The 57671-nt window shown below is 38.4% G+C and carries 41 protein-coding genes (2 of these 41 cut by a window edge); 23 read left to right on the top strand and 18 right to left on the bottom strand.

The window, feature by feature from the left end; translation table 11 throughout:
- The 5 genes from aroA to pncB all read left to right on the top strand — a co-directional run.
- Positions 1-132 carry the 3' portion of a 3-phosphoshikimate 1-carboxyvinyltransferase gene (gene aroA, locus ACFILY_RS00380; RefSeq protein WP_273790245.1) on the top strand. 1197 nt of this gene lie to the left of the window's left edge, so the window shows 132 of its 1329 coding nt (coding positions 1198-1329); the start codon falls outside the window, past its left edge; the stop codon is at positions 130-132.
- Positions 129-776: a (d)CMP kinase gene (gene cmk / locus ACFILY_RS00375; protein ID WP_375617510.1), complete on the top strand. Its 648-nt coding sequence runs from the start codon at positions 129-131 to the stop codon at positions 774-776. Before aroA ends, cmk begins: the two co-directional genes overlap by 4 nt.
- 133 nt (positions 777-909) lie before the next feature.
- Positions 910-2610, top strand: coding sequence for a 30S ribosomal protein S1 (rpsA, locus tag ACFILY_RS00370; protein WP_026500132.1), 1701 nt, complete (start codon positions 910-912; stop codon positions 2608-2610).
- Between the two features lie 228 nt (positions 2611-2838).
- Positions 2839-11409, top strand: a complete 8571-nt coding sequence (locus ACFILY_RS00365; protein WP_375630547.1) for a GH36-type glycosyl hydrolase domain-containing protein — start codon at positions 2839-2841, stop codon at positions 11407-11409.
- 133 nt (positions 11410-11542) lie between these two features.
- Entirely contained in the window at positions 11543-12847 is a 1305-nt protein-coding gene (gene pncB, locus ACFILY_RS00360; protein WP_273790248.1) for a nicotinate phosphoribosyltransferase, read from the top strand.
- A 1561-nt stretch (positions 12848-14408) separates the two neighbouring features.
- On the opposite strand, the gene ACFILY_RS00355 is transcribed toward pncB, so the two are convergent.
- From ACFILY_RS00355 to nth, 10 genes are all read right to left on the bottom strand, one after another.
- Complete coding sequence (locus ACFILY_RS00355; protein ID WP_375637216.1) at positions 14409-14795, bottom strand: YbaN family protein; 387 nt, start codon at positions 14793-14795, stop codon at positions 14409-14411.
- Between the two features lie 408 nt (positions 14796-15203).
- Complete coding sequence (locus ACFILY_RS00350) at positions 15204-16109, bottom strand: metal ABC transporter permease (protein WP_273790250.1); 906 nt, start codon at positions 16107-16109, stop codon at positions 15204-15206.
- Positions 16106-16972 carry a metal ABC transporter permease gene (locus tag ACFILY_RS00345; RefSeq protein ID WP_273790251.1) on the bottom strand — a complete coding sequence of 289 codons (867 nt, stop codon included), beginning with the start codon at positions 16970-16972 and terminating at the stop codon, positions 16106-16108. The genes ACFILY_RS00350 and ACFILY_RS00345 overlap by 4 nt, the downstream gene beginning before the upstream one ends.
- Complete coding sequence (locus ACFILY_RS00340; RefSeq protein WP_273790252.1) at positions 16969-17799, bottom strand: manganese/iron ABC transporter ATP-binding protein; 831 nt, start codon at positions 17797-17799, stop codon at positions 16969-16971. Before ACFILY_RS00340 ends, ACFILY_RS00345 begins: the two co-directional genes overlap by 4 nt.
- Positions 17796-18704, bottom strand: a complete 909-nt coding sequence (locus ACFILY_RS00335; RefSeq protein ID WP_375630541.1) for a metal ABC transporter substrate-binding protein — start codon at positions 18702-18704, stop codon at positions 17796-17798. The genes ACFILY_RS00340 and ACFILY_RS00335 overlap by 4 nt, the downstream gene beginning before the upstream one ends.
- Positions 18705-18993: 289 nt before the next feature.
- On the bottom strand, positions 18994-21408 hold the full coding sequence (gene pheT / locus ACFILY_RS00330; RefSeq protein WP_375637214.1) for a phenylalanine--tRNA ligase subunit beta: 2415 nt from the start codon (positions 21406-21408) through the stop codon (positions 18994-18996).
- A gap of 39 nt (positions 21409-21447) precedes the next feature.
- Positions 21448-22524, bottom strand: coding sequence for a phenylalanine--tRNA ligase subunit alpha (gene pheS / locus ACFILY_RS00325; RefSeq protein ID WP_375637212.1), 1077 nt, complete (start codon positions 22522-22524; stop codon positions 21448-21450).
- A gap of 94 nt (positions 22525-22618) precedes the next feature.
- Entirely contained in the window at positions 22619-23020 is a 402-nt protein-coding gene (gene rplT, locus ACFILY_RS00320) for a 50S ribosomal protein L20 (RefSeq protein WP_012754515.1), read from the bottom strand.
- Positions 23021-23053: 33 nt separating this feature from the next.
- Positions 23054-23257: a 50S ribosomal protein L35 gene (gene rpmI / locus ACFILY_RS00315; RefSeq protein ID WP_183193590.1), complete on the bottom strand. Its 204-nt coding sequence runs from the start codon at positions 23255-23257 to the stop codon at positions 23054-23056.
- A 155-nt stretch (positions 23258-23412) separates the two neighbouring features.
- Complete coding sequence (gene nth / locus ACFILY_RS00310; RefSeq protein ID WP_273790256.1) at positions 23413-24153, bottom strand: endonuclease III; 741 nt, start codon at positions 24151-24153, stop codon at positions 23413-23415.
- 120 nt (positions 24154-24273) lie between these two features.
- On the opposite strand from nth, the gene ACFILY_RS00305 reads away from it, so the two are divergent.
- The 3 genes from ACFILY_RS00305 (at position 24274) to ilvD (ending at position 27816) form a co-directional block, all read left to right on the top strand.
- Positions 24274-24705, top strand: a complete 432-nt coding sequence (locus ACFILY_RS00305; RefSeq protein WP_012754518.1) for an Hsp20 family protein — start codon at positions 24274-24276, stop codon at positions 24703-24705.
- Between the two features lie 26 nt (positions 24706-24731).
- On the top strand, positions 24732-24983 hold the full coding sequence (locus ACFILY_RS00300) for a DUF1150 domain-containing protein (protein ID WP_012754519.1): 252 nt from the start codon (positions 24732-24734) through the stop codon (positions 24981-24983).
- Positions 24984-25977: 994 nt separating this feature from the next.
- Positions 25978-27816: a dihydroxy-acid dehydratase gene (gene ilvD / locus ACFILY_RS00295; protein WP_375637209.1), complete on the top strand. Its 1839-nt coding sequence runs from the start codon at positions 25978-25980 to the stop codon at positions 27814-27816.
- Positions 27817-28854: 1038 nt separating this feature from the next.
- On the opposite strand, the gene mutS is transcribed toward ilvD, so the two are convergent.
- The gene (gene mutS / locus ACFILY_RS00290; RefSeq protein WP_375630531.1) at positions 28855-31599 is read right to left on the bottom strand and encodes a DNA mismatch repair protein MutS; all 2745 of its coding nucleotides are present in this window, start codon (positions 31597-31599) and stop codon (positions 28855-28857) included.
- Positions 31600-31794: 195 nt separating this feature from the next.
- On the opposite strand from mutS, the gene ACFILY_RS00285 reads away from it, so the two are divergent.
- Positions 31795-34095: an NADP-dependent malic enzyme gene (locus ACFILY_RS00285; RefSeq protein ID WP_375637207.1), complete on the top strand. Its 2301-nt coding sequence runs from the start codon at positions 31795-31797 to the stop codon at positions 34093-34095.
- Positions 34096-34162: 67 nt separating this feature from the next.
- Here the strand turns inward: ACFILY_RS00285 and secB are convergent, their stop codons facing one another.
- Complete coding sequence (gene secB, locus ACFILY_RS00280; protein WP_375637205.1) at positions 34163-34639, bottom strand: protein-export chaperone SecB; 477 nt, start codon at positions 34637-34639, stop codon at positions 34163-34165.
- A 143-nt stretch (positions 34640-34782) separates the two neighbouring features.
- Positions 34783-35277 carry an FxsA family protein gene (locus tag ACFILY_RS00275; RefSeq protein ID WP_273790261.1) on the bottom strand — a complete coding sequence of 165 codons (495 nt, stop codon included), beginning with the start codon at positions 35275-35277 and terminating at the stop codon, positions 34783-34785.
- A 174-nt stretch (positions 35278-35451) separates the two neighbouring features.
- Between ACFILY_RS00275 and ACFILY_RS00270 the strand changes: the two genes are divergently transcribed.
- Positions 35452-36144, top strand: coding sequence for a Tim44/TimA family putative adaptor protein (locus ACFILY_RS00270; protein ID WP_273790262.1), 693 nt, complete (start codon positions 35452-35454; stop codon positions 36142-36144).
- Between the two features lie 52 nt (positions 36145-36196).
- Entirely contained in the window at positions 36197-36787 is a 591-nt protein-coding gene (locus ACFILY_RS00265; RefSeq protein ID WP_273790263.1) for a Smr/MutS family protein, read from the top strand.
- Between the two features lie 912 nt (positions 36788-37699).
- Here the strand turns inward: ACFILY_RS00265 and ACFILY_RS00260 are convergent.
- The gene (locus tag ACFILY_RS00260) at positions 37700-38236 is read right to left on the bottom strand and encodes a GcrA family cell cycle regulator (RefSeq protein ID WP_273790264.1); all 537 of its coding nucleotides are present in this window, start codon (positions 38234-38236) and stop codon (positions 37700-37702) included.
- Positions 38237-38722: 486 nt separating this feature from the next.
- Between ACFILY_RS00260 and ACFILY_RS00255 the strand changes: the two genes are divergently transcribed.
- From ACFILY_RS00255 to ACFILY_RS00245, 3 genes are read left to right on the top strand one after another with little or no spacing between them, the layout of a single operon-like run.
- On the top strand, positions 38723-39937 hold the full coding sequence (locus tag ACFILY_RS00255) for an aspartate aminotransferase family protein (protein ID WP_375637351.1): 1215 nt from the start codon (positions 38723-38725) through the stop codon (positions 39935-39937).
- Positions 39934-40869, top strand: coding sequence for an ornithine carbamoyltransferase (argF, locus tag ACFILY_RS00250; protein WP_273790266.1), 936 nt, complete (start codon positions 39934-39936; stop codon positions 40867-40869). The genes ACFILY_RS00255 and argF overlap by 4 nt, the downstream gene beginning before the upstream one ends.
- Before the next feature lie 36 nt (positions 40870-40905).
- Entirely contained in the window at positions 40906-41907 is a 1002-nt protein-coding gene (locus ACFILY_RS00245) for an Hsp33 family molecular chaperone (protein ID WP_375637203.1), read from the top strand.
- Positions 41908-42754: 847 nt separating this feature from the next.
- On the opposite strand, the gene ACFILY_RS00240 is transcribed toward ACFILY_RS00245, so the two are convergent.
- From ACFILY_RS00240 to ccmA, 4 genes are all read right to left on the bottom strand, one after another.
- On the bottom strand, positions 42755-43369 hold the full coding sequence (locus ACFILY_RS00240; RefSeq protein WP_375637349.1) for a DsbE family thiol:disulfide interchange protein: 615 nt from the start codon (positions 43367-43369) through the stop codon (positions 42755-42757).
- Positions 43370-43560: 191 nt separating this feature from the next.
- A complete protein-coding gene (locus ACFILY_RS00235) occupies positions 43561-44340 on the bottom strand; it encodes a heme ABC transporter permease (RefSeq protein WP_375637201.1) in 780 nt (259 codons plus the stop codon).
- A 46-nt stretch (positions 44341-44386) separates the two neighbouring features.
- Positions 44387-45052, bottom strand: a complete 666-nt coding sequence (gene ccmB, locus ACFILY_RS00230; RefSeq protein WP_375630511.1) for a heme exporter protein CcmB — start codon at positions 45050-45052, stop codon at positions 44387-44389.
- A gap of 11 nt (positions 45053-45063) precedes the next feature.
- Positions 45064-45675 (bottom strand): heme ABC exporter ATP-binding protein CcmA, encoded by a 612-nt coding sequence (gene ccmA, locus ACFILY_RS00225; RefSeq protein WP_273790270.1) that lies wholly within the window; start codon positions 45673-45675, stop codon positions 45064-45066.
- A gap of 297 nt (positions 45676-45972) precedes the next feature.
- Between ccmA and acnA the strand changes: the two genes are divergently transcribed.
- The 9 genes from acnA to ACFILY_RS00180 all read left to right on the top strand — a co-directional run.
- On the top strand, positions 45973-48666 hold the full coding sequence (gene acnA, locus ACFILY_RS00220; RefSeq protein ID WP_375637199.1) for an aconitate hydratase AcnA: 2694 nt from the start codon (positions 45973-45975) through the stop codon (positions 48664-48666).
- Between the two features lie 238 nt (positions 48667-48904).
- Positions 48905-49171: a 30S ribosomal protein S20 gene (gene rpsT / locus ACFILY_RS00215; protein WP_273790272.1), complete on the top strand. Its 267-nt coding sequence runs from the start codon at positions 48905-48907 to the stop codon at positions 49169-49171.
- Between the two features lie 701 nt (positions 49172-49872).
- Positions 49873-51444: a chromosomal replication initiator protein DnaA gene (gene dnaA, locus ACFILY_RS00210; RefSeq protein ID WP_375637197.1), complete on the top strand. Its 1572-nt coding sequence runs from the start codon at positions 49873-49875 to the stop codon at positions 51442-51444.
- Positions 51445-51630: 186 nt separating this feature from the next.
- Positions 51631-52752 carry a DNA polymerase III subunit beta gene (gene dnaN, locus ACFILY_RS00205; protein WP_273790274.1) on the top strand — a complete coding sequence of 374 codons (1122 nt, stop codon included), beginning with the start codon at positions 51631-51633 and terminating at the stop codon, positions 52750-52752.
- A 20-nt stretch (positions 52753-52772) separates the two neighbouring features.
- Positions 52773-53903: a DNA replication/repair protein RecF gene (recF, locus tag ACFILY_RS00200; protein ID WP_273790275.1), complete on the top strand. Its 1131-nt coding sequence runs from the start codon at positions 52773-52775 to the stop codon at positions 53901-53903.
- Positions 53904-53957: 54 nt separating this feature from the next.
- Complete coding sequence (aroQ, locus tag ACFILY_RS00195; protein WP_273790276.1) at positions 53958-54410, top strand: type II 3-dehydroquinate dehydratase; 453 nt, start codon at positions 53958-53960, stop codon at positions 54408-54410.
- Between the two features lie 130 nt (positions 54411-54540).
- Positions 54541-55512, top strand: a complete 972-nt coding sequence (gene cyoA, locus ACFILY_RS00190) for a ubiquinol oxidase subunit II (RefSeq protein ID WP_273790277.1) — start codon at positions 54541-54543, stop codon at positions 55510-55512.
- 76 nt (positions 55513-55588) lie between these two features.
- Entirely contained in the window at positions 55589-57607 is a 2019-nt protein-coding gene (gene cyoB / locus ACFILY_RS00185; RefSeq protein WP_273790278.1) for a cytochrome o ubiquinol oxidase subunit I, read from the top strand.
- Positions 57604-57671: the start of a cytochrome (ubi)quinol oxidase subunit III gene (locus tag ACFILY_RS00180; RefSeq protein WP_375630500.1), read on the top strand. Its footprint extends 601 nt past the window's final position; only the first 68 of its 669 coding nucleotides appear in the window; it begins with the start codon at positions 57604-57606; the stop codon falls past the right edge of the window. Before cyoB ends, ACFILY_RS00180 begins: the two co-directional genes overlap by 4 nt.

Raw genomic sequence — 57671 nt, 5'->3', positions numbered from 1 at the left:
ATTGCTATGTGTTTTCTCATTTTTGGGCTTGTATCAGAAAAACCTGTTACTATTGATGATAAACGAATGATCGCTACGAGCTTTCCAGAATTTATTCCTTTTATAAAACAACTTGGGGGAAAAATCGCTTGAAGCCTTTTGTTATCGCCATTGATGGACCTGCAGCCTCAGGCAAAGGAACCTTAGCACGCAAAATTGCTGCACATTATCGCCTTCGCCATCTCGATACTGGTCTTACTTATCGTAGTGTTGCTCATACGCTTTTACAACAAAATTTAGCTCTTAATGATGAAAAAAATGCTATTATTTATGCTAAAGAACTTGATTTTAATACCTTAAATCCTTCTCTTCTTTCTTCTCATGAACTTGGTGAAGCGGCTTCAAAAATAGCAATTAATCCTGCTGTACGCAAAATTCTTGTCGAAAAACAACGCAACTTTGCTAAAGTTTTGCCCGGCTGTGTGCTTGATGGGCGTGATATCGGAACTATTGTTTGTCCTGATGCCGATATCAAGTTTTATATTCTAGCCAATGTCCAAACACGCGCCAAACGTCGCTACCAAGAGATTTTAAAAAAAGGTGTTCAAGCAAATTATCATGAAATCCTAGCTCAACTTGAACAGCGCGACAGTCGCGATATAACGCGCAAACAAAGTCCATTAAAACCAGCAAAAAACGCCCACTTGCTTGATACGTCAGAATTGAGTATAGAAGCAACATTTGAAGTTGCATGCAGTTTTATTGATCCAATCATAAAAATGCATATAATTGGATAAATTCGTTAAGGTAACTTCCAGCCTAGCGCTAACTTTTTTTCCTTTATTCAAGGAAAAAGGCTAAGAAGTTGCTTATGTTAACACTAACCCAGCGCTCATACCTTATAATACAAGGTATATATTAGGAGTTCTTATGTCACAATACAATCCCACAACAGCGGATTTTGAAGCCCTTTTAACAGAATCTTTTCAAACTAATGATCTTAATGAAGGATCTGTTGTTAAAGGTCGTGTTATTGCAATCGAAAAAGACATGGCCATTATTGATGCTGGTCTTAAAGTCGAAGGACGTATTCCTCTCAAAGAATTTGGAGCTAAAGCAAAAGATGGTTCTTTGCAAGTTGGCGATGAAGTTGAGGTTTACATTGAACGCATTGAAAATGCGATGGGTGAAGCTGTTTTATCGCGTGAAAAAGCACGGCGCGAAGAAAGTTGGGTCCGTTTGGAGGAAAAATTCAATGCTGGTGCACGCGTTGATGGAGTGATCTTTAGCCAAGTAAAAGGTGGTTTTACAGTCGATCTTGATGGTGCCGTTGCTTTCTTGCCTCGCAGCCAAGTTGATATTCGTCCCATTCGTGATGTTTCACCCCTCATGCATAATTCACAGTCCTTTGAAATTTTGAAGATGGATCGTCGTCGTGGCAATATTGTGGTTTCACGTCGCACTGTCTTAGAAGAAAGTCGCGCTGAGCAACGTTCAGAAATCGTACAAAATCTTGAAGAAAACCAAATCGTTGAAGGTGTGGTGAAAAATATTACAGATTATGGTGCCTTTGTTGATCTTGGTGGGATTGATGGTCTCTTGCACGTTACAGATATGGCATGGCGGCGTGTTAATCACCCATCTGAGGTGCTCACAATTGGCCAAACGATTAAAGTTCAGATTATTCGCATTAATCAAGACACGCACCGTATTTCTCTTGGAATGAAACAGCTTGAAAGTGATCCTTGGGAAAGCATCAGTGTCCGGTATCCGATTGGTAAAAAAATTACGGGTGCTGTTACCAACATTACTGATTACGGTGGTTTTGTTGAAATTGAACCAGGAATCGAAGGGCTGATCCATGTTTCTGAAATGAGCTGGACAAAGAAAAATGTTCATCCTGGAAAAATTCTGTCTACATCACAAGAAGTAGAAGTGGTTGTTCTTGAGATTGATCCTTCTAAACGGCGTATTTCTCTTGGCTTAAAGCAAACATTTGAAAATCCATGGGAAGCTTTTGCCAATAAATTTCCTGTCAATTCGCAAATTGAAGGAGAGGTTAAAAATAAAACAGAATTTGGTCTGTTTATTGGGCTTGAAGGCGATGTTGACGGTATGGTTCATTTGTCTGATCTTGATTGGAACCGTCCTGGTGAACAAGTTATTGATACTTATAATAAAGGCGATATCGTTAAGGCTGTGGTCCTTGATGTTGACATTGAAAAAGAGCGCATTTCTCTTGGAATTAAGCAGCTTTCCAGCGATAAAGTTGGAGAAGCAGCTGCTTCTGGCGAATTGCGAAAAGGTGCTGTTGTAACATGCGAAGTGATTGCTGTTAACGACAATGACATTGGTGTGAAATTGATTGATCACAACCTTGAGACAACCATTCGGCGTGCTGATCTCGCGCGTGATCGTGATGAGCAACGTCCTGAGCGTTTCGCAATTGGGCAAAAGGTTGATGCTCGCATCACAGCATTTGATAAAAAAACACGTAAAATTTCAGTATCGATTAAAGCTTTAGAAATTGCAGAGGAAAAAGAAGCTGTTGCACAATATGGTTCTACAGATTCAGGTGCTTCTCTTGGTGATATTCTTGGTGCAGCTTTGAAAAAACAAGAACAAGATTAATCATCAATCATTAAAGTTAGTGTTATTATTAAGGTCACTCATTTTAGGAGTGACCTTTTTATTTTCTAAAGAAATTGTCTGCTTATTTTTAAATTATTGAAACAAAAATTATAAATGCTTGCAAATAAAAACAAAAAGTTTGTTTTTTGTCTAACAACGGTTCACTATTCAGATAAAATGCTTAAAATTTAAATAAAAAACGATGTAATTGAATAACAATGGGACATTATGACGTGCATAAGACCTTTCATAAAGTGCTTTTTTTCTCAAAAAGAGAAAAAAGACCATTTTATTAATACGGATTTTCCTCTTCGTGCAATTTATAAGGTACAGGAAGATCTTTATAACTTAGGGCATGATATAGCTTCTGGTAAAGAAATTTTACTCCCTGAATATGAAGGAGTAGAAGATTTTCGCAAGAGATTGAATGAAAATGCTAAACTTATTCTTCATGCCTTTCATACCAGTGATTTTGCTGCCCGAAATGATGAAACCATCGCACCTTCTGCTCAATGGCTCATTGATAATCATTACACCATTGATAAAACCATACAAAAGCTACGTCGTAATCTACCCAAGTCCTTCATAAAGCAACTTCCTCTTTCTACACACAAAGCGGGAATACCACGAATTTTTGCTTTAACTTGGCTTTATATTGCGCATACCGATAGCAGCTTTTCACAAGAAACACTCACTGCTATGACCAACGGATTTCAAGAAATTTGTGCGCTCACAATTGGTGAATTGTGGGCTCTTCCTTCAGTTATGCAAATGCTGCTCATTGAAAATGTCCGTCGTCTTTCAGTACGTATCGAAAAAGCGCGACATATGCGCCATCTTGCTAGTCAAGTAGCTGATAAAATTTCTCTTGTAGAAAATAAAACAAATCTACACTCTCTTTTTACGCAGTATAAACCATTTACTGTTGATCCAACTTTTTCAGCACATTTATTCTATCGCCTGCGCAGTGCATCTGTCGATTCAACCGTAGCATTAACTTGGCTTGAAAAGCAATTGAAAAGCCAAGGCAGTAGCTTAGAGATTGCAACAGCTGATGAACATACCCGACAAGCAGCAGATGGTGTGACCATGGGAAATATTATCCGTGCTCTTAAAGCTATAGATGATGTTGATTGGATAGCATGGTTTGAAACAGTGAGTTGTGTCGATTCTATTTTGCGTAAAAATAGTGATTTTTCTGAAATTGATGCTCACTCACGCAATATTTATCGACAAGTCATTGAAAAAATTTCACGCTTTTCGCCTCTTAGTGAGCTGGAAATTGCACATAAAGTTGTAGAAATGGCAAATTCCACTTCTAAAGATATGCCTCATCATTCTTGTGTGGGGTGGTACCTTGTTGATGATGGTCGTGGCATATTTGAAAAGGCTTGTGGATATATTCCGCCCTTTCTCATAAAATGGACACGCGCTTCCTGTTGCTCAAAATTGAGAGTCATCGCCATTCCTGTCTCTTTTCTGACGCTTTCTCTTTTGCTGGTAATTTACGCCCTTTTACAAATATCTGGTATGACACAATGGATGTCTTTTTGCTTTACTGTATTGGCGCTTTTTCCTGCTATTGATGCTTCTTTTGCTTTATTTAACACTGTTGTTTCGTGGTTTGTCCCATCAAAACAACTCATTGGTTATGAATATAAAGAAGGTATTCCAAAACATGCACGGACAATGGTTGTTGTACCTACTTTGATGACATCACGCGCTAATGTTGATGAACAAGTGCGCAATCTTGAAGTGCACTATCTTTCCAATCCTAAAGGTGCCATTCATTTTGCGCTCATTACAGATTGGGTGGATGCTCCATTGAGAGAAACGCAAGATGATCTTGATTTATTGCACTATGCGCAAAAGAGTATTGATAAACTCAATAGTCGTTATCATCGTGATGAACTTCCGCTTTTTTTCCTTTTACATCGCCGACGCCTTTATAATGCAAGCGAAAAATGTTGGATGGGATGGGAACGAAAGCGAGGAAAACTTCATGAACTTAATCGGCTCTTAAGAGGCGATAAAAATACAAGCTTTTATCCTCCCAATCCACATCTTCCTATGGATTGCCGTTTTGTTATGACGCTGGATTGTGATACACGTCTTACTCCAGAGAGCGTCGCGAAACTTGTTGGAAAGCTTAACCATCCACTCAATCATCCCGTTTTTGATCCACAAAGTGGAAAGGTTGTAAAGGGCTATAGCATTTTACAACCACGCATTATTCCTTCTCTTACAACAGGAAAAAAAACATCAATTCTCCAACGGGTTTTTTCTATCAACCGTGGCATTGATCCTTATGTTTTTGCTGTTTCTGATACTTATCAAGATCTTTTAGGAGAAGGCACCTTTATCGGTAAAGGTCTTTATAATATTGATGCATTTGAACAAGCGCTTGATGGCAAAATTAAAGAAAATACTATTCTTAGCCATGATCTCTTAGAGGGAGGTTATGCTCGTACTGCTCTGGTAAGTAGCATAGAAGTCATTGAAGACTATCCAACCGCTTACAATATTGATGTTATGCGTTATCATCGTTGGGTCCGCGGTGATTGGCAGCTTTTGCCTTATCTTTTTTCCCACCGTCAAATAAGTTTCGTGACGCGTTGGAAAATGCAGGATAATTTACGTCGTTCTCTCACTCCACTTATGTGGTTAATCGCAGCATTTGCAGGATGGGCTTTTTTGTCTTTAAAGAGTGCAATCGTCTGGCAAATATTCTTGTTGTTTAGCTCCTTCATTTCACCCATTCTATGTGTATTAAAAACGTTTGTCTCATCTAATATAGATCATTCTTTGCGTGGACATTTTCAATTAATTGGGAACAAAATTGCTCTTACAAGCGCTGATATATTTCTTAAAACGACGTTTCTTGCTCATTCGGCGTATTTTATGACCGATGCGATTATTCGTACACTCTATCGTATGACGATTTCAAAACAGCATCTTCTTGAATGGAAAACTTCTGCCGCAACAAAATCAATGCCCAATAGTTTGCGTTTCTATGTTTTTACAATGGCACCAGCATCGCTTATCGGTGTTCTTACTATAGCGCTCCCTCTTTTTTCTGATAGTTTTGCAAGTTTGGTTGCTTTACCTTTTGGGATAGCATGGTTTTTTTCACCCTTTATTGCTTGGATTGTGAGTCAACCTTCAACCTTTCAAGATAGCCTTTATCTTTCTTCAAAAGATGAAAAAAAACTCCGCTCTATTGCACGGCGGACATGGCTTTATTATGCAACCTTTGTCAACGAACAAAACAACTATTTGCCTCCCGATAATTTTCAAGAAGATCCTGAACCTCTTGTTGCTCAACGTACATCGCCTACGAATATTGGCGTTTATCTCCTTTCTATTATTGCAGCACGTGATTTTGGCTGGATTGGTTTTGAAGAGACCATCACCCGTATTGAATGTACATTACGCTCTCTTACAAAAATGGAAAAGTTCCGTGGTCATCTCTATAATTGGTATGAAACGGATACACTTAGGCCTCTTTTGCCTACTTATGTATCAACCGTTGATTCGGGAAATCTTGCCGGTCATTTGGTAACACTTTCTTCTGCGTTAAGTGAATGGGCTGAAAAACCGCCTCTTTTTTTTCAAAGTGATCGAGAAGGCTTATCGGATGTTCTTGCTATTCTTGAAGAAACTGTCAGAGAAATTCCAGATCATCAACCCAGTTTACGCTCTTTACGCCAAAAAATCGAAGAAAACATCACTCGTTTTCATGATTCTGTCTTCACTTTTATAGAACAAGAAAATACGATCCCTTCTCACGTCATAGATCTTTCACTTGCAGCCCACGATATTGTGCACTTAGTCGGTGAACTTGACCACAAAATTCAAACGATAGAATCTGCTCGTGCGCTTTCTTGGGCTAAATGCCTTATCGACACCTGTAACGCTCATCATAATGATGCGACTGCTCATTGTGATACTGAAAAATTACGTAAAAAACTAAACAGGCTGGCTATAGTGGCACGGCAAATAGCCTTTGATATGAAATTTGACTTTTTAGAACAGCCTAAACGGCATCTCTTATCCATTGGATATCGTGTTCAAGAAAACAAACTCGATGAAAATTGTTATGACCTGCTTGCTTCAGAAGCACGTCTTGCAAGCTTTTTTGCCATCGCAAAAGGAGATATAAAACTTAAACATTGGTTTCGTCTTGGTCGACTTCTCGTACCCATAGGTGGGAAAGGTGCACTCCTATCATGGTCTGGATCAATGTTCGAATATCTTATGCCATCTCTCGTAATGCATGAACCTTTAGGGTCTCTCTTAGATCAAACAAATCGATTGATTATTCGTTGTCAAATACAATATGCCCATAAACGGGAATTGCCATGGGGTATTTCAGAAGCCGCATTTAATGCTCGCGATCATTTAATGAATTACCAATACGCTCATTTTGGTGTTCCAAACCTCGGACTCCAACGTGGTCTTTCACGCAATGCTGTCATTGCTCCCTATGCCAGCCTTCTAGCGGCACAATATGCTCCTGCTTGCGCTGTCGCTAATTTAAAACGACTTCGTGATCTTGGAGCTTTAGGAACATATGGTTATTATGACTCTGTTGATTTTACCCCTTCACGCGTGAAAACAGGGGAAAAATACGCCGTTGTACGCAATTATTATGCGCACCATCATGGCATGTCTATCCTTGCTCTTAACAATGTTATTTTTCAAGGGCGAATGCGTGATCGTTTTCACCGTGATCCCGTTATTGAGGCAACACAATTGCTCTTACAGGAAAGAGCGCCTCATCTCATTCCTATTATTCATACCAAAGCTGTTAATCGTATGCGCAATAAGTCTCAAGCATTTGATGCAGCCCCTTTGCGCATTATTACAAACCCGTTACTCAAACCACGAGCGACTTTACTTTTGTCTAATGGCTTTTATTCTACCATGTTAACAGCGAATGGTTCTGGTTACAGCCGTTGGCACGATTATGCGATTACGCGCTTTATTCCTGATGCAACAGAAGATCAACAAGGTACTTTATTCTTCTTGCGTGACACGCATAGTGGACGGTGGTGGTCTGTTACTGGTGAGCCAACACGTGTTATTGAAGAAGAAGCTGTCAGCATTTTTACAGATGAAAAGGCTGAATATACAAAAATGGTTGATGGTATTAAATCAACACTTGAATGTCTTATTACATCTGAAGGATGTGGCGAAGGGAGACGTATTCAATTGATGAATACGACAAATAAAGACCGATTCATTGAAGTGACTTCTTATGGTGAATTAGCGCTTGCCACGATGGATACAGACCAAGTTCATCCTGTTTTTTCCCGTATGTTTATAGAGACAGAAATTGCTGAAGAAGGTAAAACAATTTTTGCCAAAAGGCGCAAACGCTCGCCTAGTGATCCTGAAGTCTATGTTGCCCATTTTGTTTCTAGTACAACAGATATTCTCCAAGAGACAGAAGCTGAAACAGATCGCTCTCTGTTTATTGGTCGGGGGCGATCCATTCATCGGCCCGCTGCATTTGACCAAAATGCTCGTTTCAGTAACAGTCAAGGTTGTGTTCTTGATCCTGTTATGTCATTGCGATGCCGTATAAAAATTTCAGCCCATGAAAAAGCAGAACTTATTTTTTGGACCTTTGCTGCTCATACAAAAGAAGCGCTAAATAATCATATTAAACATTATCGACAACCTGATATGTTTCAAAAAGAACTTTCAATGGCATGGACGCGCTCACAAGTCGCACTGTATCAGAGCGGAACCCAGCTTAAAGAAGCTATTATCTATCAAAAATATGCAACACCGCTTATCTATCCAGAAAGAACGTGGCGTCTTCCTTCTGAAATATTAGCAAAAACGCTAGGAAAACAGTCTGATCTTTGGCCCATGTCTATCTCAGGAGACAATCCACTCTGTCTTCTTAGATTAAATAACGAGGGAAATATAACCGTACTGCGCGAGCTCCTTAAAGCACACGAATATTGGTGTATGCGCGGACTCATTGTTGATTTGGTCATTCTTAATGAACAAACATTTTCTTATATACAAAGTACACAACGCGCTCTCGAGTGGGTCTGTGAAACTTATTATCACCACACGCAAAAAGCAGATGAACGCCAACATATTTTCATGCTTCGACGCGATCAAATGAGTGAACAGAGTTTTAAAACGCTTCTTGCATCAGCACGCATCGTTCTTGATGCCCAAAATGGCTCTTTATCTGAACAACTTAAACGACTTGATGAGAATGATTTTAATCTCACAATTCATAAAAATTATCAAGAATCTTATGATCAATTAGACTTGCCAAGATATAACGAAGGAAAGCAATTTACAACGCAAACTGAACAAAATCTTTTTTCTTCCATTGGTCTTATTAGCCAACAAAAACCATCCTCTTTTCTCCCAAATGGAGAAGATCTAAGATATTGGAATGGTTACGGTGGTTTTAATCAGCACAATCATTATGTAATACGTCTTCATGGACGTACCACCACACCACATCCGTGGATTAATGTCATTGCTAATCACAGATTTGGTTTTCATGTCTCTGCTGAAGGTGCAATTTTTACTTGGGCTAACAATAGCCGCGATTATCAACTAACTCCTTGGGCGAATGATCCAACGTCTAACCGGCCAGGAGAAGCTCTTTATCTGGTTGATCGCCAGTCTTTAAAACGTTTCTCACCCGTTTCTACTGTTGAATGTGACGAAAATATTGTCTATGAGGCTTGTCATGGGTTTGGATTCTCAACTTTTAAATCAACACATTCAGAAATCGCATTAGAACTGACTCATACACTTGATCCCGAAAAACCTATTCGCTTTTCACGTCTTATCCTTACGAATGAAGGGAAAAAACTACGCAGTTTACGCCTTTATAATTATGTTGAATGGGTTTTGGGAAATGTCCGTACAAAATATGCCCCCTTTATTGTTTCCTCTTATGAGGCCAGATGGGGTGCACATTTTATTCAAAATCCCTATCACATCGAGAAATCTCAACAAGTTACATTTTTATCAGCATCCGAAATGCCAACCAGCACTACAACCAATCGCGCTGAATTTATTGGTGCAACGGGAACCGTAACACGTCCAAATGCGATCCGTAAAGCCGGTGCTCTTTCGAATACCATTGAAGCAGGATGTGATCCTTGTTCAGCATTCGCCTATGATATTGATCTTCAACCAGGGCAAACAAAAGAAATCATCTTCTATCTTGGCAGTACTGAAAATAGGCAAGAAGCTGAAAAATTACTTAATCAAGTACGTGCAAGTGATTTTGAGATTCAGCTCACAAAACAAAAACAGCAATGGAGTGATTTTGTTTCTCCTCTCCAAGTCAAAACACCTGACGCTTCTTTTAATCTTATGGTCAACCATTGGCTTCCTTATCAAATCTACTCATGCCGCATCATGGCACGCGCAGGCTTTTACCAAGCTAGTGGTGCATTTGGTTTTCGTGACCAGTTACAAGATAGCCTGTCTTTGTTATTGCTGGAACCACAATTAGCACGTGAACAATTGTTAAATGCAGCAGCGCACCAATTTCTTGAAGGTGATGTGCAACATTGGTGGTTGCCTGACACAAATGCTGGTGTTCGTACATACATTTCTGATGATATCGTTTGGCTTGCATATGCAACAGCTCTTTATGTCAATACCACTGGCGATAATGCCTTTCTTGATACGCTGATTCCTTTTATTGAAGGTGATGTTCTCAAAAGTGGGCAACAGGATGCTTATTTTCAACCCACCCAATCCTCAAAGGTTGCAACAGTTTATGAACATTGTGCTTTAGCTTTAGACCTTGCCATTAAACGCTGCGGACCACATGGTCTCCCTCTTATTTTAGGTGGGGATTGGAATGATGGCATGAATTTGGTCGGTGTGGAAGGAAAAGGCGAAAGCATTTGGTTAGGATGGTTTCTTGGGCACACATTACAAGCATTTATCTCTTTAGCCAAAAAACGTGGTGACAATAGCCATATGCAAATATGGAGTACGTACCTTGAACATTTAACAAAATCCCTAGAGAAAAATGGTTGGGATGGTGCTTGGTATCGACGTGGTTATTTTGATGATGGAACGCCTCTGGGCTCTAAAGTCAATGATGAATGTCAAATTGATACCATTGCTCAATCTTGGGCTGTCATTTCTCAAATGGCATCGCTTGAACGCCAAAAACAAGCAATGACATCAATGCTGGAACATCTCTATGATAAAAAAGGTGGACTCATTCGCCTTTTTTGGCCGCCTTTTGATAAAAGTACGCTCGAGCCTGGTTACATAAAAGGTTATCCTCCAGGAATTCGAGAAAATGGTGGTCAATACACGCATGGTGCCATTTGGAGTATTTTTGCGTTGGCTGAAATGGAACAAAACGATAAAGCTTATGCTTTATTTTCTATGATAAACCCAATTACCCACGGACAAGATCCTGAAATTTATCGTGTTGAACCTTATGTGATGGCCGCAGATATTTATGCTGTTGAACCACGATGTGGTCAAGGCGGTTGGACTTGGTATACAGGTTCAGCCGGTTGGTTTTATCGCGCCGCAACACAAGCTATTCTTGGAATACAGCGTCAGGGAGACCTCTTGTTTTTGCAGCCACATTTACCCTCTATTTGGCCAAAATATGAAGCAACAATGAAGTTTTATGATGCCGTTTATAGCATTAAAGTAAAATGGGGACCTAAAAATATGCTCTATGTTAATAGCAAAGAATATACCGAATTTCATACAGGGATAAAGTTACAAAAAACAGGTCAGCATGAAATTATACGTATTGTCAAATATTAAAGATGAAAGATGAAAAAAGAGAGCAGACTTTTTTATTCTTGCCCAAAACTGTAGAGTTGTTATATTGCACCGCCTATATTAGCCGTGTTGGTGCATAATATTTTAGATTTTATGAAACTGAAAGAAAAAGGTTATGAATCATCCGGATATTGCTAGACGTGTTTACAATCATACTTGGAAACTTGATCCCATTATTCGTTCACTTCTCGATACGGATTTTTATAAGCTTCTTATGGTGCAGATGATTTGGGGGTTATATCCTAATGTTGATGTTACTTTTTCCCTCATAAATCGCTCTAAAACAATACGTCTTGCCGATGATATTGATGAGAGTGAATTACGTGCTCAACTTGATCATGCTCTTAGTTTGCACTTTACAAAAAAAGAAATGATTTGGCTTGCTGGTAATACATTTTATGGACGCAAACAAATTTTTGAACCGGATTTTCTTCAGTGGCTTGAGAATTTTCAACTCCCAGAATATGAACTAACCCGTAAAGATGGCCAGTATATTCTTCATTTTTATGGTTCGTGGGCTCATAGCTCTATGTGGGAAATTCCAGCCCTTGCTATTATAAGTGAATTACGTTCACGTGCTGCTCTCAAAAAACTAGATCGTTTTGCTCTTGATGTACTTTATGCGCGTGCTAAAGCAAAAATGTGGAGTAAAGTTGAACGTCTCAAAAAATTGCCTGATATTAAAATATCTGACTTTGGGACAAGGCGCCGCCATTCTTTTTTATGGCAGCGCTGGTGTGTGGAAGCATTAAAAGAAGGGATTGGTAATTCTTTTACTGGAACTTCTAATGTTCTTCTTGCCATGGATACGGATTTAGAAGCTCTTGGAACCAATGCACACGAATTGCCCATGGTTATTGCGGCTCTCAGCAATAACGATGATGAATTACGCAGAGCTCCGTATCAAGTCTTGCAAGATTGGAACCGTTATTATGGTGGAAATCTTCTCATTGTTTTACCTGATACCTTTGGTACAGAAGCATTTTTACGCAATGCACCAGATTGGGTAGCTGATTGGACGGGTTTCAGACCCGATAGTGCGCCCCCTATTGAAGGTGGCGAACGTATTATTCAATGGTGGAAAGAAAAAGGAAAAGATCCATGCAAAAAACTTCTAATTTTTTCTGATGCTCTTGATGTCAATACAATTGAAAAAACCTATCATCATTTCCATGGTAAAGTGCGCATGAGTTTTGGGTGGGGCACGGATCTTACCAATGACTTTACAGGCTGTGCACCTCAGGAAATCGAAACTCTTGATGCTCTTTCCCTTGTTTGTAAGGTGACCTATGCCAATGGTCGACCAGCCGTGAAACTTTCAGATAATCCTGAAAAAACGATCGGTGATTCAAAAGAAGTACAACGTTATATCAATTTTTTTGGTAATACAAAGCGAATTGCTAGACCTATAAAGACGTAGTTTTCGGCTCTTTAAACAAGTATATTGCCTCAACATATTGTTTATAAGATTGATTTTTGTTCTGCCCTAAGGATGAGGATTCTTAACCTTTGCTGGTCTGAAATAGTTCGGCTGTTTTTTGAGCAGATTCTACTTAGTCTATCAACGCATACGCTTCACTTACATAAGGCGCGATAGATAAGACTTAAAAATATTCACTACGCATTAAAAAAATACTTAACGCGCTAGGGAAGTTTAGCCAAGGAGGCTTCCTTATATCATTTGTCATAAATAACAGTGTTATACAGCATAACAAGATACTATCATTTTGCATGTTGAATGAGCGTGCGCGAGTATCATAAGTTTTTCTCATTTCAATCCTGTTAAATCAAGCACACTAATCCCCTTGCATATATGAAGGTTTTCAAGTTTTAAGAGTTATTGTTGTAGTTTGACAGTAGGTTTTATACTAAGTGGAAAGAGGCGGGATTAAGTAGGAATACGTGGTAATTTGTTGTTTTATGTACAATTTTTACCATTAAATGCGCGTTTTATCAAAATAGATTTTGACACCTAAAATTACAAAAATTACCGAAAATCAGAAAAAAGTGCGTTTCCATAGTAAAAATGAGAAAAGGCTTTCAAAACCCTTTGAGAACACCTTTAAAACTCTTTGAAAAAAATAAATTGGTACAAAATCTAGTGTCAAAATATACAAAACCAGATGACAAGCTACAATTGCAACATTAGAAATTACTAAGGCAACATTGGAGGATGATAAATAGCATGGTGACTATCGGTATGCATTTTGCAAGGCAAGGATGATGGTGCTCAAATAGATTTTATACACTTTACAGGAGATTTTACTTTATCCATGTATGGTCTGCTATTATGAAATGAGTAAAGCGTTGAGAAATGTTTCATTAAAATAAATGTGTAAATAACATGATTTGGGAGACCTTTTGTTTTACGTGAGGGGCATGACTTCATTAAAAAACAGAGAATGCAATAATATTTTTATTTCGAATAAGCTTTATATCAAGACAGAGAAATTATTTATTCGCATATTATAATAAGAATGCGTGTATGTATAAACCATTTGAAAAATTCTGTTGTTTCTTATGAATTATTCTTAAGTTAAGAACAGATGTAACCTTAAAGATTGATATAATAGACCGGCTTCTTAACTGTATAAGTATAAAAATGAGGGTATTTAGTAAGCTTTGTATTATATCCTCATTAAGAGATATGAAAACAAACGAAATGTCTATCATATCAATGACTTTTCAATGATGTATATATAGAGATTCATACAAACATGCTTTACAAAAATAATGACTCTCTTCCATGAATGTGATTTATCATTGTTTACCAAGTGAGAACATTTTGAGTATTCGTAAACAATCTTCTTTGTTCATAAAAATTATTTCACAAACATATTATTAATTAATTGCGCTCAAAAAGCTTGCTATTTCATATGTATTTTGGATATGGAGAGCTTATATTCAAAACTTAAAAGTCCTCATAGTTTTTACAAATAAGTCGAAGCTAAAAAGAGTATCTCATAAAGCCTTTTTTATCATTAAGAAGATGGACGTGTTACAATATAAATGGCACTCAGCAATAATATAACCGCAACAAGTAAGGAAATCCATAAAGGAGGGTGTAGCATTACGAAAAAGGATAAAAATCCTCCTGTCATACTCATCATTGCAAAAACTTTAACGAATGGAGAGATTGCTTTTTTTTCTTCCCATCGCTTAATAGGGGGACCAAAAATACGATGATTATTCAACCATTGATGAAAACGTGGAGAAGAACGCGTAAAACACCATGAGGCAACCAATAAAAAAGGCACCGTTGGCATAATAGGTAATACGACACCGATAATACCTAATATAACCATCGCCCACCCTGCTATATAATAGCAGATACGTAAAGGGTGCGATATCTTCGAATCTTTTTTCATTCTCTCGTACTATTTTCCTCTACGCAAAACCCTATACAAAAACATTGTATCTGTTTTTTTCTGTTTACATGTCTGAGTGCACAATTACGCTCTACCCCTTCATGCGTAAGTGTCTTTGCTGTTATAAGTTCCTTGAAAATACCGAATAGCTTACACAATATGATAATCATTTTAAATGATTTCAAGAAAAGAGGAGAGATTTTAGAAAAACAAAAAAATAAAAAGGCTGCAGAAGAAATCAATGCAGCCTCTTAATTAAGAATGCAGTGTTGGGGGGGAGAAAATGTACTGCACTCATCTGCTAGATATTAGGAGGAAAAACAACCTAGCACCCCAGACTCTAATTAAAATAAAAATGAGAAACAATATATAAAAATGCATGGCTGATATGCATGAATTTTAACACTTTCAAGTTTCTTGAACTGTGTTTCGACGAAAGAAAATCATCATGAAAATAGCCATAAAAATCAACGTCAAGATCAACACAATTGTGGAAGCAGAATCAGAGCCGATAAATAAGCTGAGATAAATCCCTAAAAAACCAGAAAAAGCTGCAACAAGTATCGCGATCATTAACATAAAAGAAAACCGCTTTGTGACAAGATAGGCAATTGCTCCTGGTGCTATCAGTAAAGAAATAACGAGCACGATACCGACAGCTTTCAAAGCTGCAACAATTGTAAGAGAAATCATCGTTAGAAGGGTATAGTGGAGTAGAGATATTGGTAACCCCATTGCACGTCCTTGAACTGTGTCAAAAATATACAGCATAAAGTCGCGCCATTTTGCTGCTAAAATAAAAGTGACAACAGCAGAAATGATTGCCGTCTGCGTTATATCAAGCCAGTTAACACCCAAGAGATTACCAAATAGAATATGATTCAAATCTAAGCTACTATAAATAGACGTGGCTAAAACAAGCCCTAAACCAAACATTGAAGAAAAGACCACGCCCATCACCGTATCCTGTTTGATACGGCTATTGCTCCCTAAAAAACCCGTTAATAGTGCACACACCATTCCTGCAACAAAAGCACCGCAAGTAATCAAAGTCATTGTAATATTCTCTGGACGCATATGCTGAAACCAAGCAAATGGCAAAGAAGTTAAAAATGCGATTACCCATGGTGTTGTCATATAACCAACAACAACACCTGGAAAAACTGCATGAGAAATGGCATCGCCTAACAGCGCCCATCCTTTCAAAATAAGAAAACAGGAAAGCATCGCCATGGGAATAGAAAGAATCATGACAATAAGCATACCCTTAAGCATAAAAGAAAACTGAAACGGAAGCAGTAATTGATCAATCATGATAATATTACACCCTTTTTTGCTGCATTTATGCGTAAGCGCGCGGCAATAAACCCATGTTTAGGAGCAAAAATAAAAGCTAAAACAAATAAAGATGCTTGAAAAAGCACAACAACCCCCCCCGTTTGTGCATTCAAAAAATAACTCACATAAACACCCAAGATACTTGTGAAGGTTCCAATTACAACTGCAATAACCAAGATGTTCACGAAACGATCACTTAAAAGATAGGCCGTTGCCCCAGGTGTCACAACAAGACAAATGACTAAGAACGCTCCAACGGTTTGCATCGCAGCAACGGTACAAGCGGCAAGCAATGTGAAAAAGAGAATCTTTAAAAATTTTACGTTTAATCCAATGGCATGCGCATGCGTCTCATCAAATAACGAAACAAGAAGATCTTTCCATTTCAAAAGCAATATAAGCAACGAAACAAAGCCGATAAAAGCCAATTGTAGAATATCTGTTGAACTAACTGCTAAAATATTTCCCAAAACAATCGTATCAATATTAACAGCCATTGGTTTTAATGATTTGAGAAACAACCCAAAGGCAAAAAAGGAAGAAAAAATGAGCCCAATAATGGTATCTTCTTTAAGTTTTGTCCGGTGGTTAAAAAAGAGCATTGCTGCTGCTGCAAGACCACCAGAAAAAAAAGCGCCAAGTGAAAAAGGTAACCCTAAAAGGTAAGCTCCTGCTACACCAGGAACAATCGAATGGGAAAGTGCATCACCAATCAATGACCAACCTTTTAACATCAAAAAAGCCGAAAGAAAGGCACAAACACACCCAACTAATCCAGAAACCCACATTGCATTCACCATATATTGATAGCTCAGTGGCTCAAGCAACCAAGAAATCATGCAACGTGCTCCACTCTTTCAATATCTTCACAAACGGCAGACTGCTTTCTTCCCATGAAAACATCATTTTTTTTTGTGGTTTGAAGATCAAAAATATGGTGGTGCAAAGACCCTCCAAAAGTTTTCTCCAGATTTTCCTTTGTAAAGATTTTTTCTGTTAACCCAGAAGCTAAAACGGTCCCTTTTATTAAAACTGTATGATCACAAAATTCGCGAACAGAACCCAAATTGTGAGTTGAAACCAAGATCACTGCTCCTTCTTTACGAAGATCTTGTAACAAAGCAATGATTTTATCTTCTGTTGTAACATCAACCCCTGTAAACGGCTCATCTAATAAAATAGCTTTTGCTTTCTGTGCAAGAGCGCGCGCTAGGAAAACACGCTTTTTCTGTCCACCAGAAAGTTCTCCAATTTGGCGCTTGGCAAAAGCCAACATATCAACGCGTTCTAAGGCAATACGAACGGCTTCATAATCTTGTGTACGGGCATAGCGAAAGAAATTCATATGACCATACCGCCCCATCAATACAACATCTTCGACCAAGACAGGAAAATTCCAATCAACATCTTCACTTTGAGGAACATAAGCAATGAGGTTTTTTTTCAAAGCTATATCAACAGGTAAATCAAACATGCGAATTTTTCCCTTTGAGGGGCGTACAAACCCCATAATCGCTTTAAATAACGTTGACTTACCGGATCCATTAACACCAACCAATGCCGTAATAGAACCCTTTGGACTTTCAAAATTCACTTCGCGTAAAGCTGTATGTCCATTACGATATGTTACCGTTACTCCTTGGGCAAATATTCCACATTCCGTCATTGGCTTTTTACTCCCTCTACTAAAGCATTGCTAATACGCCCACTCGTGACACGTAATAAATCAATATAAGTGGGTACCTCACCATTTTTCTCACTTAAAGAATCAACATAAAGAACACCACCGTATTTAGCCCCTGTTTCTCTGGCAACCTGCTTAGCAGGCGCAGGGGAAATAGTGCTTTCAGAAAAAACTGCATGAATATTGTATTTGCGAACCATATCAATAACATGCTTGACTTGCTGTGGTGTTCCTTGTTGGTCAGCATTGATGGGCCATAAATAAAGTTCTTTTAGATCAAAATCACGCGCCAAATAGCTAAAAGCCCCCTCACTTGTCACAAGCCAACGTTTGTCTTGCGGTACAGCTTCTAATTCAGCCCTAATTGGATCAATCGTTGCACGAATTTTCTGTTTATAAATTTCAGCATTCTGTTTATAAATTTCAGAATGTTCAGGATCATATTTTACAAAAGCATCGCGAATATTATCAACGTAAATCAAAGCAGAGGTCGGTGACATCCACGCATGAGGATTAGGTTTACCGCTAAAGGGGCCCTCACCAATTTTAATGGGTACAATACCTTTTGAAACAACAACACTTGGAACATCCTTGATATTTTGAAAAAACTTTTCAAACCAAAGCTCTAACTCTAAACCATTCCACAATACAAGGTTAGCTCCCTGAGCACGCATAAGATCGCGTGGGGTGGGTTGATATTCATGAATTTCCGCACCTGGTTTTGTAATGGATTCAACATCAGCGGCATCACCTGCTACATTGCGTGCCATATCAGCAATGATAGTGAATGTCGTAACAGCTTTAAATTTACCAGCACACAAAGCAAAATTGGGTGTAAAAAAAATAACACTTCCAAAAACTATGGTGAAAAACGTTCTTACGTTCATTGATTCTCTCTTTCCTTTATATGCCTTCTTTTTATTGCAAATAATTTGCATTATCATTTAGCAATAGCAGTTATCTTTTACATTTGCAATGAAGGATTAAGAGAAAAATAACTTTTCAAAATGTTTAAAAACAGTTTTTTCATATTGAAAAAATTGATGATTTAAGCAGCTTGTTTTGGTAAGGAGGTCCCCTTTCAAGAAGTTCTATAGCTCTTGAATGCCAAACAAAAAGGGAGCACTCAAAGATGCTCCCACTTCATGTAAAATATCTCATAAAAAATGAGAATACTCAGTAGCGTAAATATGCACCTGTCATTTTGGTAACATTATCCACGATCTTTGAGGCAAGCTTTTCTAAATCTTCATCCGTTAGAGTCCGTTCTATGGGCTGAATAGTTACTTCAATTGCAACAGATTTTTTATCTTCACCAAAGCTTAAATCTTCGAAAACATCAAAAACTTGCACTGAATGAATAAGTTTTTTATCGGCTCCACTTGCCGCACGAATAATAAGAGAAGAGGCAACAGTTTTATCCGCTATAAAGGCAAAATCACGCCGCACCATTTGAAAAGGTGAGAGTTTCAAAGGAGGACGGCTTTTGGTCGTTTTTTTCTTTGATTCTGGAATTCGGTCTAGAAAAATTTCAAAGCCGCATAAAGGGCCACTGACATCTAACTTTTCTAATGTAGCAGGATGAAAAACACCAAAAAAACCAAGAATAATCTTTGATCCAAGTTTTATGACACCTGAACGACCAGGATGATACCAATCTGGTGCTCCAACTTCAATCTGCACTTTCCCAATATCCATATCACATGCTTCTAAAATAGCTAAAGCATCTGCTTTGGCATCAAAAACATCAACGACGGTTGCATTTCCATTCCAAAAGCGCCCAGCACCTTTAAATTGCTCTGTTCCGCGACGAATCCCACTAACAACACGGTGTTGTTTATCAGGGGTGTCGCCCTCATAAATACTGGAAACTTCAAACAAAGCAAGATCGGAAAAACCACGATCAGCATTTCTTTGTGCCGCCATAATCAAACCAGGTAAAAGGGAAGGACGCATCATTGACATATCAGCAGCAATAGGATTAACCAATTTAAGCTCTTCTTGACCTCCTCCAAAAGCAAGAGCTTGATTTTCAGAAATAAAAGACCATGTTACCGCTTCTTTCATACCGCGTTGCACTAAAGCCAAACGTGTAGCACGTGAACGAATTTGTGCGCATGTTACAATCTGATCTTTTTCTTCTACGAAGTTTTCCAAAGGAATAGGTTTAATTTTATCTAACCCATAAATTCTCATGATCTCTTCCACCAAATCGGCTTTACCCATAATATCAGGGCGCCATGATGGTACTTTTACCGTAACGATATCTCCTTTTCCTTCAACAAAAAATCCAAGTTTTGTTAAAATAGAGATGATTTTTTCAGGCTCTATTTCCAAATTTGTTAAACGTTTAATTTCAGAAAAAGGAAAAGCGATCTGTTTGATTTCTTGTTGCTGATAGCCAACGATCCTCTTCTTAGATACTTCACCACCACAAAGATGCAAGACCAATTCTGTTGCAATCTCAAGCCCTGTTTCTATAAAAGCCGGATCAACACCTCGTTCAAATCGATAACGTGCATCACTGATAAGACCTAATGCTCTTCCTGTTTGTGCAATGCTTTGCGCATCCCAAAGCGCCGATTCAATAATAACGCGATGTGTTGTTTCATCACAACTCGTTCTTTCTCCGCCCATGATACCGGCAATCGAAACAACTCCCTCGTCATCTGCAATGACACAATTCTTAGCGCCCAAATGATAGATTTTTCCGTTCAGGGCTTGAAGCTGTTCTCCCTCACGCGCACAACGTACACACAAATTACCTTTAATTTTATCTGCATCAAAAACATGGAGTGGACGACCAAGGTCAAAACTGATGTAATTGGTCATATCAACAAGCGCATTAATCGGTCTCAAACCAATTGCATTCAAACGCTGTTGCATCCACTGTGGTGATTCGCCATTTTGAACATTGCGTACTTCACGCCAAGCAAAACCTAAACATAATGATGAATCTTGCGAAAAATCTAATGAAACATCGAGAGGTGTTTCAAAGGAAGGCTCAAATTTTGGTAAAGACAATTCTTTTAATTGTCCGATTCCTGTAGCGGCAAGATCACGGGCAATACCACGAACACCTGTGCAATCGGAACGATTAGGGGTCAAACCAATATCAATGACCGGATCATCTAAACCAGCATAAGCTGCAAATGAACCTCCAATAGGACTATCTTCTGGAAGTTCAATAATCCCATCATGCTCATTCGATAATTCAAGCTCTGCTTGTGAACACATCATCCCAAAACTTTCAACACCACGGATTTTTCCTACAGATAATGTTACATCAAGTCCTGGAATATAAGTACCTGGTAGTGCCAGAACACCAATAAGACCTGCACGCGCATTTGGTGCTCCACAGACAACTTGAACAGGTGTGGAAGTCCCTGTATCGACGGACAGAATCTGGAGTTTATCTGCATCAGGATGCTTTATTGCTGTTAAAACTTTTGCAATCACAAAACCTTTTAAAGAAGATCGATCATCAACGGAGTCAACTTCAAGACCGATAGCTGTTAGTTTCTCACAAATTTCATCCAAAGATGCATTTGTCTCTAAGTGATCTTTTAACCACGACAATGTAAATTTCATTTTAAAACCTCACATGAAAGCGATGACTAAGATCACACATTATCTATTAGGAAAAAAAGCAGGCATATCAAAGAAACGAAAGCCATAGTGGTCTAACCAACGCAGATCAGCATCAAAAAAAGCCCGCAAATCAGGCATACCGTATTTCAACATGGCAATACGATCAATGCCCATTCCCCATGCAAAGCCTTGATATTCATCGGGATCTAAGCCAACATTTTTCAACACATGAGGGTGCACCATTCCGCATCCTAAAATTTCCAACCAATCCTGCCCTTCTCCGAACTTTACGTCTGAACCAGAACGATCACATTGAATATCCACTTCCATAGATGGCTCGGTAAAAGGGAAAAAAGAGGGACGAAAACGCATTTTTACAGAGGGAACTTCAAAAAATTCTTTACAAAAGGTTTCATGTAGCCACATCATATGGGCAATGGTGGAGGTTTTATCGATGACAAGACCTTCTACCTGATGGAACATGGGAGAATGTGTTGCATCCGAATCCATGCGGTAAGTTTTTCCAAGAATAATGATCCGTATCGGTGCTTTTTGTCTTTCTAGTGTGCGAATTTGTACAGGTGATGTATGGGTCCGCAATAATTTTCGTTCTCCCATTTTATCAACATCAAAAAAGAAGGTATCATGCATTTCGCGTGCTGGATGCCCTTCAGGAAAATTCAATGCCGTAAAATTATAATAGTCTGTTTCAATATCAGGTCCCTCTGCAAGAGAAAAACCCAACTTCGTATAAATGGCAATAATTTCCTCAATCACTTGTGAAATAGGATGAATGCGTCCCCGTTCTATAGGTGAAGAGCGAATAGGCAAGGTAACATCAACTGTTTCACGAGAAAGACGGGCATCCATTGCCTGTCTTTTCAGAAGATCACGCTTTTGCGCCCATAATTCTAAAATACGATTTTTTAATCCATTAAGAACTGGTCCAACTTTATGACGCTCGCCAGCATCCATTTTTCCTAATTCTTTTAATTTTTCAGAGATACTACCTTTTTTACCCAATGCTGCAATACGCACTTCTTCAAGAGCTTTTTCATCACCTGCGGCCTCTAAGGCTAAACAAATTTCTTGTTCCAGACGCTCAATATCATTCATATTTTTGCCTATTTTTTAATAAAGAAAAACCCGCACTCGCAATAGCCAGCACGGGACCTCAAATAAATGAATGCTTTAAGAGAACACGACTGGCTTATTTGACAGCGCCTTCGAAAGCATTAGGTGTCGTATCTTTTAAATATTCTAAAGCTTTTTTTGCCGAGGCAACTAAAGCAGAAAATGCTTCCGCCTCGTGGATTGCTATATCTGAAAGAACTTTACGATCAACTTCAATACCAGCTTTTGATAAGCCATCAATAAAACGTCCATAAGTTAAACCTTCTGCACGAACAGCCGCATTAATCCTCTGAATCCACAAAGCACGGAAAGTACGTTTTCTATTTTTGCGATCACGATAAGCGTATTGCTTTGAACGATCAACCGCTGCTTTAGCTGCACGAATGGTATTTTTACGACGACCGTAAAAACCTTCAGCCTGTTTAAGAACTTTTTTGTGCTTAGCGTGTGCTGTCACACCTCTTTTCACACGAGCCATATTATAATCTCCTCAAAATCAAAAGCGTAAGGTTTAAATACCATTCGGCAAATAATGCTGAATGACTTTTTTAGCATCTTGTTCACACAAAACCATTGTTCCACGTGCATCGCGAATAAATTTATTCGAACGCTTAATCATGCCGTGGCGCTTACCGGCAGCTGCTACTTTAATTTTGCCTGACGCAGTGATTTTAAACCGCTTTTTAGCGGATGATTTGGTCTTCATCTTGGGCATTTTGCTACTCCGTACATTAATTTATTCAATCAAAAAATTTATTCACTCAAGCGGACCAACGCTTGAACAAGCATTTAAACAGCCACGGCATGCCCTGCCGGGCGGCTCTTAAAGACGTTTTCATAAGCTAGTATACACAAAATTGCAAGACCGTATTACAAAAAAATCGGCGCTCCATTGCCTTGAAGCTCAACTAAAGGTGCTGGAATTGCATTTGTTTTGATGGCTGCTTTACATAAATCGGCAATAATGCATTGCGTACATTGTGGTTTACGGGCTTGACAAATATAGCGACCATGTAAAATCAGCCAATGATGTGCATGGCGAATATAATGAACCGGTATAATCTTTAATAATTTTTTCTCAACAATTTCTGGTGTTTTGCCAGGCGCTAAACCAAGACGATTGCTTAAGCGAAAAATATGTGTATCTACTGCCAATGTAGGTTGACCAAAAGCAACATTCAAGACCACATTAGCCGTTTTGCGCCCCACTCCAGGAAGGGCCATGAGTGCTTCACGCGTATCGGGTACTTGACCGCCATAATAATCAATTAAATAGTTGCAAAGCGCATAAACATTACGTGCTTTTGCACGCCAAAGACCAATTGAACGGATATGATGTGCTATTTCTTCTTCTCCTAATGCAACCATTTTTTCCGGTTGATCAGCAAGGCGAAATAATTCTTTTGTCGCTTTATTAACGCTTACATCTGTCGCTTGAGCCGAAAGCACAACGGCAACCAAAAGCGTAAAAATATTTGTATAGATAAGATCACTCTTAGGCGCTGGGCGTTGCACAGAAAAACGGCGAAATATTTCTGCAATTTCATTTTCATTATATAATATACCAGATAAATTTCGCACTTTTGACAATTTTATGGTACGTTGAGGCATTGAACTCTCTTAAATCTTCTCTCTTGAAGTTATCATTCACGCTCGCCATATGAGAGAAATGCAGCGAACACTTTTATAGAGTGTGGTCAAGTAAAGCCGTTTTAAAGAGGATACTCATGAATGACACATGTGACGCCTTTCTCCAATCCCTTTCTTTTAGGGTTTGAAACCGTAGAAAAAATATTGCAACGTATCGGTAAAGCTGATGAGGCTTACCCAGCCTATAACATTGAACGTTTGCATAAAAATGATGATGCAAATCATATCCGGATAACTTTGGCTGTTGCTGGATTTAAGATTAACCATCTTAATATTTTGCTTGATGATAATCAATTGGTTATTCATGGTAAACAAACAGACAACCAAAATCATCAATATTTATATCGCGGTATAGCTGCGCGACAATTCCAGCGAACCTTTGTTCTCGCGGAAGGGATGCATGTTACAAATGCGGAGTTGAAAAATGGTCTTTTATCAATTAATCTGTATCAACCAAAATTAAAAAAAGAAATAAAACAGATTCCAATTAAAGTCAGTAGTGGTGAGTCATAAAAGTTAAGGCGTAAAGGAACAGTGAAATGGGAGAACATAAACAAAACTTGTCGTTTCAGAACACATCCTACTCTGATGCGGGACAGATTGCCTATTTAAAAAAAGTTTGTACAGATGATCTGGCTAAAAACTTTCCAGATCTTCCACCGATGACCCCAGGCATTACGATATGGGCTCTCTTTGGTGAAACAGGTTATCCTATCATTTTATCCGATGAGCGTTCTATCGCTCTTGCTGGAGCCAATGAGCATGAACTACAAATTGTAACTCTGCACTAGATTACCTTACGAGAAAAAGCTGTACTCTTTTATAAATTCTATCTGTTTTTTCGTAAAGGGTGTAATGTGGGTTATAATGAGATTAAGTATTGATTTATATTCATAATTAATTTTTTACAACTGGAATGAGAGTCCCGAATATCATAAGGTTCTCTCATTTGAGATCTTCTTATATTGAAACAATTCAAAGTCACTTGCTTGATGTCATAAGCAGGGAGAGCCATGTGGATAAAAACACTTGAAGAAAGGAATAAAAATATCTCTTTTTAATTGTCTCAATTACCAAAGACATTCACAATATGGGGATGAAAAAATGTATGATGGTGTCAGTTTTCTTCTTCATAAGTGTGAAGATGTCCCTTATAGATTTATATTATTCACGAGGGCTGTTATACCATTCATGGGCGCTATCGTGAAATGGGCTCGAGTTACATTGAAAGATGTCTCTTTAAAATGAGTACATAAAGGCTATACAAGTGTATTTTGTTTGGTGTGTTTTGTTCTTCCTGAGGGGAGTAGCTCTATTGAAGAGTGTAAAAACAAAAGCATGAGATAATGCGTCATAATTATTTAAAAGATATTTCTATGAATGCGTTTGAAAGGTGTAAAGCTGAATTGTAAGGAGATGATAGATTTTTACCACGATGCCTTTATATTCTTTCCAAATGAGGCTGTTTTCTTGTTCCAGAAATTACGCAAACAGATAGATGCAATATACTGACCAAATCTGGCATACAAAAATCTGGAACAGTTCGTTCCACACTGAAGCGTTTTGATATTTGTCTCAAACGTGGACTTGCACAGGGATTAGATGTTGATTAACAGGTAAGAAAAAAACAAAGGCTTTATGAAAAAGTTTATGCAGAGCTTTTAATTTTGTGCTTCAAATGCCTCAGTACGAGGTATTTTGCTCTTTTAAATATTAAAGCTCTTGTTTTTATAATGAAGTTACAGCACAACAAGCAAAATGGAATTATTTGAGGGGAAAAAAATAATGCCTTCTTACCGTTCAAGAATATCAACCCACGGGCGTAATATGGCAGGAGCCCGCGGACTTTGGCGTGCAACAGGGATGAAAGATACTGATTTTGGTAAACCCATTATTGCGATTGCGAATTCTTTTACACAATTTGTACCAGGGCATGTCCATTTAAAAGATCTTGGGCAATTAGTCGCACAACAGATAGCTGTTGCCGGTGGTGTTGCGAAAGAATTTAATACCATTGCTGTAGATGATGGAATTGCGATGGGGCACGATGGAATGCTCTATTCTTTGCCCTCACGTGAAATCATTGCTGATTCTGTAGAGTATATGGTTAATGCACATTGTGCGGATGCACTTGTCTGTATTTCTAATTGTGACAAAATTACGCCTGGTATGTTAATGGCTGCTTTACGGTTGAATATTCCGACAATCTTTGTTTCTGGCGGTCCTATGGAAGCAGGTAAGATTAAATGGAAGGATCAAGATCTAAGGGTTGATTTGGTCGATGCCATGGTTGCAGCAGCTTCAGAACAAAATTCAGAAGAAGAAGTTGCTGAAATGGAGCGTGCAGCTTGTCCTACATGTGGTTCTTGTTCAGGAATGTTTACGGCCAATTCCATGAATTGCTTAACGGAAGCATTGGGGCTTTCTCTTCCCGGAAATGGATCAATGTTAGCAACACATGCAGATCGACGAATGCTTTTCGAAGAAGCTGGAAAACAGATTGTTGCATTGGTTAAGCGTTATTATGAAAATGATGATGAAACAGTTTTGCCACGCTCTATTGCTTCACGCAAGGCTTTTGAAAATGCAATGACCGTTGATATTGCCATGGGGGGATCAACCAATACAGTACTGCATCTTTTAGCCGCGGCGCAAGAAGGTGAGGTGGATTTTACCATGACGGATATTGATCATCTTTCACGTCGTGTTCCTGTTTTATGTAAGGTTGCTCCTGCTCTTGCAAATGTACATATGGAAGATGTTCATCGCGCTGGTGGTATTATGGGGCTTTTAGGCGAACTGGATGCGGCGGGACTCATTGATACATCAACTTATACGGTTCATGCAAAAACAATGAAAGAAGCTCTTTACCGCTGGGATGTAAAGCAAACTAATGAGCCAACAGTTCGTGCATTTTATCGTGCTGCTCCAGGTGGTATTCCGACACAAACAGCTTTTAGCCAATCTTGTCGCTATGAGACCCTTGATCTTGATCGTGAAAAAGGTGTGATTCGCAATAGGGAACATGCATATTCACAAGATGGAGGATTGGCAGTTCTTTATGGAAATCTTGCAAAAGATGGCTGTATTGTAAAAACAGCAGGCGTTGATCAATCAATTTTAACTTTTAAAGGTCCGGCAAGAATTTTTGAAAGCCAAGATTCAGCTGTTTCAGCTATATTAACTGATAAGATTAAAACAGGTGAAATTGTTTTAATCCGTTATGAAGGTCCACGTGGTGGACCTGGAATGCAAGAAATGCTTTATCCAACGAGTTATCTCAAATCTAAAGGATTAGGCAAGGTTTGTGCACTTGTTACAGATGGACGTTTTTCAGGGGGAAGTTCAGGGCTTTCGATAGGACATATTTCACCAGAAGCTGCGGAAGGAGGAGAAATTGCGTTAGTGGAAGAAGGGGATATCATAGAAATTGATATTCCAAATCGTAGAATTCATATGTTGGTGGATGACGTTGAGATGAAGCAGCGCCGTGCTAAGATGGAAGCAAAAGGAAAAGGCGCTTGGCAACCGATTGAGAAGCGTCAGCGTAAAGTTTCAAAGGCTCTCAAAGCTTATGCAGCGATGACTACATCTGCTTCAAAAGGTGCAGTACGTAATATTTGATGAGTTGAATAGAGACAGTACTCTGATTTTTTGCATCTTTTGCACGATATTCTAAGCTAATTATTTTATGAGTTTATGAACTTATCAGAATATTTCGAGTCATGGATGAGTATGATTAAAAAGCTATCAATACAACTAAAAGCAGCTGCGGATTGCTTATTTTAGCAGCTATGTAAGACAGATAAAGATAGATACAGTATCATTACTTTTCATATCATATTCCAATCTTATACGAAATTACAATTTCCTGTTCTCATATTTATGGAAGATATTTATTGTACTGGTGGCATTATCTTGTTGTACCGTAAAACACTGTCATTTAGGACTGTGATATACGGCATCCTCCTTAAATATTAAGTGTTTCTTAGTGCGTGGTGAATATTCTTAGACTTGTTTGTAAAGCTTTTAGTTTAAGTGAATCACATGACTAGGAAATCAAGATAAATTCCTTAGAATCTGGATTGTTTGCAGACTTGATTCGAATGAAAATCTTTATCCTTTGAGATGTAAGAAGGAGTTTAAGGATATTTAGGAAAATAAAATGCTGCTGTGATATATCTGATTATATGTTCCATATGAAAACAGTAAAAGAGCTCTTTATAGCTTAAAATGTGAAGAAAATACGAGACCCATTATCCATGAATTTATTATGCAAAATGGGATGGTATCCCAACACCAACAGCTTTAAACTAGAAATGTTGCTATGATAACAATAATATCGATCGTGAAAAAGCATAATTCACTAAATATGGCGTATTTGCAAGGTGGAGGAGATTTCATGACAATCTTTACAAAAAACGACTATCTTGTAAAAATAGTCGATCTTGACCAATTTTTTGTATAAGAGCCAATATTAATCTAAGGGAATATGAAATATAATGCATATGGTTTTGCTTCTATAGGCAATTATACTTACAAATATATTATGTAGAAAAGCGATGGGAATACGATAAATAACTGTTTATGCTGTGGTATATCAAAAATGGTTACGTTATCTCCTATTAAGAAGGTTTTTTAATAAAAAATAACATCTGTTTTCTATAAAGGGTTACTCTTTTCAAGTTGTTTGAGGTGGTAAATTGCTTCTAAAGCTTGTTTAGGAGAGAGTTCATCGGGATGAATATTTTTTAAAGCTTCGTGAAGTATACAATGTTTGTTTTTTGCTTCATTGACTGGAGATGTTGCTTTAAGAGAAAAGAGTGGTAAATCATCAATGAGTTTATGTCCTTTTCCAGCCATTTCGCCTTGTTCTAATTGATGGAGTACATCTGTTGCTCGTGTAATAACGGCTGGGGGAAGTCCAGCAAGCTTTGCGACTTGTACACCATAGGAACGGTCAGCGGCTCCTGGTGTGACCTCATGAAGAAAAACTACATCACCATCCCAATTTTTGACTTTCATGGTTACGTTATGCAGTCTGTCAAGTTTTTCGGTAAGTGCAGTCATTTCATGAAAATGGGTAGCAAGAATAGCACGACAATGGTTAACTTCATGGAGATATTCAACAGCAGCCCAAGCAATAGAAAGTCCATCAAAGGTTGATGTTCCACGTCCTATTTCATCAAGAATAACAAGGGAATGGTGGCTAGCATGATTGAGAATCGTTGCTGTTTCAACCATTTCCATCATAAAGGTTGAGCGCCCCCGTGCAAGATCATCGGAAGCCCCAACGCGACTAAATAGGCGATCAACGACACCAATATGTGCTGAAGTTGCTGGAACGAAGGACCCCATTTGCGCCATAATAGCAATAAGAGCATTTTGCCGCAAAAAAGTTGATTTTCCTCCCATATTAGGCCCTGTCAACAGCCAGATTGCTGCATATTGCTGATTTTCTTGCACAGAGAGATCACAATTATTGGCAATAAAAGGTTCTGCTGCTTGTTTGCGGAGTGCTTGCTCGACGACAGGATGGCGTCCTGCTGTAATATGAAAGGTAAGTGAAAGATCAATTTTAGGGCGGCAATATCCTTGTTCTTCAGCAAGATATGCTAAAGCGACAGAGACATCTAAAATAGCAAGTGCTTCAGAGGCTTTACGAATAAAATCAACTTGTTCGGTAATTTCCTGAACGAGAATATCAAAAATCTCTAGTTCAAGTGTCAATGCGTGATTGGCAGCATGGGCAATACGGCTTTCAAGGTCAGCGAGCTCTGTTGTCGTAAAACGCATAGCGTTTGCCATTGTTTGCCGATGAATAAAACGCGCTTTAGCTTGTGGATTATTTGTAAGGGAAGATGCTTGTGTGCTGGTTACTTCAATGAAATAACCTAGAATATTATTATGCTTTATTTTAAGCGTCTTAATATCTGTTTCTTGGGCATATTGCGCTTGAAGTTCAGCAATGACACGGCGAGATTCATCACGTAAAGCACGCATTTCATCGAGCTCTTTATGATAATTAGAACGAATAAAACCACCATCACGTTTAAGGAGTGGGAGATCATCAGCTAATGCCTGTTCTAAATGAAAGTATAACGCTGTGGGTAATTTTGAGAACACCTGTTGTACATCACTTATTTCTTGAGGCAGAAGCTCATTATCAAGAAGTTGATGCAATTCACGAATGATTTCAAAGCCGCGCTGGATTGTCGCCATATCACGGGGACCTCCTCGTCCAAGAGCCAAACGTGAAACGGCGCGGGGCATATCTGGTCCCCCCTTTAAAATAAGCTTTATCGCTTCTGCAAGAGAAGGATTACGTAGAAAAAAATCGATAGAATCCAAACGCGTATCAATAGCCGAAGGAGTGGTGAGGGGAGCAATAAGGCGGTCAATAAGAAGGCGTGATCCTCCTCCTGTTACAGTGCGATCAATAGCTTTTAATAAACTTCCATCCCGTTGACCTGATGTCGTACGAATAAGTTCAAGGCTTAATCTGGTTGCGGCATCAATAAAAAGAGTCGCACTTTCATTTTGGCGCTCAGGCTGCATGAGGGGAGGGCGATGCGTGATTTGTGTTTTTTCGATATAACGAATAGCAGCTACAATTGCAGAGAGTTCGGAACGTGAATAATCGGCAACGCCTTCAAGAGTTGAGAGTTTAAAATAATTGCAAATATCGCGTTCAGCGGTGAGTGCATCAAAGAGACAAGCAGGTTGAGGTGAAACGATACGATCAAGAACACTAAAAAGTGACTTGTGAGATTTATCATGAAAAAATGAATCAGCAACAATGATTTCTTGTGGATCAACACGCATAATATCTGCTAAAAGTTTTTCTTGGCGGCTTTCTGTTACACGAAATATGCCTGTTGAGATATCAATCCAAGAAAGAGCAAATTCCTCTCCATCGCTAGTTTTTATACGGGAAAGTGTCATCAAATAATTTGCGCGTGTTGGATCAAGGAGTTTTTCTTCTGTTATCGTTCCAGGTGTTACAAGGCGAACAACATCACGCCGAACAACAGATTTTGAGCCACGTTTTTTTGCTTCAGCAGGATCTTCTATTTGTTCACAAACAGCAACTCGGTAACCACAAGCAATCAGTTTTTGTAAATAATCATCAGCAGCATGAACGGGAACACCGCACATAGGAATATCTTGTCCTAAATGTTTTCCGCGTGCTGTGAGTGTGATTCCTAAAGCCTGAGCAGCTTCAATCGCATCATTAAAAAATAATTCATAAAAATCCCCCATTCGGTAAAAGAGAAGGGAATCATGATGGACGGCTTTGATTTCTATGTACTGCTCCATCATAGGTGTAAGACGTTCTTGAGAGGAAGCAGATGAGGAGGCAGGCTGTGGAATTAAATTATTTTTATGATTGTTTTTTTTATCCATTTGTACGAGGCCTGTTTCCTTTAAGTGAAGTTTTTACTCTTTTTTATTTACTTCAATATCTATTTATCTCTAAATTGCAACGCATCATCAGATTTGCTAAGGCAAGAATAGCGATTTCTAATATATGAATCAGATTTAATGACTATACGCATTATCAAGCAAAATTTACACTGTTTTTGGAGAAAATAAAGTGAGATGAAAAAGAGCGAGCAAGATCAGAAAATATCTCAAACTGTTTACAGTGCGAGCGAAAGAGAAGCTCTAGATTTTCATAGTCGTGGTCGACCAGGAAAGCTTGAGATTGTTGCAACAAAGTCTATGGCAACACAGCATGATTTAGCACTTGCTTATTCACCAGGTGTTGCCGTTCCAGTTAAGGCAATTGCTCAAAATCCAGCGCTAGCTTATGATTATACAGCAAAAGGCAATCTTGTTGCTGTTATTTCAAATGGTACAGCTATTTTAGGGTTAGGCAATTTAGGTGCACTTGCTTCTAAGCCGGTCATGGAAGGAAAAGCAGTGCTGTTTAAGCGTTTTGCGGATATTGATTCCATTGATTTAGAAATTGATATAAACGATACAGAAAGTTTTATCAATTTGGTGCGCCATTTAGAACCTTCTTTTGGTGGAATTAATCTTGAAGACATTAAGGCGCCAGAGTGCTTTATGATTGAAAGCCGCCTACGCGAGGTAATGAATATACCTGTTTTTCACGACGATCAACATGGTACAGCAATTATTGTTGCTGCTGGTGTTCTCAACGCTTTGACTTTAACAGGGCGCGATATGCAAAATACGCGGTTAGTCTGTAATGGTGCTGGTTCTGCAGGAATTGCTTGTATTGAACTGATTAAAGCGATGGGCTTTCGTTCCGAAAATATCATATTATGTGATACAAAGGGTGTGGTCTATGAAGGCCGCAAAGAGGGAATGAATCAGTGGAAATCTGCGCATGCTATTCAAACAGATAAACGTACGCTTATGGAAGCAATGGAAGGTGCAGATATATTTTTTGGGGTTTCTGCTAAAGGTGCTCTTACTCCTGAAATGGTAAGATCCATGGCACCCCAGCCGATCATTTTTGCTATGGCTAATCCCGATCCAGAAATTACGCCGGAAGAGGTTATGCAAGTGCGTCATGATGCCATTGTCGCAACAGGACGTTCCGATTATCCAAATCAGATTAATAATGTTCTCTGTTTTCCTTATATATTTCGTGGTGCGCTTGATGTGCGTGCAAGAGTTATTAATGAAGACATGAAGATTGCTGCGGCAAAGGCTCTTGCTAATTTAGCGCATGAAGAAGTGCCTGACAGCGTTGCGGAAGCTTATCATGGAAAGCGATTAAAATTTGGTCCTAATTATATCATCCCTGTTCCTTTTGATCCGCGTTTATTTACGGTTGTTTCAATAGCGGTAGCAAAAGCAGCAATGGAAAGCGGTGTTGCGCAAAAGAACATAGATGATTTAGAGGCCTATGAGCGCGATTTGAATGCGAGACGTGATCCTACTTCCTCGATGATGCGTGGGGTTTATAACCATGTTCGTCAAGCGCCAAAACAAATTGTCTTTGCAGAAGGTGAAGAAGAGCAAGTTATGCGGGCAGCCGTTTCCTATGTCCATCAAAAATTAGGACAAGCGATTTTGGTTGGTCGTGAAGAGCAAGTAAGAGAAGCGGCTGTTATCGCTGGAATTGATCTGGAGCGTGAAGGTATTTCTATTATGAATGCTAAGCTTTCTTGCCGTACAGATGCTTATGCGAATTATCTTTATAAAAAGATGCAGCGTCAAGGCTGGCTGTTGCGTGATTGTCATCATCGTATCAATAATGATCGCAATTATTTTGCTGCGTGTATGGTGGCACTAGGAGATGCTGATGCAATGGTTACAGGGGTGACACGCAATTATGAAACAGCGTTAATCGATATACGTCGTGCAATTGATGAAAAACCAAAAGAACGATTGATTGGTATTTCAATGGCTATTTGCCGTGGACGAATTGTGTTTATTACGGATACAGCCGTTTATGAAAATCCTAATGCTGAAGAACTTGCGGATATAGCGGAACAAGCAGCTTCATTTGTGCGAGGATTTGGATATCAACCACGGGTAGCATTTTTAGCATTTTCTACATTTGCTTATATGAAAGGGCAGACGACGCAGCAAATTCAGGATGCGATTAATATTTTGCATGAACGCAAAGTTGACTTTGAGTTTGATGGAGAAATGAGTGCTGATGTGGCACTCAATTCCAAATTGATGCAGCAATATCCATTTATGGGATTAACGGAGCCCGCTAACATTTTGGTTATGCCTGGATATCACGCGTCTTCCATTGCAAGCAAAATGTTACAAGAACTTGGTGAAGCAACCATCATTGGTCCTATTTTAATTGGATTGGAAAAATCTGTCCAAATTGTACCATTTAGTGGAAGCGATACAGATGTTGTCAATATTGCAATGCTTGCGGCTTATCATGCCGCAAAAGTCGTCTAAAGGAAAAAAGCCCCTACTATACCAAGAATATATCAAGGGGCTTTTTAATAACAAAAGAATAAACTTTTTAAGAGGGCTGTATTTGACTGTCTTTTTGTTCTTCAGAAAGACGCTTTTGGAAGAGTGCTGCAAAATCAATAGGATCAATCCACAAAGGTGGAAAGCCACCGTTTTGAGTAGCATCAGATATAATTTGGCGAGCAAATGGAAATAAAAGACGGGGACATTCAATAAAGACCAGAGGCATAACATGTTCTTGTGGAATGTTTTTAAGGTGAAAAACACCACCGTAAATCAATTCTACATGAAATAAGGTTTCAGTTTCATCATTGGCTTTGACGGAGAGAGACAAAACGACATCATAATTGTCATCACCAATTGGGTTAGCATTGACGTTAATATTGATATCAATTTGTGGTGATTTTTCACGTGCACGCAATGAACGAGGAGCACTTGGATTTTCGAATGATAAATCTTTTAAATATTGAGTTAATACAGCAAAAACCGGCTCTCCACCACTGTTATTCATTTCACCTTCGGCCATACGACGAACCTCTCTTATTATAATATGTATAATTTATTTTAGATCTAAAGACCAGATTGGTTATCACGCCTTGCAAAAGGTTGCAAGAAATGCGCTCTTTATCTTGAATATTTTTTTAGTTTGTTGCAGATTTTTTAGGCATTTCAATGGTTATCATCATTTTTGCGCCATGGAGATTCTGTCGTATCATGAATTGTGTAATCTTCTGCTTTAAGATCAATTATTTTTTCAGAGTCATTTTTTCTTTTAGTATTGGGATTCATTTTGTTTTTTAATGATATAAAGAAATGCCAAGCAACAGAGCGAATTGGTTTAATAAGAAGTAATATTCCCAAGAGATCACTTACAAAGCCGGGAAGAATAAGTAAAATTGCACTAAAGATGATGAAAGCATCATTAATAATATTATTCTCTAATGTGCGTCCTTGGACAAGTTCAGTTTGTATATTTTTTAAAAGGCTAATCCCTTGAATTCGCAATAAAACAACCCCAACTATGGTTGTGAGAATAACCAAACTCAAAGTTGCCAAAATACCAATTTCTTGACCAACAAAGATAAAACCAGCAATCTCGATTAAAAGAATGCAAAGAAAGATAACAACAAAAAAACGAGGATTTATAGAATAAAGTTTTATCACATGAAAATTTCCTTCTGGATGAGTAGGGGGAGAAATTCTTAAGAGCACTCCGTTTAAATACAAAATCTATAAAAATATTTGAATGATAAGATTCCTTATTTTACATATTTATTGATAAATGGTATTGACTGCAATGTTTATTAGAGACTTAAGCTTTGGAGATTGACAGCGCCTATGGAATTTGACGTTATACTTGTCATAGCTCTTGTTGTTATGGTTGTTATTTTTGTGCAACTCCGTAATGTATTAGGGAAACGAATTGGGTTTGAAAAGCCACCCTTTGATCCTTATTCACGTCGTTCTAAAAAACAGGTTGAAGCAGAAACGGCTGATAATATTGTTTCGTTCCCTCATCAGAAAAATTCACAAAAAGACGACTTTAGTGAAATTGATAAAATTTCACCGGAGGGGAGTCTTTTGAATAAAAATTTGCGGGAATTGCATAGAATTGATTCTCATTTTTCTCCTCAACTTTTTATAAAAGGTGCGCAAATTGCTTATGAAATGATTGTAACAGCTTTTGCCAAAGGTGATCGCAATCAGCTTAAAAGCTTGCTTTGTCAGGATGTTTTTGAGAGTTTTTGTACGGCTATTGAGCAACGAGAAAAAAATAAAGAAAGAATAGAATTCACTTTTGTTGGAATTAATAAGATCGAATTTATTGCGGCGGCAATACAAGAAAAGGATGAACTTTTAACGATACGTATTGTCAGTGAGATGATTTCTGTTACTTATAATGAACAGGGCGAGCGTATAGACGGTGATCCTGACGCTATTGTAGAAATCAGAGATATTTGGACTTTTGTTCGCAATAGTTTATCGTCAGATCCCAACTGGAAGCTTTTTGCTACAGAAAATGAAAATTAAAATACTTTTTGTTTTTCTTCCATAAGCATTCAATGATTTATGAGAAATTAAAATGTCCTCAAGTAAATGGAGACAAAAAAGAGATTTATTGGCTTCACAAGATCGCCTTTTATGGGAGATGGTTTGTCGTACGATAACACCGCTTCACGGTAAGATGCTCTCTTCTACTTCAGAAATTATTGCAAATATTAATGATAAAAATCAACCTGTAACTCAAATCTCCTCATTGTCTCAGGAAAATCAACAACCCTCGACAATTATTAAAAGAGAAAAGAGGGCAGTTATACAAGCACAAAAGATTCATTTCTTTGATCATGTTGCATATCGTAAAATTTCCCAAGGTCGTTATCCTCTTGAGGCGCGTCTTGATCTTCATGGTTATATGCAGGAAGAAGCTTATTTTTTCTTAAAAAAATTTTTACAATCCTCTCAGCAGAGAGGATTGCGTTATGTCCTTGTGATTACAGGAAAAGGACGATCCGTTGGGAGTGATGGAGCTTTGTATAGATTTGTTCCGTATTGGTTATCAACACCAGCTTTTCGATATTATGTCCACGCGTTTGAGCAAGCAGCACGTCAGCATGGCGGAGAAGGTGCGCTTTATGTTTGGTTGCGCCGTTTTATGTCGGGAGAAGGAATGTGATGTCATTATGGTCGTTTCAGGTTTAATATTTATTTATACTTATAATTTATTGTTTTCGTATATTTCGTAAGAGCCTTGAATACAATATTCCCTTCGTTATAATTTTTTATAAAGAATTATAAAGATATTATTTTACATTCTACGTATTGCTTCACGCTTTTGTTTATAGCATTCGTTAACGGGGCACATCCCTCACACAAAACAGAACGACATTGAATTGAATATATCCACAGGCTTGTTTTAAAGAAACATCGTTCAACGCTCTCAAGCTTATTTTGCGACAGTATCCGTGAAGAGTATAATGATAAATCCATGAAGCACCCCCCTATCTTTATGCTTAGTAAAAGAGTAAGCTGGCATCATCATACACTTTACCATCTCCCAATGTTGCAACAACCCTTTAAGTCCTTGGTATTTTAAAGCGTTTATACAGAGGCATGCTTTTCTGTAAGTGTTTTTACTCTCCGCAGTTCTCATCTCGCGCGTGACGCCCAAACGAAAGATTTTGATCGATTCAATATAAGAGGACTTAAAATGAGAGAGATATAGATGGATCTCATTCAGGTTGCAAAGCGATAAATTATTTTTATAAACCACAGCATTACTCTATTAAATACACGAAGAATAAAAACATGAGAAATTGAGAACTGTATTATTCAAAAGACATTGCTATGGATAGTGTTAACAGCAGTACAACTAAATTAAAGAGAATCGTGAAAATAAACAAGAATATAACTTTACAACACATAGCTGCGCAGTAGCATCAAAAGATACAGTTTCGTTGAATAATTTCATGAAGAAATTTTTTCATTCATTAAAAGCTCCATCAAATTTCGTTCTCATAATAATTCGATAATTAAAATTTAATAACGAAGCGCAGAAGACGTAAAATACGAGATTCAATTGAGGATATTACACTCTTATCCGACGTCTTTCAGATATTGGTTGAAATGCTAGCTTAGCATGAAAGGCACAATAGGGGCTACTTTCATCAGAATCTGCACCACAAAAATGAAAATCTGCTGATAATGGATCGCCAACCGGCCATCTACATGTATTTTCACTCAATTGTAGAAGATTAAGTTGACGTGATATAGGCACCACTACATTGGATTTTGTGGACATATCAACTTCTTTTACATCTTCCACTACAAATTCTGTCTTTAAAGCTGTTTCTTCAATACTTACAGATGATGTGTTTATTGGCGATACCGTGGATGTGTTGCGACGCACACGTGGAGATGATGGGCTGCTGCTTCCCACGGGAGTTTTTTGCGCACGCGTGCTTCCTTGAGCTGTCTTACCACGTCCTGGTAACTTTAATCGATGTACTTTGCCGATGACTGCATTTCTGCTGACCCCACCTAATTGAGCAGCAATTTGACTTGCACTTAATCCTTCACTCCAAAGCTTTTTAAGAAGCTCAACGCGTTCACATGTCCAACCCATACCAGCACTCCATTCCGATTACGTCACTAAGATGCTCTCCCCCGTTGCATCTTCAAATGTTTAAATAATGTTTTCATTACGCTGAATGAAAGAACTTTACACTCTAAACGAGCATAAGAAAATCATCCAGCCTGTGGACTTACAAATCAAAACACATCATCTTGCTTATTATATTGTAAATTACAATATGCACTCACTCTATGACAAGAGTCTTTACCTCTTGAAGAGTTTATTTAGAATGTTTTCCCCAACTTGCAAATCAATCATAGGTTAAACTTTCACTTTTGTTTAAGGATTTTCCCCAAAATGCTTATTTGTAGAACCTTCATTGACTTTTTTTCAATTGGTGTAATGATCTATTCTATAGGTGTAATCACTAATCGTAATGAAATGTTGAAAGCACCGTAACGAAATGTACCATGCTGTTTTATTTGTAGTGTTGCTTTGTATATATATTGAAAAGGTTAAAATATAAAGGGAATTATGATGGATGCTGTCTCTATACAACCACTTTATGAATGCTTCGCACGACGAAATTTGCATTTTGAACAGGGGCATGGTGTATGGCTTATTTCCGATAAAGGAGAACATTATCTTGATTTCACATCTGGCATTGCTGTTAATGCATTAGGGTATTCACATCCAAAATTGGTTGATACGCTCAAAATACAAGCTGAAAAACTTTGGCATGTTTCTAATATTTTTCAATCTCCTGAACAAGCATCTCTTGCCACGCGGCTTTGTGCAAATAGTTTTGCGGATAAGGTTTTTTTCTGCAATTCAGGTACTGAAGCATTGGAGTGCGCATTCAAAACGGCACGTCATTATTACTATGCTGCTGGTCATTCAGAACGCATTGAAATAATTACTTTTGAAGGGGCATTTCATGGACGTACACTTGCAGCACTTGCTGCGACTGGGCATGAAAAATATCTTGAAGGCTTTGGACCTAAAGCTGGTGGATTTATTCAAGTACCTTTTTGTGATGAAATCGCTTTGTGTAATGCTATTAATAAAAATACCGCCGCTATTCTTATTGAACCTATTCAAGGAGAAGGAGGAATACGAACGGTCCCTCATGAATATTTAAGATTTTTGCGCAAAATATGCGATGATAATGGTCTATTATTGATTTTAGATGAAGTCCAAACGGGTATAGGACGAACAGGAAAGCTTTTTGCTTATGAATGGAGTGATATCACGCCTGATATTCTTACCCTCGCAAAAGGATTAGGAGGGGGATTTCCATTAGGCGCTTGCCTTGCAACGGATAAAGTTGCAAAAAGCATGACACTTGGGACACATGGTTCAACCTTTGGAGGAAATCTTCTTGGAATGGCTGTAGGAAATAGTGTTCTTGATATTTTGTTAGAGCCAAGTTTTCTCAACCATGTTCAGCGCATGGGGGATAAACTAAAAAGTGGACTTTTGCATATTCTCAATATCTATCCTGATATTATCCGCGCAGTTCTGGGGATGGGGCTAATGTTGGGTATTCAATGTGTTGTGTCTTCAAATCTTGTCGTTAATGCTTTAGAAAATGAACATCTCTTAAGTGTTGCTGCCAACAACAATGTTGTGCGCTTATTGCCTCCTCTTATCATTAGGGAAGAAGAAATAGATGAAAGTTTGCATCGTATTGAAAAAGCAATAGCTTATCTTTCGCAAGTAAACAAAGAAAGACAAATATCACACACATGACAAATGCTCTTCGTCATTTCACGGACTTATCCATTTTAACGCCAGCAATAGCACGCGCACTGATCGATTATGCGAAGATCCTTAAAGCATCTTTTAAAGCAGGAAAAGGTTCAAAACCTTTTATAGGTAAAACACTTGCGATGATTTTTGAAAAACCATCCACACGAACCCGTATTTCATTCGATATCAGTATGCGCCAGCTTGGCGGAGATACAATCATGCTCACGGGTTCAGAAATGCAGCTTGGTCACAGTGAAACTATAGCTGATACGGCTCGTGTTTTATCTCGTTTTGTGGATATCGTGATATTACGAACAACAAAACATCAACGTATGCTCGAATTGGCACAATATGCACAAATTCCTGTCATTAATGCCCTTACAGATGATACACATCCTTGCCAAATTCTAGCAGATATATTAACCTATGAGGAGCATCGGGGGCCTATTTCTGGTAAAATATTTGCGTGGATGGGGGATGGTAATAATGTACTCCATTCCTTAATTGAAGCCGCAGCTCTTTTTGATTTTCATTTGCGTATTGCTACTCCAAAGGGCAGTGAGCCACAGGAAAAATTTATCCATTGGGCACGTGAACGAGGAGCACATCTTACACTAACCCATAATCCCCAAAAAGCAGCTCAAGATGCTGATTGTATTATGACCGACACATGGGTCTCCATGGGACAAGAATTTCGTGCTCGCAGTCGTTCTACTTTTCAGCCTTATCAAGTCAATGAATCTCTCATGAAATTAGCAAAATCTGATGCTCTTTTTATGCATTGTCTTCCTGCTCATCGTGGTGAAGAAGTTGTCGATACTGTGATTGATGGACCGCACTCCGTTGTTTTCGATGAGGCTGAAAATCGTCTTCATGCTCAAAAAGCAATTCTTTCTTGGTGTTTACAAGATGCGTTTTTCTCTCCACAATAGCTTCCCTACAACAAATTATATAAAAAAGGCAAAGCTATGAGTGAACAAGCTAAAGATGAAGCCTCTCTCAACAACAACTTCTTGCATGAAGATGATAGTGTTATTCCCTTTCAAGTTGAAGAACTTGATATCCGTGGACGTGCCGTACAACTTGGGGAAACTTTAAATTCTATTCTTAACAGACATCAATATCCTGAACCGGTTTCTTATCTTCTAGCAGAAGCTTTACTTTTAACGGTTCTGCTTGGAACTTCTCTAAAACTTACGGGAAAATTTATTCTACAAACCCATTCCGATGGACCTGTTAATATGTTGGTGTGCGATTTTTCGCCTCCTTCCAGTTTACGTGGATACGCTCGTTTTGATAAAGAACAGCTGAAACAAGCCATAGACAATGGTCAAACCTCTTCAGAAACACTTTTAGGAAAAGGCACTTTAGCCTTCACAATTGATCAAGGTCCCCATATGCAACCCTATCAAGGGATAGTTGCATTAGATGGATCAAATTTACAAGAAGCTTCTCGTATTTATTTTGATCAGTCAGAACAAATTCCTACCGATATCCGTCTGGCTGTTGCTATATTAATTAATCGTGACCAACAAGGAAAACCGCAGAAAAGCTGGCGAGCTGGAGGTATTTTGATCCAACTTTTACCCCAAGAATCGTCTCATCATAAAATAGATGCCCCTCATCAAAAGCGAGAAGAAACGAAAACCCATACCCAATTGGATAACCAATGGCAGGAATCTAAAATACTCATGGAAACGATTGAAAGTTCAGAATTAACAGATCCCCAAGTCGGTAGTAAACAGCTCTTGTTCCGCCTTTTTCATGAACAAGGTGTTAGAGTTTTTAATCCTTTTTCTCTTGTCGATCAATGTTCTTGTTCACACGAAAAAATTAAAGGAATCCTAGAAGGTTTTTCTATTGATGAACGCAATAAAATGGTTAAAAATAAATATATTTCAGTCACATGTGAATTTTGCTCAAAAACATATTGTTTTACACCGCAAGAATTTTTAGAAGAAAAAACATAATCAAATATTTTTCATAAAAAATGATGATTGCAACAAAAGCCTATTTTATTTGCGTTATAAAAGTTTACGCATAAGCTCATATGAACTTCTAGAATATTTCTTGTCTTAGAGTTTTTTAATGTATACGAGTGATCTTTCTGTTGAAATCAGTAATCACGTTATAGAGTGCTTAAAAAAGAGTTCTCTGTAAAATATATTTTCTCCTCTCGAAAAAGCTTCTTTTATACTTTTTACATCTCAAAAGTTTATTTCTTACAATGAATTCTTTTATAATGTTCATTGATAGATTGATTATGTATTCATAACTTATCTTCTCTGTTAAATGAGACTTTTTGATTGTAGTCATATTTTCTTACTCGAATTTATCTTATTAAGAGTCAAAAAAGCTCATTAGTTATAATCATAAGAGAAATTATCGATAGAATAAGAATGTATAGACTCAATATGGACTTTATAGAGTCTATTACGAACAGATAGTGTAATGGGAATAAATGTAACAATGACGCTGCGAAGGAACGGGTTTGTTATTTTATAAAAAAGATAAGAATAGTGGTGAAGTCCCCTCATAACAATGTGCATTTTAGATAAAAATGCGAAGACAAAATACTATATGACTTTGAAAATAATAGTTGGTTGCTGTCACTAATCTAACGATGGTTCTACAGCAATATTGTTTTTGTCCAAGTAATCAAAAATAAAGCTCCCAACAGATATTTCTTTACACATGTTTTTGAATCAACAATGGTAATGCTCTTGTAAAATTTTTCTAAGAAGAATGATGGTCCGTATAAATAAAATAGCATACATAGCATGATAAAACGTTATGTTTTTACAAACCTGCATTATTTTATTTTTCTTCTGTCATAATCGCTTGTTCAATTTTTGGTAGAATTTTTTTTTGATAAATTTGCCACGTTAAGGGACCAACATGTTTGGCAATAATGATGCTCTCTTTATTCAAGAGAAAGGTTTCTGGGGGGCCATATATTCCCCAATCAATGGCTGTATATCCTGAAACATCAAAGCCAATAAATTTAAAAGGATTACCAAAACTGTTTAAAAAACGCAGGGCATTTGTTTTATTATCTTTATAATTAATACCAATCAGATCAAAACGTTTATCTTGTGCAATTTGCATAAGAATAGGATGTTCTTCGCGACAGGGCAGACACCAAGAGCCCCAAAAATTGACCAATGTGACACGTCCTTTAAACTGTTTTGAATTGAGATAACTTTCTTTATCAAGAAGAGGAAGATGAATATTGGGAGCAGGTTTTTCAGCCAATGCGTTTGCGAGAAGAGAAGAATCTTGAAGGTGTTTTTTATCCATAAAGTTGAAAAAAAACACCATGAGAAGAAGAAAAAGAACAAATGGTCCAAAAAAAACAAGCAGAACAGGCAAAGATATATTTTTTTTAAGTTTGGAGGGATGTTTTTCATTATACTTTTCTTTTTGTGACAGCTCTTTTTTGTTTAGTTGTTGGAGAATTTTTTTTTGGTATAGAGCTTTGCAAAGAATATATCCAATAAGACATAAGAGGGATATTGCAGAAAGCACATAGCTTAAAACAACAATTTGCTCGTGTTTAAGGGTGCTAAGGAAAAAATCAATTTTCTGAGATAGATTTCCTAAAAGTCCGCTGTGGATGCCATTTAGGTCGAGCATGATGAAGCGTCCTGTTGTTGTGCACGACGGGATTTTTTAATCTGAAGTATTCGGATATAATGACTATTGATTTCATTTCGCATAGCCATCAAATAAAGCACAATAAACATAAAGATAAAACAAAAGAGCATTGTTATAAGGGGCCATAACATAGCATTGTCGATTGTTGATCCTCCAGCACGTAACAATGATGCTGGTTGATGCAATGTATTCCACCAATTAACGGAAAATTTAATAACAGGGATATTAACAAATCCAACAAGTGTAAGAATTGCAGTCGCACGAGCGGCTTTTATTTGGTTGTCAAAAGCACGCCCAAGCAGGATAATGGAGAGATAGATAAAAAGCAGAATTAAAACTGATGTTAACCGTGCATCCCAGACCCACCATGTTCCCCATGTAGGTCGCCCCCAAAGCGCTCCTGTCATGAGAGCCAAGGCGGTAAAAATTGCCCCTATAGGCGCTCCACATTTAAGTGCTACATCAGCAAGATGATATTTCCAAATCAGATTTCCTAATGCCGCTGCACTCATCGTTACATAACAGAATGTAGACAACCACGCAAAGGGAACATGAAGGTACATAATCTTAACAGTAATGCCTTGTTGATAGTCATCAGGAGAATGCATCACCAGCATAAGCCCTAAGATAAGGAAACACAATGTTATGCCGGCCAACCAAGGTAAGACGATACTGCTTATTTTCATGAAAAGGGTGAAACTTGCAGGGAGTGACTTGATTTTATATGTACGAGATAGTTCATTCATAAAATTCATAATAGGCAGAGTTTTGCTATGCGGCAATCATCTTTTATTATTCTGATAAAAGTTTAAGCGTTATTGCAGCAACAAAAGAGCTAAAGAGACTCAAAAGAAGTGAAAAAGCACTGAGAAGAGCTAGGGAAGTGAGAAAAGAGGTATTTGGGTTTATTGGGGCTGTAGCAGCCGAAACACCAAAAATCATAATTGGAATGATCCACGGCAAGATAATGATAAAAATAAGCAAAGTACTGTGCAACAATGAGGTTGCGAGTGCAGCGCCTATAGCACCAATAAAAATAATAGCTGGTGTTCCGCATAAAAGGGTGAGTATTGTTGTAAAAGTTATTGTTACATCTAAATGGAGCATGAGGGCTAAAATAGGTGTGGCAAAAATAAGAGGAAGCATCGTTCCTACCCAATGGGCAAAACATTTGGTAAAGACAATTAGAGTAAAACTTTGTCTTTGTCCTGAAAGGATAAATTGGTCGAGATTACCATCATCGCGATCGATTTGGAAAAGTTTGTTCAGATTGAGAAGCCCTGCAAGAAGGGCTCCAAACCACAATATACCTGGTCCTATTTGTGCAAGAATTTTGGGGTCTGGCCCAATGGCAAAGGGGGTTATGACAACAACAGCGATAAAAAACAATAATCCTGTTAGTGAAGAGGCTTGTAGCACTAATAATAGTTTAAGATCACGCCAGAACAGTGCTTTCATTTTATTCTCTCCTAGAGAGGTAAAAATTTTTCCAGAGCGATTTTATGGTTTTCTGGAATGCCTATGGAATTATGAGTTGCAGCGATAATCATACCACCTTGATTGAGATGACGCTGGAAAATACGAGCAAGGAGTTTTTGAGCATGGTTATCAAGCCCAGATATTGGTTCATCTAAAATCCAAAGAGGACGATAGGAGAGCAAAAGGCGAGCAATAGCTACGCGTCTTTGTTGTCCAGTTGACAGAGCGTTAAAGGGTAAATGTTCAAGGTTAGAAAGACCAATATCGGCAAGAGCTTCATGCGCAAAACGTAAATGTTGACCGTAAAAATCTGCCCAAAATTGCAAATTATCAATGACAGATAAAAGAGGTTTCATAGCATTTTGAGGACCAAGATAATGACAGGCAGTTGCAACAGGGTATATTTGATCATGGTCTTTAAGTATTATATGACCTTCAGCAGCTTCAAGAAGACCGACAATGATTCGGAGTAATGTAGACTTTCCGATACCATTAGGACCGGTGATTGTCATAAGTTGCTGTGAAAATAAACAAAAAGAAAGACCTTTAAACAGAATTTCTTCGTTTCTGTAAGCGGCTAAATCTTTGCCTGATAACACCATGTGATTGCCTATTTTGTTTTTATTTTCATATTCTTTATTGTATTATAGAATAAAAAACACATTTTTTATGCAATTGTACCTAGAATAGTTCTAGAAATAGTTCTATAAAGGATACCTTACATCAATATCTGGTGTAAAATGGTTTCTGGCGCTGATTTCCGCATTTGCCTATGAGAGGGTGGAGGGGAAATGGATAGCGGAGGTAATTGCGTCTGCGCTCAAGCTGCGACCTTGACTCGTAGTTTGTGTTGTTCATTCCTGGAAATTGGGTGGTTATAGTATTGAGGGTGGACAGTCATGACTCAAATTGATAGCTTTAATTGTCGCAGAGTATTAAATGTTGGTGGCAAAGAATATATTTATTATAGTTTGATCGAAGCGGAGAAGAACGGACTTGAAGGTGTTTCTCGTTTACCGTTTTCGATGAAAGTTATTCTCGAAAATTTATTGCGATTTGAAGATGGTCGCACAGTTAAAAAAGAGGATATCCTCAATGTTGCTAAGTGGTTAAACGACAAAGGGAGTGCCGGGGCAGAAATTGCTTACCGTCCTGCGCGTGTTCTTATGCAGGATTTTACAGGTGTTCCAGCAGTTGTTGATCTTTCTGCAATGCGTGATGCTATGGTTAAACTTGGTGGTAACGCTGAAAAAATCAATCCTCTCATTCCCGTTGATCTCATCATTGATCACTCAGTTATTGTTGATGCTTTTGGCACTTCCATGGCTTTTAAGGAAAACGTCGAGCATGAATATGAACGCAATGGTGAACGCTATCGTTTCCTTAAATGGGGGCAGCAAGCCTTTCAAAATTTTCGTGTTGTTCCTCCAGGAACAGGGATTTGTCATCAGGTTAACCTAGAATATTTAGCACAATGTGTATGGATGAAGAATGAAGAGGGGTGTGAGACGATTTATCCTGACACCTGTGTGGGAACTGATTCGCATACGACTATGGTAAATGGTTTAGGGGTTTTAGGTTGGGGTGTTGGTGGTATTGAAGCAGAAGCAGCAATGTTAGGCCAACCTGTTTCTATGTTGTTACCTGAAGTGATTGGTTTTCGTCTAACAGGTAAACTTAAGGAAGGTGTAACAGCCACCGATCTCGTATTGACGGTGACTCAAATGCTACGTCGGAAGGGTGTTGTCGGTAAATTTGTTGAGTTTTTTGGTCCTGGTTTGGAGCATATGACACTTGCTGATCGGGCAACGATTGGAAATATGGCACCTGAATATGGAGCAACGTGTGGTTTTTTCCCAATTGATAAGGAGACAGTGCGTTATCTCAATATGACAGGGCGTGATGAACATCGGATTGCCTTAGTGGAGGCTTACACCAAAGCACAAGGGATGTGGCATGATGAAATGGTAGCTCATCCCATTTTTAGTGATACAATTGAATTAGATATGGGAACTGTTGTCTCTTCTATGGCTGGTCCTAAACGTCCTGAAGGACGTATTGCATTGGAAAACGTTGGGCAGGGTTTTGAGAAGGCATTGGTCGAAGACTATAAGAAGACTTCTGGACAAGATAAAGATAAGCGTTATCAGGTCGAGGGTGAAGAATATACGCTTGGTCACGGTGATGTGGTGATCGCTGCGATTACGTCGTGTACGAATACATCGAATCCAAGTGTTCTTATTGCAGCGGGTCTTTTGGCACGAAATGCTGTGGCAAAGGGGCTCAAGAGTAAACCATGGGTAAAAACTTCTCTTGCACCTGGTTCACAAGTCGTTGAAGCTTACCTTCAAAATTCGGGTCTGCAAAAAGATTTAGATGCACTGGGATTTAACTTAGTAGGATTTGGGTGCACAACATGTATTGGGAATTCTGGTCCTTTGCATCCAGCTATTTCCAAAACGATTAATGACAATGGTATAATTGCATCTGCGGTTCTTTCAGGAAATCGTAATTTTGAAGGGCGTGTTTCCCCTGATGTGCAAGCGAATTATTTAGCTTCACCACCGTTAGTTGTTGCACATGCGCTCATCGGGACGGTGTGTAAGGATTTAACCAAGGAGCCTCTTGGTGAAGATTCAAATGGCCAACCCATTTATTTGAGAGATATTTGGCCAACTTCTCAAGAAATACAGGAGTTTATCGAAAAAAATGTCACGCGTAAGGTTTTTGCCGAAAAGTATGCAGATGTTTTTAAGGGAGATGAAAATTGGCAAAAAGTTCAGATTCCTACGGGTTCTACCTATTCTTGGGATGAGCGATCCACCTATGTACGCAATCCACCTTATTTCGATGATATGCAGAAAACGCCTGATATCTTACCAGATATTAGAGATGCACGGATTTTAGGTTTATTTGGTGATAAAATCACGACGGATCATATTTCTCCTGCTGGTTCTATTAAAGCAGCTTCTCCTGCCGGAAAATATTTAATGGATCATGGTGTTAAAGTAGCTGATTTTAACCAGTATGGAACGCGTCGTGGGAATCATGAAGTTATGGTGCGTGGGACCTTTGCCAATATTCGCATTCGTAATTTTATGTTAGGGGAAAATGGTCGAGAAGGAGGTTATACGGTTCATTATCCGTCAGCGGTAGAACAAACCATTTACGATGCAGCAATGGCGTATAAACAAGAAGGTATTCCGCTCGTTGTTTTTGCAGGTGTTGAATATGGTAATGGATCATCACGCGATTGGGCTGCCAAGGGGACCAATCTTCTTGGTGTCAAAGCGGTGATTGTGCAATCTTTTGAAAGGATACATCGTTCTAATCTTGTTGGTATGGGCATTGTCCCTTTTGTCTTTGAGGAGGGGCTAAGTTGGAAATCTTTAGGCTTAAAGGGAGATGAAAAGGTGACAATTGAAGGGATTCATAACTTGAAACCTCGTCAAAAGACTGTAGCGAAAATTACTTTTTCTGATGGTACGGTAAAAACCGTTCCATTATTATGCCGTGTTGATACTGAAGATGAGCTAGATTATTTGCATCATGGTGGAATTTTGCAATATGTCTTGCGTAAGTTAGCCGTTTAAATTCTTTTGTTTGTTAAGGAATATCTATTATTAGGCTATAAAGTTGCGGATCAAAGAGTTTGGCTTCATTTTTTTATGACTATCTTTGAAAATCTAATTGACGTTAGCTTTGGGATTGCGTTATAAACCACACGAGTTATAGGCAGCTTTATAGTTTTGCTTGGGTTGGATTTATTTATATTGGTAGAGTTGTTATTGAGACTCATTTTACCAAGGTGTTGAAAGAGAGATTATATTTATGGCGAATACACCTTCTGCTCGAAAAGCGGTGCGCAAGGTTGCGGCGCGCACACAGGTTAATAAGGCCCGCCGTTCACGCGTTCGTACTTTTATACGTAAGTTTGATGATGCTTTGGCGGGTGGCGATAAGGCATCTGCGGAGATTGCATTTAAGAATTTTGAGCCTGAAATTATGCGTGCAGTTTCTAAAGGGGTTTTTCATAAAAATGCTGCTGCGAGGAAAGTATCGCGTTTAGCTAAACGGTTGAAGGCTCTCAGCGTTTAAACTTTTTCTCCTTTAATTGAGAAAAAAGCCAGTATCCATGAGGATGCTGGCTTTTTGTTTATTATTTCAAAAAGTTTCTATTGAAATAAGAATCGATAATGATTCTCCACTTGAAAAAGGAGAGAAAGTTTATAGAGGGGGGTATGGTTATCCACAAGCTTTGTGGATTTTTACAGAGTCTTTTTTGTCAAGCATTTTATTTTTTTTTTTAAATCTGAAGAGATTCTTTAATTATTGGTAAATTTAGAGAAAAAAAATGAATTGAATCAATATTTTTTTCAGTCCTCATTAATATAAGCATTTTTTTTGGGTTTTTTGATTTTATTTTGACCTCTTGCATTTTACCTCTGCTGTTTTGTATGGTTCTTATGAAGACTAAAAAGCATGAAGGGGTCACATCAGCGTATTATTCTGTACTTTGTTGAATACAAGATGTTTTGATTTAGGCTTTTCTAAACTTTTGTGTTGGAGAGGTTTTCTGACGGTTTTTTAGTTTTCTTAATGGATATGTTTACCATTTTAGAAGGGTGGGTCATATCATGAGTGCAAGTAAATCTTATTGGTCATCTTTGTTAGTGGGGTTGTGATGAGGCTATCCTAGGGGAGGGTGAGTAATCTTATTTGGGGTAGGGCGTTTTGCCTTCGCTAGATTTATTTTAGCTGTTTGGCAGGACAAAATTTTATTTTTATCAGGATGGAAGATGGTGGATAAATTGAACTCTAAAGCTAGTTCCTTTAAAAGGGTTTCGGTAAATATCCTGTCGGCAGAGAACATAATAAAGAATAGGATGACGGAGAGTGATAAGAATGTTTGTAGAAGTGCTCCTATAGGGCATTCTATTGTTTCAGAGGAGGAAAGTGCAGCGGCTTTTATACGTGTTATGGCGCAATTAAAGGTACAGGTTGGTGTTGAGGCTTATACCAGTTGGTTTGGGCGCGTGAAGCTTGCTGAATATAGTCATACTCTTGTAAAGCTTTCTGTTCCTACTGCTTTTTTACGTTCATGGATTAATAATCACTATGGTTCTCTTTTGACTCATTTATGGAAACAAGAGAATTCAGCAATTCTTCGTGTTGAAGTTATTGTTCGTGGTATGGAACGCGTTTCAAGAGATGTCGTTTGTAAAAGAAGTGTTCCTTCTGTTGTACTAGAGGAGCAGGCGACTTCATCTTTTGTTGAAAGTTGCGCAGAGCATTCAGTTAAGAGTTCTCAAACGGGAGTTTTTGGATCTCCACTTGATTCTCGTTATACTTTTGAAAGTTTTGTTGAGGGGGCTTCTAATCGTGTTGCTTTAGCGGCTGCGCGTTCTATTGCGGAGGGGCATAAAAGTGCTTTACGTTTTAATCCTCTTTTTATTCACGCATCTGTTGGCTTAGGAAAAACACATTTGCTTCAAGCGATTGCTGCTTCTGCATTGAAGCGTTTAACGTCTGCGCGCGTTATTTATTTAACTGCTGAATATTTTATGTGGCGTTTTGCAACAGCTATTCGTGATAATGATGCTCTTTCTTTTAAAGAACAGCTTCGTGATATCGACCTTTTAATTATTGATGATATGCAGTTTTTACAGGGTAAGTCGATACAACATGAGTTTTGCCATTTGCTTAATATGTTGCTTGATAGTGCAAAACAGGTTGTTGTCGCTGCAGATCGTCCACCAGCAGAATTAGAATCGCTTGATCTTCGCGTTCGCTCTCGTCTTCAGGGAGGGGTGGCCCTTGAAATTGAAGCACCAGATTATGAAATGCGTTTGCAAATGTTGCGCCAGCGGTTGAAGGTGGCACAACAAGATGATGGCATGGTATCAATTTCTGATGATATCTTGGAATATATTGCGAAAACGGTTTTAGGGTCGGGGCGTGATATTGAAGGTGCATTTAATCAGCTCTTGTTTCGTCAATCTTTTGAGTCTGATTTATCTTTAGAGCGGATTGATGAGTTATTAGGTCACTTGACACGTCCTGGTGAACCTAAGCGTATTCGGATTGAAGAAATTCAGCGTACGGTAGCACGCCATTATAATGTTTCTAAACAGGACTTGTTATCTAATCGTCGAACACGTACGGTTGTGAAGCCACGGCAAGTTGCAATGTATTTAGCAAAAGTATTAACTCCTCGCTCGTTACCAGAAATTGGGCGCCGTTTTGGTGGGCGTGATCATACAACAGTTTTACACGCTGTGCGTAAAATTGAAGATTTGGTTTGTGGTGATCAGACCTTGGCTAAGGAACTTGAATTGCTTAAGCGGTTGATTGGAGAACAGGCTGTATAGTGTTTATCGTTTCTTTCCTTGGAGAGACTTTAAAGAATTTAATGAAAAGATTTATTTTTTCTTATGCAGGAGTGACTTGCCATTTTAAGAGAGGTTTAATAAACTCTAGCAGGCGATTCTTAAAGAGGGTCTATTCTTTAAGTCTAAAGAATTCTTATAGTTTTTAGTAAATCATACGGGGCTTTTATGCGTATTACAGTTGATCGCAGTCAATTTCTCAAGTCTCTTGGTCGGGTTCACCGTGTGGTAGAGCGCCGTAATACTGTTCCTATTTTATCGAATGTGTTGATTGATGCAGAAAATGGCCGTGTACAGTTAAAAGCAACAGACCTTGATTTAGAGGTTATGGAATCTTTTGCAGTTAATGTTAAACAAGCTGGAGCAACAACTGTTCCAGCACATTTGCTTTATGATATCATTCGAAAACTTCCTGATAGCAATGAAGTTGTATTATCCGTCGATGAGAATCAAGCAGGTACAATGTCCGTGGTTTCGGGTTGTGCACATTTTCAGCTTCAATGTCTTCCGAAGTCAGACTTTCCAGAGTCGCTTCCTGGGCAGTTTGGTTATCGTTTTTCTTTATCGGCATCAGGCTTAAAACATTTACTTGATTGTACACAATTTGCTATTTCTACTGAAGAAACCCGTTATTATCTTAATGGTATTTATTTCCATATTATTAATGATGATGTTTTGAAATTGCGTTTGGTTGCAACTGATGGTCATCGTTTGGCACAAGTTGAGATGGAAGCTCCTTCGGGTGTTGAGGGAATGCCTGGTGTTATTGTTCCCCGTAAAGCTGTAGGAGAATTGCAAAAACTTCTTTCAGAAGAAAATGATAGTGATGTGTGTATAGAGCTTTCAGAGACAAAAATTCGTTTTTCTATAGGCTCTGTGATTTTTACATCAAAATTAATTGATGGAACATTTCCAGATTATCAACGTGTTATCCCTCTTGGAAATGATAAAGAATTAATTGTTAATAGGCAGGACTTTTCTTCTGCCGTTGATCGTGTTTCAACGATTTCAAGTGATCGGGGGCGTGCAGTTAAATTAACGATTGAGCATGGACAGTTAAGGCTTGTTGTTAATAGCCCAGATTCGGGCAGTGCAGAAGATCAATTATCAGTAACTTATGCATCTGAACCGCTTGAGATAGGGTTTAATTCACGTTATCTTTTGGATATTGCTGGGCAGCTTTCAAGCGATGAGATGGTTTTTATGTTGGCTGAGGCTGGAGCACCCGCTCTGATTCGTGATAATGATGATGTGGATGTGCTCTATGTACTGATGCCTATTCGCGTTTAGGGGCGGTTGTTTTGCAATGTATGGCCAGTCATGTGCACAAAGTGGCAGTGAGGCAGCTGAAGCTTTTACGTTATCGCAATTATTCTTTTTTCAATATTCATTTTTCTGGTCAGCATGTGGTTTTTACTGGCCATAATGGTGCTGGTAAGACGAATCTTTTAGAGGCGTTATCTTTTCTTTCTCCTGGCCGTGGTTTGCGGCGCGCTGTTTATTCTGACGTTAGCTTTGTAGATGGTGGTGGAGGATTTGTTGTATTTGCGCGTCTTGAATGCGCTCTTTATGGTGAAGTAAAGATTGGTACAGCTTTCGAGGTTAGTGATAACAGTCGAAAGGTCCATATTAATGGTGTGAATGAGTCGAGTGATTGCCTAACAGATTATTGTCATATTAGTGTCCTAACACCGTCTATGGATGGTCTTTTTACAGGTCCTTCACTTGAGCGCCGTAGTTTTTTGGATCGTATGGTTTTGGCGATTGATCCCTTGCATAGGCGCCGCATAGCCGATTATGATAGAGCTATGCGCGCACGTAATCGTTTGTTTTTAGATGGAAATGAAGATTGTGCTTGGTTTGATGCTTTAGAAAAGCAGATGGCAGAACTGGCGACAGCTATTTCTGCGGCGCGTGTTGATGTTATTCGTCTTTTAAATGACATGTTTACACAAATGCCATCACAGATACCTTTTCCACGAGCTTTTTTGCAAATTGATGGTTTTTTGGAAACAGCTCTTAGTGAAATATCAGCAACTGAAGTTGAAGAACAATTTTGTGATCGATTACGGCATAATCGCGCAATGGATCGTGCTGCTGGTCGGACGTTAGAAGGACCACATCGTGCAGATTTGCAGGTTTTTTATGCTGATAAAAATAGAGCAGCAACATCTTGTTCAACAGGTGAACAAAAAGCGCTGCTGACAGGTTTAGTTTTGTGTCATGCACGTCTAACAGGTATGATATCGGAAAGATCTCCCATTCTTCTTCTTGATGAAATGGCTGCCCATCTTGATTCGCATCGACGTGCTGCTCTATTTGATATTCTTGATGATTTAGCTGTACAAACATTTATGACAGGAACAGATCGTCTTTTATTCGATGACTTAAAAGGACGCGCAGAATTCTTTGAGATTAAGGATGGAGCTTTATTGCCATAAAAACATGCTAAATATTTTTTTAATAAGTGATAGGTCTGAAAGAAAAGGCTTGCTATGTCAGAGATAATAACAATTTTAAATGGTCCTAATTTAAATTTTCTAGGTCAACGTGAGCCAGAAATTTATGGAATTGAAACTCTAGAAGATATTGAAAAAAGATGCAGAGAATGGGCAAAAAAAAATGATATTATAATAAATTTTTATCAAAGTAACTGTGAAGGGCAATTAGTAGCATGGATACAAGAAGCAATAGAGGCAAGTTCTGGATTGATCATTAATCCAGCGGCTTACAGTCATACATCTGTTGCACTTCTTGATGCCCTAAAAATGTTTTCAGGGCCGAAAGTAGAAGTTCATTTATCTCATATTTATCAGCGTGAAGCTTTTCGTCACCATTCTTATACATCTGCAGGTGTAGACGCTGTCATAACTGGGTGTGGAGGTGATGGATATTGGTTTGCACTTGAGTATATTGCAAAACAATTAAGCAAAACAATTAAATTGTGATAGATAAAGAGTAGGCGTTTAATAAGAGTAATATAGGCATTGAATTCTCTTGATAATTATTTTCAAATCTGTACAATGTGAGGTATATATTTATGACAATTTTTAGTGCGTATGACGGGGGTAAATAAAGGTGAAAAGCTTTGTTAGACAATTAGAAATGCTTGTGATTTTAGGGGGAGCACTGCTTTTGTCTGGTTGTAAAATTGATGTTATACAGCCATCAGGTTATGTTGCACGTCAACAGCTCATTTTGATCGTTGTTTGTGTGGTGGTGATGCTTTGTATTGTCATCCCAGTTATGGTGAGTGTGGTATTTTTAGCTATAAAATATCGTGCATCGAATATGAAAGCGGACTATTCTCCTGATTGGGCGCATTCAAATAAAATTGAAGCATTGATGTGGGGTATTCCAGTTGTAATTGTAATGGTTTTAGGTTCATTAACAGCTTATTATACCTATAAGCTTGAACCTACAAATCCTCTTCCAGTGGAAGTTGTGGGTGAAGGAAAGCCATTACAGATTGATGCTGTTGCTCTTGATTGGAAATGGCTTTTTATTTATCCTGAATATGGTGTTGCATCGATTAATGAGATTTATGCGCCTGAAGGACGTCAAGTTTTATTGCAATTAACGTCAGAGAATTCTGTCAATGCTTTTTGGGTTCCCAAATTGGGTACAGTTCTTTACGCTATGCCGCAGATGAATGCTAAGTTGCATTTGGTCGCTGAAGAGCAAGGAGTATTCAAAGGAGCCTCAGCAAATTACAGTGGTGATGGTTTTTCGAGTATGCGGTTTAAGTGGCATTCTGTGTCTTTGCAGGATTTTGAGGATTGGATTGTAAAAGCTCGGGCTAATGGTCGAGTACTTGATCGTGCATCTTATCGTCAACTTTCTATTGCGCCTCGTATGGGTGATATTGCTGCGAAGGAAAAAGATGCTGAAGTTCGTTATTTTGCACCTGTTGAGAAGCGGCTTTACTATCGTGTTGTTAATCGATGTGTCGATGAAAAGACGGTATGTAATGAAGATTTAATGAAACGTGCTGCTGCTCAGACGCTGTGGGGTGCACTATGTTCAGTATTTGATCCTGATGTTATTTAACAGAGTCAATAAAGTAAAGAGCCCTTTTAACAAAGGTTTCTTTTAAACTTGAATTTCATTTGAAATGGGTTGAGAAATGTTTGGAAGACTTACAGATCCTACGGCAGGTGCTTTTCATGCGCTTGCACATGAACCGATCGTTTTGTATACATGTATTGCGATTGTTTTGGTTGGTTTAATTGCTGTTATTGCTTTAACAGCACTTGGGTGGTGGGGGATTCTATGGCGAAATTGGATTACAACGGTTGACCATAAACGCATAGGTATTATGTACATCGTTCTTGGAATTATTATGCTTGTTCGCGGTTTTGCGGACGCACTTATGATGCGAACGCATCAAGCTTTAGCTCTTGGGAGTGAAACAGCTGGTTATTTGCCCCCTGAGCATTTTGATCAAATTTTTTCGGCGCATGGTACGATCATGATTTTTTTCATGGCCACGCCTATTTTATTTGGTCTTTTTAATTATCTTATACCGCTTCAAATTGGTGCGCGTGATGTTGCTTTTCCCTTTGCAAATAATCTAGGTTTTTGGATTACGGCTGCGGGGGCAATATTAATTAACATATCCCTAGGTGTTGGTAATTTTGGTCGTGGTGGTTGGCTGATGTACCCACCTTTTACAGAATTGCAAACGAGTCCAGATACAGGGGTAGATTATTATTTATGGTCACTTCAGCTTTCTGGTATTGCAACAACAATGGGATCAGTAAATTTTATTGCAACGATGATTAAAATGCGTGCTCCTGGAATGACAATGATGAGAATGCCTATTTTCTGTTGGAGTGCTTTTGTCAGCAATGTTCTTATTTTAGTTATTTACCCTGTCTTGGCTGTAGCATTTGCACTCTTGGCATGCGATCGTTATTTGGGCATGAATTTCTTTTCTAATGTTGGTGGCGGAAATCCGATGGTATGGATTAACTATGTTTGGGTTTTTGGTCATCCTGAGGTTTATGTTTTGGTTGTTCCTGCTTTTGGAATTGTTTCTGAGGTTGTGTCAACTTTTTCTTCAAAGCGCCTCTTTGGTTATACTTCGATGGTATGGGCCATGTTGGTTATTTTGATTCTTTCGCTTCTTGTTTGGGGACATCATTTTTTCACAATGGGTGGCGGTGAAGCTGTAAATACTTTCTTTGGTATTGCGACAATGATCATCGCAGTTCCAACAGGTGTAAAAGTCTTTAATTGGCTGCTTACGATGTATAAAGGTCGAATTCGCTTTGAGCCTCCAATGCTTTGGTGCATGGGCATGATCTTTACATTTGTTGGCGGTGGATTAACCGGTGTTTTATTATCTATTGTTCCTGCTGATTGGCAGTTTCATAATTCGCTCTTTTTGATAGCACATTTCCATCATACAATTATTGGAGGTGTAGTTTTTGCGTACTTAGCGGGGATTGCATTTTGGTTTCCAAAAGTTTTTGGTTATAAACCAAATCGCATACTAGGTATTGCATCTTTTTGGTGTTGGTTTATTGGTTTTTACCTTGCCTTTTTCCCCGTTTATGCGCTTGGTTTAATGGGGGCGACGCGTCGTCTTCAGCATTACATGGAACCTAGTTGGCAGCCGATGTTTATTATTGCTGCATTAGGTGCTTGTATTATCTTACTTGGTATTCTTTGTTTTGTGTTACAGGTTGTTTTGGCGATTTGGTACGGTATTAAGCATAAAGGTCACTTACCGGTAACATTAAATGATTCTTGGGGTGATGCACGTACACTTGAATGGTTTACCTCTTCACCGCCTCCTTCCTATAATTTTGCCCTCCTTCCAAAGATACAGTCTGATGACGCTTATTGGAATATGAAGAAAAGTGGTTATCAACGGCCGACAAGTGGATTTACAAAAATTCATATGCCATCAAATACATCTGCTGGAATTATTGCGGGATTCTTCTCATTAGTTGTTGGTTTTGCACTTGTTTGGCATATTTGGTGGCTTGTTGCGGTTGGACTGGTTGGTTTTATTGCAACGCTTGTGTGTCATTCATTAACAGGTGATCATCATGGTTATTATATTCCAGCTGAAGAAGTGCAAAAAACTGAAGATGCCTTTACGGCTGTTCTTAAAGAACAAGGAGTGACAGTATGAGTGCTGTAACAATGAATAACGCGAGTACTATAGATGAACTTCACCACGATAGTAGCTCGGTAAT

This window comes from Bartonella sp. CL25QHWL, assembly GCF_042195335.1.
Taxonomy (GTDB): domain Bacteria; phylum Pseudomonadota; class Alphaproteobacteria; order Rhizobiales; family Rhizobiaceae; genus Bartonella.
Note: the sequence above shows the minus strand (reverse complement) of the source record. Positions and strands in the feature narration are given on the sequence as shown.

Bases quoted from the DNA above. Each gene is read 5' to 3' on its own strand.
- rpsA (WP_026500132.1), top strand. From the start codon at position 910: ATGTCACAATACAATCCCACAACAGCGGATTTTGAAGCCCTTTTAACA.
- ACFILY_RS00365 (WP_375630547.1), top strand. From the start codon at position 2,839: ATGACGTGCATAAGACCTTTCATAAAGTGCTTTTTTTCTCAAAAAGAG.
- pncB (WP_273790248.1), top strand. From the start codon at position 11,543: ATGAATCATCCGGATATTGCTAGACGTGTTTACAATCATACTTGGAAA.
- ACFILY_RS00355 (WP_375637216.1), bottom strand. From the start codon at position 14,795: ATGAAAAAAGATTCGAAGATATCGCACCCTTTACGTATCTGCTATTAT.
- ACFILY_RS00350 (WP_273790250.1), bottom strand. From the start codon at position 16,109: ATGATTGATCAATTACTGCTTCCGTTTCAGTTTTCTTTTATGCTTAAG.
- ACFILY_RS00345 (WP_273790251.1), bottom strand. From the start codon at position 16,972: ATGATTTCTTGGTTGCTTGAGCCACTGAGCTATCAATATATGGTGAAT.
- ACFILY_RS00340 (WP_273790252.1), bottom strand. From the start codon at position 17,799: ATGACGGAATGTGGAATATTTGCCCAAGGAGTAACGGTAACATATCGT.
- ACFILY_RS00335 (WP_375630541.1), bottom strand. From the start codon at position 18,704: ATGAACGTAAGAACGTTTTTCACCATAGTTTTTGGAAGTGTTATTTTT.
- pheT (WP_375637214.1), bottom strand. From the start codon at position 21,408: ATGAAATTTACATTGTCGTGGTTAAAAGATCACTTAGAGACAAATGCA.
- pheS (WP_375637212.1), bottom strand. From the start codon at position 22,524: ATGAATGATATTGAGCGTCTGGAACAAGAAATTTGTTTAGCCTTAGAG.
- rplT (WP_012754515.1), bottom strand. From the start codon at position 23,020: ATGGCTCGTGTGAAAAGAGGTGTGACAGCACACGCTAAGCACAAAAAA.
- rpmI (WP_183193590.1), bottom strand. From the start codon at position 23,257: ATGCCCAAGATGAAGACCAAATCATCCGCTAAAAAGCGGTTTAAAATC.
- nth (WP_273790256.1), bottom strand. From the start codon at position 24,153: ATGCCTCAACGTACCATAAAATTGTCAAAAGTGCGAAATTTATCTGGT.
- ACFILY_RS00305 (WP_012754518.1), top strand. From the start codon at position 24,274: ATGACACATGTGACGCCTTTCTCCAATCCCTTTCTTTTAGGGTTTGAA.
- ACFILY_RS00300 (WP_012754519.1), top strand. From the start codon at position 24,732: ATGGGAGAACATAAACAAAACTTGTCGTTTCAGAACACATCCTACTCT.
- ilvD (WP_375637209.1), top strand. From the start codon at position 25,978: ATGCCTTCTTACCGTTCAAGAATATCAACCCACGGGCGTAATATGGCA.
- mutS (WP_375630531.1), bottom strand. From the start codon at position 31,599: ATGGATAAAAAAAACAATCATAAAAATAATTTAATTCCACAGCCTGCC.
- ACFILY_RS00285 (WP_375637207.1), top strand. From the start codon at position 31,795: ATGAAAAAGAGCGAGCAAGATCAGAAAATATCTCAAACTGTTTACAGT.
- secB (WP_375637205.1), bottom strand. From the start codon at position 34,639: ATGGCCGAAGGTGAAATGAATAACAGTGGTGGAGAGCCGGTTTTTGCT.
- ACFILY_RS00270 (WP_273790262.1), top strand. From the start codon at position 35,452: ATGGAATTTGACGTTATACTTGTCATAGCTCTTGTTGTTATGGTTGTT.
- ACFILY_RS00265 (WP_273790263.1), top strand. From the start codon at position 36,197: ATGTCCTCAAGTAAATGGAGACAAAAAAGAGATTTATTGGCTTCACAA.
- ACFILY_RS00260 (WP_273790264.1), bottom strand. From the start codon at position 38,236: ATGGGTTGGACATGTGAACGCGTTGAGCTTCTTAAAAAGCTTTGGAGT.
- ACFILY_RS00255 (WP_375637351.1), top strand. From the start codon at position 38,723: ATGGATGCTGTCTCTATACAACCACTTTATGAATGCTTCGCACGACGA.
- argF (WP_273790266.1), top strand. From the start codon at position 39,934: ATGACAAATGCTCTTCGTCATTTCACGGACTTATCCATTTTAACGCCA.
- ACFILY_RS00245 (WP_375637203.1), top strand. From the start codon at position 40,906: ATGAGTGAACAAGCTAAAGATGAAGCCTCTCTCAACAACAACTTCTTG.
- ACFILY_RS00235 (WP_375637201.1), bottom strand. From the start codon at position 44,340: ATGAATGAACTATCTCGTACATATAAAATCAAGTCACTCCCTGCAAGT.
- ccmB (WP_375630511.1), bottom strand. From the start codon at position 45,052: ATGAAAGCACTGTTCTGGCGTGATCTTAAACTATTATTAGTGCTACAA.
- ccmA (WP_273790270.1), bottom strand. From the start codon at position 45,675: ATGGTGTTATCAGGCAAAGATTTAGCCGCTTACAGAAACGAAGAAATT.
- acnA (WP_375637199.1), top strand. From the start codon at position 45,973: ATGACTCAAATTGATAGCTTTAATTGTCGCAGAGTATTAAATGTTGGT.
- rpsT (WP_273790272.1), top strand. From the start codon at position 48,905: ATGGCGAATACACCTTCTGCTCGAAAAGCGGTGCGCAAGGTTGCGGCG.
- dnaA (WP_375637197.1), top strand. From the start codon at position 49,873: ATGGTGGATAAATTGAACTCTAAAGCTAGTTCCTTTAAAAGGGTTTCG.
- dnaN (WP_273790274.1), top strand. From the start codon at position 51,631: ATGCGTATTACAGTTGATCGCAGTCAATTTCTCAAGTCTCTTGGTCGG.
- recF (WP_273790275.1), top strand. From the start codon at position 52,773: ATGGCCAGTCATGTGCACAAAGTGGCAGTGAGGCAGCTGAAGCTTTTA.
- aroQ (WP_273790276.1), top strand. From the start codon at position 53,958: ATGTCAGAGATAATAACAATTTTAAATGGTCCTAATTTAAATTTTCTA.
- cyoB (WP_273790278.1), top strand. From the start codon at position 55,589: ATGTTTGGAAGACTTACAGATCCTACGGCAGGTGCTTTTCATGCGCTT.